The following is a 53,940-nucleotide window of genomic DNA, read 5'->3' as shown; positions in this document are numbered from 1 at the left end:
GGCTTTGTTGCACAAACATTCAAAAGCTAAACTTCTTCCAAGTTATCTAAATTTAAGTGGCAACTTGGGTGTGAGGTCGACCTAAATCTGTAAATTTATTTAATACGGCCACACGTGCATGAATCTCATTGACTTGGCTTTGAAAGTTTCTCGCACGGAGTTTATCGCCTAATAATTTGATGCAATGCATCTTGGTTTCTATCAGACTTCTGCGATGATAGCCTGACCAATTTTTCCATATTGTTCTTCCTAAACGTTTAACTGTTCGAAGTAATTCATTTCGCTCTAGCGAGCTGGTCTTTGTATCTTTCCAAGGTTTCGCATTTTTTCTTGGCGGAATCACCGCATGTGCTTGTCGGTCTGCAATTACTTGACGGCATTGCTTGGTGTCATAAGCCCCATCAGTATAGACAGAGTCAATCTGCTCATCTTGTGGAATCTGATCGAGTAAATCACCAAGCACTTGTGAATCACTCACATTATTTGTAGTGAGTTGAATAGCGCGTATTTGAAGGGTTTCAGCATCTATACCAATATGAAGTTTACGCCATTGGCGACGATATTCAGGTTGGTGTTTCTTACGCTTCCATTCACCTTCGCCTAGAAACTTTAAGCCAGTAGAATCGACGAGTAGCTGGAGGCCATTACTGCTTTTTTGATAGTTAATTGCAATATCAATATGCTTTTGTCTTCTGCAGATGGTGGAATAGTCTGGTGCTGTCCAATCTAATCTACAAAGATGAATGAGACTTTGCACAAAGCCAGTGACCATGCGTAAAGAAAGATGAAATAAGGATTTGATCATTAAACAGCATTGGATGGCTGTATCTGAATAAGTTTGATTTCGACCATGTTTACCTTTGGGTTGAGCGTACCATTGAGTCTTGGGATCAAACCAAATTGAGAGATTTCCTCGATTTATTAATGCACTGTTATAAGAAGACCAATTGGTTGTACGATAGATTTTAGGTGTGGGCTTATTCATTTGAGAATTATATTGTGGAGTAAGCCTTTAGAGATAGGTTTGTGCAACAAAGCCGGGCTGGGATCAAAGTTTAGATGAGCATCAAATAACTGTATCGTTACTTATCACTAGGCTTGGTATCTTTTAAAATGAACTACTAAGTTCGTTAGGTTCATGAATGATGATTCTTTTAAGTAAATAATTTATAGAAATAAAATATTGAAAATTATAGATAAATTTAAAATATTATTTATGAACTAGACTTTAGATAAACATAATTTAAATAGATAAATAGTTGAATTTAATTCATAAATACTGATATAGGATGGATTTTATCATATATCAGTACAAGTTAAAAAATATAAATTGTAAAAAAGAGATTGATAAGAAATTTACCATCCTCCCCAACTACCGCATTCTGGACATTTTATATTAAAAATTTCTATTGCACGCGCAGAATGATACGACCAGTAAAGTCCGTTTTTAATGATTCGACTTTGATGATTTCGACTCGAACAATGGTTGTATACTTGCATCTGTTCGCATTCCGAGCACGTCATCCATACAGATCGTTGAGTTTTAGTTCTCTGAACATTGTCCTTGTCATACCAGACCGTATTCTTTTCAATCTTCACTAAATTATTAGATCCACAACGAATGCACATTGGTACTGCTAAGGTTTTATCACTACCATAACGATGCATATCACTATCTAATTTATATTGAAGAAACATGCCCAGTAAACGCTGAAGCTCATCACTATATAACCTATCATCTATTGGGTTTAAATATATCGCACCCCTGTCGTGTGCGTAGTACTCACCATTACCCTGGTAGTCCACTTCACCCAAATAACTATACTTGCCCCAATCTTGAGCTGTAACACGCTTATCAATTACGTTATTGCAAGGATGTATCAAAAAGACTGGATTTTGGCCGTCTTCACTGTAATTTTTACCTTCATAAAGCTCGTTAATTTTAGCTATTAAACCACCATCTCTCACAAATGTAGCTTTATCATAAAATTTTGAGTCCATTATAAATTTTTTATGATGAGCTCGACTATTGTTCAGATCATCTTCTTCAAACCAGGTAAGATCCAAAGTAAAATCTGGCTTCTTCTTGTTTGGTAGTCTCTTTTCATACCATAAAGTTATGTTCCTCTTACCATTATCATTAACCAGATCAATGGAAATATCACTACTATTACTTTTAATGGCATTAATAACGCTGTATTTCCAATCATCTTGCGGAACGAATCGGAATACATTTTTAAGCACCATAATAATTTGAATTAATGACCATCTCTCATAGAGCAATGGCATGTTAACCAATCCAATCTCATCAATCTTCTCAAGGCTAATCAAAAGGTTTTCATCCTGTAGATTCATAGCTTTTCGAAGGTTTTTATAATTATTATGAATTGCCTGATAATTAGGGTTTTGTACAAACGTCATTGAGTTTGGGAAAAGCGAAGAAGGCTTCACACCCATATCTTTGAGTTGATTAATTATAGTTTTCAGCACTCTTAGCTTTGGCTCTGATTTCTCATACACCTGTATTGAAAGCATCTGTTGATACTCGTAATAAGCTATACGGTTTCTTAAAGCGCTCTTTTCTTTTTCTTGCTCTCTAAGCTCTTTATCGGTTAGTTTTCGAATCCAATTTCTTTCGCTAAGCTCTATACCAATATCTATTTCTTTTTCATAAAGAGTTACCGCATATTCCATTTTTTTAGAATTAATAAAAGTAACTGAATGAATATCATCAAAGTGAAGATTTACAAATTTTTCATGTCTATTGGTATGATATTCACAATCAAATTCAAGCTCCATGCCCGTTTCAATAACTTTTAATAAGCCTTCAAACTCACCACCCAATGCCAAAACATAATATCGATCAACAGGCTTCTTATATCTATCATTGCTCCAGATTTGAAAAAAGAACCCATCACCTCTATGGGTCGCACCCTCAATTTTGATTCTTAATTTTTCAGATAAAGGTTCATCACTAAGCGGGATTTTATAATGAGCAACTAGAGTATCAATGTGACTTTGCCAGTATTCTTTTTTGCCTCGTTGACCGATTCTTCTCAAATCAGCAACCACTAAATCCCGATCAACTTTTGAATGGTCTTTCAAAGCATCGTGCTGGGCTCGTAATTTTTCGGCTTGAAGCTTAAATCGCTCCATCTTATTGCCTGCAAGTATCACAATCTGCTTAATAATTCGATAGCAACGTTCTAATGCAAATAATACATATCTATTTTCAGGAACGTTGTATGACGACTCTGTAGCGCGACTTGTTAAGTACTTCTGGTTAGCTTTCGTTGAAATCTCCATGAAAGTACGATTAACAGGCCTCACCTCTTTTCTAGGCTTCAAAGATTGAATTTCGCGAAGCTCAACTTTTGGATTTATTAATACCTTATGAGCGTGAGCAACCAAGCTCTCAATACACTTAATCGCTTCCTCACCAATACCTTCAATTTGACCGCCTTTGGCTTTACCCTGAACAACACTTGATTCATCTAAAATAAGCTCCCAAAGATCATTTTTGAAAACTTTCAAATACCGCTCAAGTTGCTCAAGCGTAAAATCCGAACCATTAATCAAAACTTTACATATTTTTCCTTGAAGCACTAAACGAACCGTTCCAGCTATATTTGGCGCAATACTTGACCAATGGTTAAGATCTTCAACCCAACGTTCTTTTAAAAACCACCACTCCAAGCCCGTTTCAGGATCCTTAATCGAAGATAAATATTTCTTCTCACCGTTTGGTAATTCCACATAGGGTTTATCTGAGGTTTGATTTAAAAACCTAACCGCCAACACACCTCGTTTTACCCCTTCAACTTTGGGATAAATCGTAGTTTCAACCTGATGAATACCAAGATGCTCATTATATTCAACACTAAGCGGTACCAGAGATTCCGTCACTTTTGTGAGAATGTCCTGGTTATACCACTTGAGCTCTAAATATTTAATTTCGAAATATAGATCCATCATTACGACCAGAAATTCACAATCCCATCATTCGCCTTAGCATCACTAACTACATTTTCGAGAGTATGTACTGATGAAAAAATATCACTATAAGTCTCGTGATTTGGCAGAAGTTGCTTAAGTCGCTCCACAAAAACGCGCTCCACCAGCTCAAACTTTGTTTGAGCACCAATTTGCTTATTCCCATCAAAGGTAAACTTAGGTAGCACCTTGTGTAATAAGAAATTATTGACAGCGATCTCATCATCATCATTCACATCTTTAAGTAAATTCAGATAATTCAACCCCTGACGTATTGTTCTCATACCAAACTCAATACCCAGCTTATGGAAGAACTCCTTGTTGAGACTAATGAAAAGTTCGCAGAACGGGTCCTTAGGATCAAACTTAGGATAATTCGCTCTATAACCTAGAGACTGAATGTCAAATATTAGAGGTTTACTAACATCATCAAAGCCATAATCCACAACCTCTTCAAGAATTTCATTCCAATCTGATAATAGAGGTGACTCAAATCGCATTATATGAGCCCTATCTAAGATTTTAGGTGATAAGTAGTGCGTAGTTTCATCAATATTAATTGCGCCAATGATATGAACGTTTGCAGGCATTTTTATGCTTGATGGCATAGTCATTACCGCCGACAGCATTCGACGAATTTCACTATGATATTTAATGAGTGAATCTTTATCGCTAAATCCAAAGGCCAACCTCAACTGTGAATTGAGCTGCTCATCTTTTAATAACTCAATGAAATTTACAACGCCGTGTTCACTGTATTTATCTTTTGTCGATTGAATAACATCTACAACAGCTTTCAACTCTGATAAAACATGTGCTGATTCACTCTCAGCATAAAGAGAAATTTCGGGTTCATCATCGCGTGTCTCTAGAAGCGATAGAAAATCAGCAAAGTAATATTCAACACGCGCAAGATTCATCTCATCTAGACAGATAAAATATGGGATTTCTGGATTTTGCTGAGCTTCAATTAAAGCCTCCAGAAACGGAGTGGCTAAGTACTTTTTTTCTAGCGGGTTATAGTAACCAAGTAGATCCTCAGAACTTGTCCAGTTTGGTTTTACTGGAATAATAATCGACTTACCACCTACAACCTTGGCAAAAGATTTAACCAGATTGGTTTTACCTGAACCTGAGTCGCCAGCCAAAATAATCAAATCTTTTGTTCTTAGTAGCGTCAAATAATTTTCAACGACATGACGTGGATACATATACTCCATGTCTACTAAATGCGCATGGATGTAAGATACCGCTTTCTGAAAATCACCATTTAGATCTTCATTAAATGACAAACCATCAACACGCTCAATAAGGGGCTTGGATTGATTTAAAAACAGATCAATATCATCCTCATCAACAAACTCAAAAGTTTTCAAAAAGTGTGCTTTGTCAGCTACATAACTTTTTAGTCTTTGGATTTTATTGTTCATTTCAGCCTCTATTTGATCGAATCTTCTGGTCAGACTCTTAATTTCATTTAATCTAAGTTGCTTATCCTGAGATAACTTTTCATTTACTAATTCAAGCTTCACTTTTTGAGCATTTAATTCATCAAGTAGATTCTTTACCTTTTCTCGCTGCTCTTTCGTCAGTTCAAGTTCAGCTAATCCTTTTTCATTTAATTGCTGAAACTCAGTTTCCCTTGCAGATATTTGAGTCTCGATTTCACTTTGCTTTTGTTTGACCTCTTTATCTATGTCCCCCATCGCTTTTTCATGATAAAAGTCATAGATCGCTTTCGAGATAAATTGACTGCGTTCAGCATTCAAGCTCGGATTTATCAAAATTTCATGTGGAATCTCTTTAGGCAGGTAAAGTAGGTTCTCACCTGAGCCTTTTTTGAGAGTTAACTCAAAGGGATTATCATGTTTGATTCTTTCTGATTCAGGAGAAAGTTCAACCTCACAACGGACATAACATCTTTTGCGTTTATCGCCCAATCGCACAGCATCTTTGGGTGAAACAAAGATCTTACAGTTCCCTCGATCAAGTCCTTTTAACGGATAGTACAGTCGCTCACCAGTTAAGACTGAATGAGGCTCTAAAATAAACCCGTATGTTGACTCTCCTAAAGGTGGCAACTCAGCCCAAATTTCAATTTTCTCGTCTTGAACTCCCCAAGATTCGGCTAATAACGCCAGGATTTTATCTTCAGATAATCCTTTCAGCTCTTCTTTGGTATAAATCTTTTCATTCATAAATTATCTTTTAAAAGAATGGTTAAAAAATAGATTTCACAATTTCTGATTCAAAACTATTTTTTATTCAATAAATCAACTAATCCTAGTCATAAGCTTATTTTAATATATAAATTAAATATTTATACCTTATTGCTTCAATATTAGCTCTTATAATAGACACATGGAGTATGAATTTGACTTAGAAAAAGTAAATCTTTAATTTTTTTGTGTTAGGTTCATGAACCTAAAAAAAATTAAATACAAGAATAAAATTTATAATAAATTGATTTTAATTACATTTTAAGTTTTTAAAAAATATGAAGTGGACTTTAGGTGAATATAAGTTAAATAGCATATCCAAGACTGTAGCCTACGCAACCTCAGTTGGTGCTACAGCTCGACATCGTGAATCTCAGTAAAATTATATTCACGATGCCGAGTACGCTAATGAACATAATATACGTTATGCCGAAATCTCAAGCTATCTCATGCGATGGATATGGTGGTCCAATTTGATAAACAGTAATTTCAGTTGATCTATTTCTTTATGAATGTCTGTATAACTCCGTATTCATAGCTTAAAGAATTTTCGGATAACTCTGGAAACCTGAATGTGACAATATAAAACACAAACCAGTCTCATTGCCTATTTTTACTAAATATCTTTTCTAGATTAGCTCTTTCTTCACACTTCCAACCTCATCTAAATAATTGACTAAAAATAAATAGTCTGGCTCATTACAAATTTTTTAGGAAAAAATGTTCGATTAGTTAATTTTCTACCTTAGTTATTGTGTGAGAAACATGCACAATAAAAACTATACAGTTCTGTATACCCCTCTTTGTTATCATTCGGCCCAATTCATGACAATAACAAGGAATAATATGGCGACCCCCCTATATAACTATAGGCTGCCCAACATCTGGTGGTGGCAAAGTCATTTCTGGGAATAACAGGTTTCTAATTGATGGTATCCCTGTTGCTTGCGTTGGTGACAAGGCCACATGTCCGACACATAAAGTTCTTGCAACCATTGTGTCTGGCGACCCATACATGCAAATTTTTGGTAAAGCTGCAGCACGAGTGAACGACTCACTTTCATGTGGCTGCAAATTACTTCCACAACAAAATCTAGTTGTTCAGGATAATGGTGGCGGTGCAGGTAGTAATAGTCTTTTGAAAAATACCCAACAATCTACTCAAGAAAATTTTGTTGAAAAGAAAGATTTTGAGATTGAACTAGTTGATTTAAAAGTTACACCTTTTATTCCCCTTGGTGTCTCTACTCCTGAAGGTAAACCATCAAATAAAGAACATTCATTTTTCATAAAAATAAAAAAAGGAATATGTAATGCTATAAGTCTAGAAGTTGAGCAAGATGGAACTTTTGTAGAGGTAAAGAAAATACAAAAAGCTTTTTCTCCTAGTCAGCAGGTTTCACTTACTTGGGATGGTTTTATTAATGATTTTTATAATAGTAAATTTATGACAAAACCATCAGGAGTTAAATTTAAAGTTAAAGGCTATTCAAGTGGCTCAGTCCAATGTACACATGAAAAAATATTTAAGTTTAAGTATTTTAATAAAGACTGGATGGATGTTGTTATTAATCGAAAAACAAAACATATCTTAATTGATTTACGTGTTAATTTTTCCGATGGAGGAGCTGCTGGACTGTTTAATAGTCAGTCGGTCCCTACTACACAAATTTAATTATATAAAACAAATCCTTATACAAGACAAACAAAATCATTTGACCAACTTTTGCAACTAGCATTTAATGGTATCAATTATTATTGGAGTAGAAATCATACGCATCCGACTGGAAAAAATATAAACATTAATGGAGATAAATATGAGGTTTTTGTAAAAGCAAAGCTATTGAAAGCTCAAGCCATGCCTGAAATGAAACTTACATTTGTAACTAATGTGAACCCAAATGATCCGATGTTCCGTAGTTCTAATTGGGCACTTTCCCGAAAAACTGCTTATATAACAGGATATTTAAAATTTGATCGTAGCTGGGGTTTTTATTCATACGATTATTCAGATAAAAAATTTAAAGAAACAATAGCTCATGAAACAGGGCATGCAATTGTTGAAACATATGCTGGTTTTAATGAGTCAGTTACGAATCATGGCTCATCAAGATACGATCAAAATCCAAAATCAGGTACAACATATCCTCGCACAGGGGAAATAGATTTAATGAAATATGCCGAAGAAAAGCTAAGTTCAATACCAAATTGGAATACCCGAATGGTTGCGAATGAAAAAGATACTATGGGATTGTTATTTATTTCAGGAATTTCTAAACAATGAAAAATTATATTTCTTTTGTCTGTATGGTTTTATCTGTACTAGCCCTGCCAGCTTGTACTAAAAATACCTTATATTTTACTCCTGAAGTAACTGGTTATATTTATGACAGTAAAACTCATAAACCATTGAGTAATCAAACTGGAAATATGGGTTTTAATGGTCGAACTGATAGTGATAATGCCAAAATTAATTTGAAGTCGGATGGTAGCTTTACCATTCCTGCTGTTACAGCAACGTATTACTTTATAAGACCTGATGTAAAGCAATACACTAATTTCCCTTCAGAAATTTTTATAAGTTTTAAGAATTATCAACCTAAAATTATTGATTATTCAGAGAAATATAATCGACAAGTTTCAGAAGATAAGTCTAGTTTTAGTCATTATAAAAAAATTGATTTAGGTGAAATTTATTTAGATCGAGAATAATTTTTTTATTCAGTCACATAGCCCAATCTTAAAAAGCCCTTCTTAGGGGCTTTTTTATTTCACTTACTCTCTGCCTTAATGCCATCTCAACAGCACAATTGCAAAGTTAGAAATATGCGTCTGAGTCTAAACTAACGCAAGCCTTCTTTTAGGAATAAGATTTTTAGATTTACATGTTAAAAGCGAGTAAAGAAATAATCCAAAAGATACCTCGCCAACGAAACATACTGCTTAACCAAGTACCTAAAGGCCCTCCAAGACATAAGGCAATAGGCTGTTCTACTCCAACTATGGCTAGCGCTCGACCCTGTAAGTTGGCAGATATCATGCTTCGAGCATATCCTGCGAGCACTCCCCAAGTAATTCCCGCCGACATCCCCACAATGAAACGAGCAACTAGCACAACAATATAGCTGGAAGATAACGCAGTTGGTATTGAAGATTAATAAGCCACTTATTGCCAGTAAAAATAGAGGTCTTCTTAACCAACTGCGAGTAGTTTAGCTGCAACGACAGGAATAAAAGAATATTCCTGCAGCCCATATTTTCAGTATCATTAGTCTCTTAGACAATTTTAATGAGTAAACGGCGTATTAGTTCTCTAACAGTTCCATCTTCAGATAGTATGGCCATATTGCTAGCAGTAATCTCATAATAATAAAGTTTTAAAGCAAATTCATATAATCCGTATTTACGTCCAAAAGCATTATAAAGGCTGCCACGTCCTAGGCCAGTGCCCTCTACTAAGTCTTGAATACTTGTTCAAGCGTAGCCTCTTTGCCAAAAAACTTTCATAGCAGCTTCTGCTATATCATTTTTTTCAAACTCTTTTAGTCTCATCTGAAATTCTTTCTGGAATGATCATTCACTCGGATGGCTTTATAATTTTAATAACAATATGCTCATGTGTCGGTACGAGGCCGGCTTTTAAGCCAAGTGGTTTAAACACCTTATCTAATACGACCTGAGTCAGTTGACCTTTGTCCTGTTCAATGTCGGTTAAAGTACGCCGACTGATTCCAACCATTGCTGCATATTTTTCTTGAGATAGCCCCAATACATTTTTGCGCAAGTGGCTCAGCAGTTGCCCCAAGGTAATTTTACCGAATAAATATTGCGTATATAAATCAATGAGCAATTGCTGACGGTCAAGTGGCTGATTTCCCTTTTTCATAATAGCTCCCATCGACTTAGTTTGGCTTCAATAAAGTCATATCCTAGACCAGGCATCTCTATAATCGTTTGGGGAACACCTGTATTGATTAATTGCTGCTTGAGACCAATAAGTTTGCTCGCCAATGTTTTCAAGGTACTTAAAGATATCTGTGGTTCACACCAGTGTGCAAGATTTTGTGTAATACCTTCCCAGCGGTATTCCCCTCCTTCTTCATACGGGCTTCCCCATGTTGTTGATCTCGTCACAACTTCTGGATCGGCTTTCATCGGGGCAAAATCATAAATTGGAGCAAGAAATATTCGTCCTGATTTTTTTAGAAATGACGTATTACGACCGTGATTATCTGAGTTACCAAAAATGATATTCAGTAGATCCCTTTGTAACCACTCACAAACGAACTGCGAAGAATCAAAGTTTTTGTCCACCGATTTTAATAAGGAACAAAGCGCGTCTATGACTTCAAAATGATTCAAATGGCTCCCTGATGTTTTATTCAATACGGAATAAACTGACTCAAGACCGAGTCGATGCCATTGTTGATTACGCCACTCTGTGTCAAATCTTGGCAGCCATAACGAAGGGTATTTCTGACCTTCAATCAGCTTCATCTGAGTAGTTTCAATTGTTGTAAATCCAAGTTCATTCAGGACATGATAAAAATGATATTCTGCTCTCAGAATGTCGCAGTCTATTGCACTACGCTTATTTCGAGGGAATTTAACTAGATAATGCTGATCTGGTTCATCAAAAGAATTTTGATAGGTATCAATCCAAACTTGCTGATCCTTTGACACGCGAATTAGTAGTTTTGGAGCCTCACCTCCTGCACCAGTTGCACCACCACTAATTGCACCCATTTGTTGTGCGTATTCGAGAAAATCAACATTTCGTTCTGTAACATCACCAGTAGTGAACTTGCGTAAGTGTAATGTTGATTCTGGATTGTTTGGTGGAACTGATTCCTTAACTCTTAGATTCCCTACAGGAGCAATTGTGCCTTTTTCCAATAATGTAAAATCTTGTTCTGCTGGTGAAAGTTTTTGCAGACCTAGATATTGAACTAAATAACGTCGCGCAGCACCAGACGGAACAATATCATCTAAAAAACTAAACCAGACTTTCGATTCATGTTGAATAAGAATTTGAACAGGTAGTGCTAAGCTACATGCATGTTCATCTCTCTTATCTAGATAAGAAATGGCATATTCTAATTCGTAGGCTAACTCACTCGCACTTGCAGATCCTTTATGTGGCTCTAATATTTTAAGTTCTGCTATATCTAGCCATTTTGTATCGAGAAGAGCTTGAATCGTTAATTTTTCCATAAATATTAATGAGCAAATATTTTCTCAAAAATATCATAAAATAAAAAAAATGAGAATATATTTGCGCATTTTATGATGATTTAAATTAAATGAGCAAATATTTGCTCGATCAATAGCTGAAATTTCTTCCAATACTACAAATATAGAGCTCGTCCAAATCAGACAGTAAACAAAACATGTGCTTAAGATCTCTAATAGTAGACTTGATCTGGTAATGGTTTATACGAGCGCGATCCATGGTGAAAAATGAAGCCACGTTGCTGGCGAGCGATTCTGTGAAGTAACCATTCTTGTCATTCAATTGTGAATGAAATGAATAGTTAACAATTTTATAGACACCTTGAAGTTAGATAAAATGACTAATAAACAAGGTGCTTATGAGCAGTAAAAGATACCCAGAAGAGTTCAAAATTGAAGCAGTTAATGTCGCAGAAAGTTTCTTCCAGTTATTAAAGCGGGAACGAATTAAAAAGAAAATTTACACAACTAGGTCTGAAACGAGGACAGATATCTTTGAATATATTGAGCTGTTCTACAATTCAAAACGCAGACAAGGCTCTAACGGTCAGCGTTCTCCATTAGAGTACGAATTGGAGCAGCCAAATTTAATTGGCTACATTTATCTATTGAGTACACATTCAAGCAACCGAATTATCAAGTAAACTATTTATTGAACTATCAATAACACCTTTAGCTTGTAAAGAAGCAAGCTCTTCTCGGGTTTTAAACTGTAATAAAATCTTTAGCGTATGTTCACCCAACTGTGGCGCAGCATGCTTATATTCAACCGGTGTATTGGATAACTTTATCGGTGAACCAATCATTTTAAATTGATCATTCAACGGATGTGCAACATCCACCACCATATTCCGAGACTGAATTTGTGGTTCATGCAGTGCATCTTCTATCGAGTTAATCACCCCGACTGGCACTTTTACTGCATGAATTGCAGCTACCCAATCTTGTGCATTTTTAGTCAAGAAGTACTCTGACAGCAATGGAATCAATTCATCACGATGCTTAACCCGATCCTGATTATGTTGGAACTTTTTATCTTCTAATAATTTAGGAAGCTCAATGGCAATGCATAAATCTTTAAACTGCTTATCATTGCCACAGGCGATAATAAACTCTTTATCTTTGGCTTTAAATGTTTGATAAGGAACAATATTCGGATGATTATTCCCCATACGCTTTGGAGCAACACCAGAAGTTAAATAGTTCATGCCCTGATTGGCCAGTGTAGCCACCTGTACGTCTAATAAGGATAAATCGATATATTGCCCACAACCAGTGTGTTGGCGAGCCAGTAAAGCTGCCTGAATGGCAACGGTTGCATACAGCCCCGTTTGAATATCGACCACGGCTACACCGACTTTTTGTGCACCGCCACCGGGTGATTCATCCTTTTCACCTGTAATACTCATTAATCCGGACATACCTTGAATAATAAAGTCATACCCCGGCTCTTCTGCACGCGGTCCAGTTTGGCCGAATCCAGTAATTGAGCAATAGACCAAGTTTGGATTAAGCTGATTTAAAGATGCATAATCTAAACCGTATTTTTCCAATGAGCCTGCTTTATAGTTTTCAATCACTACATCGGCAGTTTTAGCAATTTCACGAATCAGTTCCTGCCCTTGTTCAGTTGCAATATCGATAGCAACTGAATATTTGTTGCGGTTGGTACACTGGTAATAGCCCGATTCACGGGTGGCAGCACCCTCATTATCCAGCATCCACGGTGGTCCCCACATACGGGTGTCATCTCCCACTTTTGGACGTTCAATTTTAATCACTTCAGCACCTAGATCTGCCAAAATCTGTCCGCACCATGGACCTGCCAGTACGCGGCTTAAATCCAATACCCGTATTCCTTGTAATGCACCCATGTTCTACTCCAAAAGCCAGCAGAGGAAGCTGCTGGCCATTTTTATTATTTAGCGGTAATTGTTTTGTTGATTACTTCCACACTACTCGGCTTTTTCTCTTCCGTATTTGTGGCCGTCACTAATGAAGATTGCTGTGGATCATACTGACGTTCACGGATAAAGAAGCCTGGAATAACACCCGCAATAAAGTAGGCTGTACCCATTACAATAAATGCCATGGTGAATGAACCGCCTGCCGCAATAATCCCGATGGTAGCAGGTGCAATCGCAGCACCTAAACGTCCCATGTTATACGCACCGCCAATGGCTGTACCACGAACATCGGTCGCGAAGGTTTCCGCCATATAGGTTGCATTTACACCGTATGGAATTCCATAGAGGAAGCCAAAGGTAATTAATAAATAAGCAATATTGCTTGGTGTATTATAGAAAATAATCACTGGTAAAAATGCGGCTGTCGCAACTGTACCAAAGACAAAAGTTACCCGACGACCCAATTTATCTGCCGCATAGCCTGCAATAATTTTCCCTAGAATCATTGCTGTATATGCACCCACCATATAGCCTGTTAAAGCTTTGAAGTTCATATTCAGTTCTGTTTCTAAATAAGTTGGCATCCAGTTATTGACACCGTAGTAGCCAAACTGTAAGAAGGCAGCTGTGGTCATCCACAGCAAAAACATTTTGCGGTGCTGAGTATGGCCAAAAATACGTTTATACACACTTTCAGAGGGAGTTTTTGAAGCTATTGCTTCAACTGTAGGCTCAATTTTTAATTCTTTACGTTTAAATTGTTCTATTTTTGCTTCCTGCCAAGATGCAGGTTCTGGTACAAAACGCATGAAAATAAGTGCAAATGCTGCTGGAACAATCGTGACATAAAACAACATACGCCAGCCATGATCAGGAATAATTGCGCCCGCCAACAACGTCGCCACAATATAACCAATGGTTTGACCTGTCTGTAATGTGCCTAAAACGGTGGTGCGATATTTTGTTGGTACATATTCAGCCATCAGCGTATTACACGCCATGTATAACGAACCTAATCCAAATGCACCAATAAACCGCAAAATCATGAACTGCTCATAGCTTTGAGTGAAGCCTAGAATACAGGTCATAATTGAAAAGAAAACCACAGACCAGGCGATAGTTTTGACACGACCGAATTTGTCACATGCCCATCCACCTGTAATTCCACCAAGCGCCATCCCTGCTAGTGATGAACTTCCCAGCATACCGGCTTGAAATGAAGTTAGACCAAACTCAGCCTTTAAACTAGTTAAACTGAATGACAACAGCATGATATCGACACCATCAATTACCAGAGAAATAAATGCAAAAATAAATGCAATTTTCCAGGTGTTTTTATGAATACGGTGCACTGTACCTATATTAGATGGTAATTTTCTGCTGAGCGATCCTGCTTCGGCTTGTATATCATTATTCATTTCCATATCCCTCATTTTCCCAAATGAGTCATCGGCAGTCCTATTATTTCTCTACATTTGCCTTAGGTTCTTTATTATTTTTCTATCGTTCCATTTGAACTTTAAGCTTGCAAACGCACAGATTTACAAGAATGTTTCACGATGAATCCTTTAATTTAAGTTAATTGTTGATTTTTTTGAGACAAAAAAGTCTCAAGGATGCCTATAAATAAACATCCTGAATTGAAGAACTAAATTAGTTACCGAAAGCGGCAATTCCGGTTTGTGCGCGTCCTAAAATTAACGCATGCACATCATGGGTACCTTCATAGGTATTAACTACTTCCAGATTAACCAGATGACGTGCTACACCAAATTCATCAGAGATCCCGTTACCGCCCATCATGTCACGTGCCAGACGTGCAATATCTAGAGCTTTACCACAGTTATTACGCTTAATTAAAGATGTACCTTCGACTGATGCAATGCCTTCATCTTTCATACGACCAAAGCGTAAAGCCACCTGTAAGCCGAGTGCAATTTCAGTTTGCATATCGGCCAGTTTTTTCTGGATCAACTGATTAGCAGCAAGTGGTCGGCCAAACTGTTTACGATCCATAGTGTATTGATGTGCCGTATGCCAGCAGAACTCTGCTGCGCCCATGGCCCCCCAAGCAATCCCGTAACGCGCACTGTTCAGACAGGTAAATGGACCTTTTAAGCCACGTACTTCTGGAAATGCATTCTCTTCTGGTACAAACACGTTATCCATCACAATTTCACCGGTAATCGATGCGCGTAAGCCGACCTTGCCATGAATCGCAGGTGCTGAAAGTCCTTCCCAGCCTTTTTCCAAGATAAATCCGCGAATATCACCGACTTTCCCCTCAGCGGATACTTCCTTGGCCCAGACCACGAATACATCTGCTATCGGACTATTGGTAATCCACATTTTTGCGCCAGTTAAGCGGTAGCCACCATCGACTTTTTTGGCACGGGTAATCATGCTACCCGGATCCGAACCATGATCAGGTTCAGTCAGGCCGAAACAGCCAATATATTCTCCTGTGGCTAATTTTGGTAAATACTTCTGTTTTTGTTCTTCAGAACCAAATTCATGAATCGGCACCATGACTAGTGAACTTTGTACACTGGCCATTGAACGATAACCTGAATCGACTCGCTCGACTTCACGTGCAATCAGACCATAGCTGACATAATTTAAACCAGCACCACCGTACTGTTCAGGAATGGTTGGACCCAGCAATCCTAATTCACCCATTTCACGAAAAATAGCAGGATCAGTTTTTTCGTGGCGGAACTGCTCTAATACCCGTGGCATCAACTTGTCTTGACAGTAGGCAGCTGCTGCATCGCGAATCATGCGCTCTTCTGAACTGAGTTGCTGTTCTATTAGGAACGGGTCTTGCCAGTTAAAATTTGATTTACTTACTTTCTTAGAATTTACCATTTGATTCATAGTGTCCTCACCAACCTTTAAGTCCATGTGTTGTATTATTCTTGGATTGACTGTATGCGTGAATAGTCTTTCTTTCAAACAATAAATATGCATGCAGTTATGCATTTTCCGCATACTTTATTTAATTTAAAATTCTTAAACTTAAATTATCAGGATGATTGAAGGTTTTTATACTTAAGTTGTATAGTCATAACATAATGATATGTAATTTATTGATATCTTAATATTTTCAAGGATGATATATGCGTCGCAAAATTCCTTCTTTGCAAGCACTTTTATGTTTTGAATCAGCAGCACGTCATGCTAGCTATACGCATGCATCACAAGAACTATTTTTAACTCAAAGTGCTGTTTCGAGACAAATACAACAACTAGAAAACTATTTAGATGTTCCTTTATTTACTCGAACACGCCATGGAGTAGAACTAACATATGTCGGCCAGCAATATTTCAAAAGTATTACGCCCTATCTAAAGGGATTAGAACAGACCACACTAGATGTTATTGCGCATAAAGGGCAAGGAGGTACTTTAAAACTCGGGGTAGTACCTACATTTGCTACACGCTGGTTGTTGCCAAAGTTACAAACCTTTAATCAACTTTATCCTGAAATTACTGTCCATTTAGAAACTAGTACACGACCTTTTTTATTTAATGACCATATTCTAGATGCTGCTATTTATGCAGGTACACCTCAACAGGTTGAACAATGGCCTGGCACATGTAGCCACTTTTTAATGCATGAAGATGTGGTTGCCGTATGCGCACCTAGCTTAATTACACACTATTTTCCTGATGCTACGATGATTAATATCAATAGCTTTGATTTAAGTGCACAACAATTAATAGAACTTCCGTTGTTACAACAAACGACAAGACCTCATATTTGGGAGGAATGGTTTAATCTCCATCCAATAAAGCACCCTAACCCTAACCATGGTCAACGTCATGAATTATTTTCAATGTTAGCCGTTGCTGCTAATCATGGTATGGGAATGGCGTTAATTCCACAAATGCTTATCAAAAAAGAATTACAAAAAAAGGAATTAGTTATGGTTTCGACTAAAAAACTAGAAAAAAAGCGAGCATATTATTTAATACATTCCAGTCAGGAAAACTCACCACTTATTGAAAAATTTGTTGGATGGATACAACAAGAAGTGAAAGAATAAATTGAAGATTATGGACACTGCATGCATTATAAAAAATACTCTGTATCACTCTGAATTTTAGGCGAAATATGCTGCTCAACCCAGGTTAACCATGCTCTTGTTTTAGCATCAATAAAATGACGTGATGGGAGTAAAGTATAAACACCAATATCAGGTGATCTCCAATCTGCTAAAACACGGCGCAATCGCCCAGTACGTATAGCCTCAATCACAGCAAAAGTTGGAAGTAATGCGATACCCATATCTTGTTGCACCATGTCTAATAATAGTTCTGGTGTGTCAGCAATCAACTGCCCTGTAATATCGATTTGATATGAACAACTGTTTTCACTGACTAGATGCCATTGCGGTGTAATAGATGGATTCACCAATTTTAAACATGCGTGTTTTTGTAGATCATCTAATGATTTTGGTTCGCCATATTTTTCTAAATAGGCTGGCGATGCGCAGAGTAATGAAAATATTGTTCCAATTCGGCGAGCAACAAATCTTGAGTCGGCCAAAGATTCAGTGAGATATAAACTGACATCAATTCCTTTGGCTAAAAGGTCTGGTACATTCTGCGAAGTACGGTATTCAACCGTAAGCTCGGGATAGGTTTGACAGAACTCGGCTAGCATCGGAGATACATAATGATGACCAAAACTGGCCATACTCAAAACACGTAACTTGCCCTGCGGTTTGCTTGCCATTCCCATGGCTTGAGCTTCAGCCTCTTCCACCATTGCGAGTACTTGACGACATTGCTCTGCATAAGCTGCACCAATATCGGTCAACGCATGCTGTCTGGTCGATCGTTGTAGTAATTTTGTACCTAAACGCCCTTCTAACTCGCTAATGAGTCGAGACACTTGCGCTGTTGTCAGTTCCATCTGCTCTGCGGCAGCGGTAAAGCTTCCACTATCAATGACTTTTAGGAAAGCATGCATTGCATGGAGTAATCCACCCTCAAGATTTTTGCGCATAACGTAAATATGTTTTTCTTAATTACGCATTGTTGCACCAGTCTGGATCACCCACAATGACATTAATGTACATACATTGAACAGTTTCATTGTCTTAAGTTGAACTGATCAATCTTTTTTCGAGTATGTCATTTACTCCAAATATTCAACGGGATGTTGAGAAAAGAAAGTAGCTCGATCTACAAAATTCAAAGGAGATATAAATGAATATAGCGACAAAATTTACCCCAAATAAAATTCCAACCAAGGATGTGTCACTTGAAGATAAATATCTCAGTGATGACGGTACTGCTTATATGACAGGTATTCAGGCTATGGTGCGTTTACCACTCGCGCAAACACGGCGGGATACTTTAAACGGTTATCATACTGCTGGTTTTATTTCAGGTTATCGTGGTTCCCCTGTCGGAAATTACGATAATTTTCTCTGGCAAGTTGAAGGCATACTCAAAGACCATCATGTTGTTTTTCAACCCGGTGTAAATGAAGATCTCGCTGCTACTGCAATTTGGGGTACCCAACAAGCCAATCTCGCAGGGCAAGGTAAATATGATGGTGTAACGTCTTGGTGGTATGGCAAAGGCCCTGGTGTGGATCGTTCTGGAGATGTTCTGCGTCATGCCAATCTTGCAGGAACATCAGAACGAGGTGGTGTGGTTGCCTTCTTTGGTGATGACCACTCTTGTAAATCGTCAAGTATTCCACACCAGTCAGAACACGTGATGATTGGTTGTGGCATTCCAATTTTTTACCCGACTTCAATACAGCAAATTCTTGATTTAGGTGCTCATGCGGTTGCCATGTCACGCTTTGCGGGTGTATGGACATCAATGAAGTTGGTCAGTGAAATCGTCGAAACCTCTGCTTCTGTTCATGTGGATTTAGATCGAGTTACTCCTGTTTTACCCCAAAATATTCAAATGCCTGAAGATGGTGTCAATATACGTTGGCCTGATCACGGCATTCAACAAGAAGAACGTCTTTATAAATATCGCTTACCCGCTGTATTGGCTTATGCACGTGAAAATCAACTAAATCAGGTGACATGGCATTGTCCTGATGCGCGTATTGGCATTGCAGCAAGTGGTAAAGGTTATTTAGATACGATTGAAGCGTTACGTATTCTCGGAATTGAAGGTGAAACGGCCCAACAGCTCGGATTGAGAGTGTATCAAGTTGCTTTAATTTGGCCTTTAGAACCGCAAGGTCTGCGTGAATTTGCCGAAGGTTTAGAAGAACTGATTGTTGTAGAAGAAAAACGCCCTATTCTTGAAGCACAGATTAAAGATGAACTCTATGCGCTTCCAGATGGCAAACGCCCGCGTATCATCGGTAAAGCGAGTGATGGAAAAGGTGAATGGAGTACATCGATTGATGAAGCGCCTTTGATTGGTCATTATGAGTTCCAACCTGAACCGATTGCAAAAATGTTGGCTGCTCGATTCTTAAAATTAGATCTTCCAGAAAGCTTAAAAACGCAAATTCAAAATAGACTTGAGCTGTTACAAAAAGCAGAGCACGAGTCACGGCGTGTTTTAGATATTGCAGAACGTAAACCTTTCTTTTGTAGCGGCTGCCCTCACAACTCATCAACTAAGTTACCCGAAGGCAGTCGTGCACTGGGCGGGATCGGTTGTCATTATATTGCCGTGTTACAGAATCATGGAACAGAAACATTCACACAAATGGGTGGTGAAGGCGTAAGTTGGGCTGGTGCTTCACATTTCACCAATGAAAAGCATATTTTTGCCAATCTAGGCGATGGAACCTATTTCCATTCAGGCTATCTTGCTATCCGCCAGGCCATCGCAGCAAAACTCAATATGACCTACAAAATTCTCTACAATGATGCTGTTGCAATGACGGGTGGGCAACATGTCGATGGTCATCTGAGCGTGGCGCAATTAACACGACAACTGGATGCTGAAGGGATCACAAAACAAGTCATCGTCACTGATGAACCTGAGCTGATTCATGCCGAAGAAGGTATTGCGTCTCATGTCGAGATTTACCACAGAAATGAACTGGAAGATGTGCAACGCAAACTGCGTGATATTTCTGGTGTTACGGCGCTAATTTATGTTCAAACTTGTGCCAGTGAAAAACGTCGTCGTCGTAAACGCAATGCTTACCCAGATGTAGCAGAGCGTGTTTTTATCAATAGTGAGATTTGTGAAGGTTGTGGTGACTGTTCTAAAAAATCGAACTGTTTATCTGTCGAACCCGTTGAAACAGCATTAGGTACTAAACGTCAAATTAATCAAAGTAGTTGTAACAAAGACTTTTCTTGTGTCGAAGGTTTCTGTCCAAGTTTTGTCACAGTCCATACTCGTGATATGAAACGCCCAGAAATATTCAAAGGTATAGAAGCTGGCTGGCCAGAAAAGCCAATCCTTCCAGAACTTGATCAACAACCCATTCGCATCATGGTTGGTGGTGTTGGCGGTACAGGTGTAGTTACAGCGGGTGCTTTATTGGGAATGGCTGCTCATTTGGAAGGTAAAGCTACACGTATCATGGATATGGCTGGATTGGCTCAAAAAGGGGGTACGGTTTATTCCTACATACAACTCGCGACAGAGGATGAGCAAATCTCCGCAACCAAAATCCCTGCGGGTCAATGTGATATTTTAATCGGTGCAGATGCGATTGTTGCAGGCAGTAATGCGGCACTTTCTCGTCTAAAATCTGACGCTGTTATCATCGTCAATGAAGATAGTTCCCCTACTTCTGATTTTCTTCAATCTCGTGATTGGTATGCGCCAATTACAGATTTGATTCACCGACTTCGTGGTCGAACTACACAAGAAAAACTCACATCTTTACCTGCAACACGTATTGCCACACAGGTTTTAGGTGATGCAATCTTTGCAAATCAGATCTTACTTGGCATGGCTTGGCAAGCAGGTCAGATACCGCTTAAACGCGAAAGTATTGAAAAGGCAATTCACCTCAACGGTACGGCTACTGAAAAAAACCTTGAAGCTTTCCGTATCGGTTGCCATCTGATGAGTGATCCTGACTTAGCCAAACGCATTATTGCAACCATACCTACAACGCGTAAACCAACCACGGTGGCCGAACTCGTTGAAGATCGTTCTGCTCGTCTGGTCGAGTATTGGAATCAAGATTATGCAACTCAGTATCGAGCAGTTGTGGAGCAAGCTGCCAAAGTTTTACCCTATGAATTAGCGGGAATCATTGCGACACAGCTCTATCGAGTCATGGCGTATAAAGATGAATATGAAGTTGCACGCTTACTCACAGGGAAACGCTTTAAACAATCAATTGAAACCCAGTTTGGTCAAGGTTTACGTTTAACCTATCACTTAGCACCACCAGCTTTGGGTGCTCATGGTGTCATACGCAAACGTGCTTTCGGATATTGGATGCGTATTCCGATGATGATTCTTGCTCGCCTACAGTGGCTCAGAGAGTCTTTCCTTGATCCATTTGCTTTACAGCAAGAACGTCAAAAAGAACATGCTTGGCGTGATCGTTATATCGCATTTGTAAAAGCCATCAGCTCTACACCTGAAAGCTATGACTTATCTGTAGCTGAGCAAATTGCTAAATTACCAGCAGATGTACGTGGTTTTGGCCATGTTAAAATGCAAGCAATGGACGCAGCGATACAACGTTGGGATGAGCTTTCATTGAGTCTTCGTAGAGAACATGAATAAAGGAAAGAGCTTTATCTAATTAAGTAGCTGATACAGGATCAAGCTTAGGTTGTATTAAGACTAAGGTTATAGATCAGGTACAGCTACTTAATTATTTAATGGATGAAAGATAAAAACATGAATTAATTGAAGTTGTTGCTAATGGCGCTCATAATCCAACGGGTAGTCATAAAAAATCCTCTATTCAATATGGGAAGTTACAGTTTTTTGTACTGTAAAACTTAAAATCATCGCTTTAACACTTTGTTGAATTTCTCTCCAATCTTTTAAATGATTTTTACTGAAACTCGCATGAACATAGACTTTCAACTCGGGTTCTAAAATAAATCTGAGTTTGCACTTTTGTATTGAGGATGGATGGTTTGAGCAATTGATAATTGATATGTCTTCATTCTTATTTTTTTCCATAGATACGTATAAATCATCAGTATCTTCATACCCATATTGAGATATCCACTTTTGATCTGGAATATATTTTTCCAAGCCATAATTTAAGTGATCTGTTTTTTTATATACTCTAATGTAATTTAAACCTCCTGATGGACTAGTTAATGGTTTATTATTTATAATTCTATCAAGTAGAGCCCTCATATCCCCATCCTTCACATATCTATTACCAGCATATGCAAATACATTTACCCAGGGTGTGTCTGGTGATGCATCCTGTATTCTATATTCCTTATCTAAGGTCTTAGCTTGTGGCGCTTTTACATATGTAACAAGCAAAGTCTCATCGGTATAACGTATCTCGAAAGCAATAAAATTTATAACTGAGTCATAATTTCGTTTTGGTCTTGGTTTACATTCAGATTCAGCTTTACTCCACTCCCATACAGGGCACAACTCATAATCCGCACTCACGCCTTCACTCAAATTTACGGGTTTACCTCCCAAATTTCCTACGCGGTAAGGTAATCCATAAGGTCCCATTGGCGGAGTAAAATCAGAAGCCTTTTCTTCAATTTCTACTTTTTGAGTTTTATCTGTAGATAGATCGCAAGCCTGAAGAAATATCCCATTTAGTACAATTACAATCAAAGATTTATGATTTATTCTCAACTTATTTTCCCCAATTTTTTACATTACCAGTAACTTTCGGTACAGATACCACCAATCTTTTTATAAAAATTTCTTAGGTTTAACTGTCTTTAGCTTATTAAACAATAAAAATCTCTGTTTCACATCATTCACTACACCCGAAATTTGATTTCTTTAAACCACTTAATAGTGTTGGTAGACAATATTCTAATAAAGCTGGGGTATTATTAGGTCTAGTTGATGATGTATTAAATTCTAATATGAAAAATCCGTTTTCTGACATCCCTCAAATTAGAGTGGTTTCTTCTTTCTCTGCACTTGTAAATTCCAAATTTCAAGGAGAGATGAATGCACTTTGCTGGCATAGAGATTTGGTTGGCGATTTTAAAGAAATTGTGGCTAAACTTGAGTTAAAAGAAAATATTACAGAAGTTTCTATTGAAGATCTTTTAGCGCTACAACTCTCAGAACAAGGAAATTTAGCAAGGGATATTCTCTTAAGTGATATTCAGCTCTTAACTGATTTCGGTGCATCCCCTTCACTTAATTTACTAAAATGTTATGAACGTGATGACGAGCTAGACTTTATTTCAACAGATGTATATTCGTTTCATATAGATCGTTCACCCATAGAAACAGATACTTTCTTATGTACCTACCACGGCGCTGCAAGTGATATCGTGCCCAATGATCAGGTCGAGCAAAAGATTTTGATTCCCGAAATCAGAGAAAAACTCAAGGAACTACATGACGGCTCAGAAGCTGAATTTGAAGCTTTCCTAGAAGAGTACTTTTTTGATTTGCATTATCAGTCTAAACCAAATGTAAAACCTGTGAATTTAGGCTTAGGACATCTTTGGCGCTTGGCGGTAGATCATCCTACGCAACAGGTCTTGCCTTGTGTGCATAGAGCGCCTGTCGAAAAAGATGGTGAGTATAGATTACTGTTGATTTGTTAAATATTTATTCGATATAGAGTCGATGAATTTAATTTATTTATAGACGGTAAAAAAGCACCTTAAATTTTTAAGGTGCTTAGCTGAAAAGCGTTACTATGCGAGTTCACCGTTATTGGGTTTAGTAATCCCAAAAAATGCGTTGAATTTCCTTGGCATCTTTTGTTTTTGTTAAAGCAAGTGCAGCAAGTAATTTAGCTTTTTGCGGGTTAAGGTCATGTGCGACGACCCAACCATATTTGTCATCTGGTTGTTCTGCATTTCTAAGAACAAAACCTTGGGGTACGCGAGATGAACGAATAATTTGCACACCTTGTTTCTGCAAGTCAGTTAAAGTTGGGACAATATAATTGGCTACCGAGCCATTTCCTGTACCTGCATGAATAATAGCTTTTGCCCCTGCTTTCGCATAAGCCGTGTATGCATCCGGCAACATATTGCCTGAACCATAAACAATTTGTACCAGCGGTAAGCTATCACCTTTAATATTTTCAATATTAAATTCTGAACTCTTATTATGACGTTTTGCTGTATTTCTAAACCAATATGGTTTTCCTTCGACTAAGGTTCCGAGCGCACCCCATTGGCTCATAAATGCATTGGTATGGATATTAATTGTTTTTGAAACATCTCGTGCTGCAAAAATGTCGTCATTCATGAGCACAAAAGTTCCTTTACCTTTTGCACTATCATCGGCAGCAAGTGCAACCGCACTATAAAGGTTCAACGGGCCATCAGCAGAAAGTGCAGTACTTGGACGCATTGACCCGACCAATACAATCGGCTTATCTGAATGAATCACTAAATTTAAAAAGAAAGCTGTTTCTTCTAGGGTGTCTGTTCCATGTGTAATCACGACACCATTCACATCAGGCTTTTTAAGCAAGTCATTGACTTGACGTGCAAGGGATAATAATTCTTTATCCGTAATACTTTCTGATGCAACTTGCATTGCCTGCACACCAGTCACATTGGCAAGGTTTTGAATCTGGGGAACCGCATTTAATAATGCATCTACAGGAACTTTTGCCGCAGTATAAGTTGCACTATTGGTAGAGCTTGCACCAGCACCTGCAATCGTTCCACCAGTAGCGACAACAACGACATTATTTTTGGCAAATGCTGCACATGGGAGTAATAGGCTTAAACTGAGTGTTAAAGCTGAAATCGTTTTTTTCATAGGTCATCCTTTTTGAGTCATTTTATTCTTAGCATTTTTCATACCATAGTAAAATTACTGGAAAAAGATAGGATTGTATAGATCTAGAAATTGTGTTTTGTGTCGATCACATTTCTTAAATACAATTAATCATGGTGCAGCTCTTGTAGTTTTGAGATGAGTCCTCTTTACCCAATACAGAACAGTTACAAGAAAATATTCAAAATACGGTACGACTATTTTTAAATGGTTATCGCACTTTTTAGCATATTGTTATTTTATTTAGGATGAAAGCAATATGAAGTCCCTCAAAGAGTGGGGAACTGCATTGCATTATTTAGGCTGTGGTTATCACCACGCTATTTCATGACCTTGAAAGTCGACAAACTGTTGTTCATTCTTGCCAATAAAATCCTCAACCACACGTACAATGCCCGTTGTGCTTTCTTTTACGCTGACGGGTGCATGGCTTCCGCCCATTTCAGTTTGCACCCATCCTGGATGTAAGTTCAGCACGCCTATTTGGGCAGGAATTGCCTCATTTATTGCAAAGCCACGTGTGATACTGTTGAGAGCAGCCTTGCTTGCACGATACAGCTCCATACTTCCATCATCGTTTAAAGCAACACTTCCCATGCGAGAACTCATAAATGCAATGACACTCTTTTCTTTCATCAAAGGAAGAAGTGTTCTCGCAATCGTCACGGGTGCAATACTATTTACCCAAAACAGATTAGCAATCTCATTGGGCGTGCACTGCTCAACGCGTTGATGTTCTGGCCCAAGAATGCCCGCAGAAACCAACAGCAGGTCGATGGATTTTTCATGATATTTACTGAGTAAACGGTCTGCCGTTTGTACATAGCTTAAATCTAATTCGGTTAATTCAAGTCGGTTGGGATACTCAGAAAGCAGTTGATACAATCCTGTAGAAACTTGGTTTATGTCTCGGATAGTGGCTATAACATACCAGTGCTGATTAAGCAGCTCACGAACTAAACCTAGACCAATCCCTCTTGAAGTACCAACCACGATTGCCCGTTTATTCTTATTAAACATAAAATGTTCCTCTATCACGATAATTCAAAGTGTTAAAACGCTTGAGCTCAAACCTTCAAAGTTTGCTTTTGAATATTGATTCACAAACTTAAGAATTCGCTTTGATCATAGTGCAGTAAGAATTTTTTATACAAACCTATTTCTGCAGACTTATTCAACCGTCATCATTATGTCAATGAATAAGTCCACATCTAACATCAATCACACTAGTAATAGGTTTTCCGACGACCCAACATTGGAGAATTTAGAAGACCTAAAACCTAGCGATTTCTGTTTAGAAGTTCACAGTCCATGAAAATTGTGCTGTACGCGGTGTACCCAGAAATAAATAGTCATCCCCGAAGAAGCTTCCTGCATCTCGCCAATATTTTTTATTGAACAGGTTGTCCACATTCAGGCGAAGCATATTGTCATAACCATAAGCACGGAAGTTATAAGCTGCACCTGCATCGAATACGGTATAGCCTGAAACTTTAACCGTCCCCGTTTTGTTGGCGTATTTACTGCTGCTGTATTGCATACCTGCGAGTAAACGTAAACCTTCTATTTGAGGCATTTGATAAGACACATGACTGGCAAAACGAACCGTCGGTACATTTTGAGTTTGATGCCCTTTATAAGCATCTACCTGTATATCTTCCAAACGTGAACGGGTCAGTGCCAAAGTCGATGTCATATCTAGATTTTCAGCAACGCGACCTTGCAAGCCCAATTCCAAACCTAGATTATGCTGTTCACCATCGGTGACATAGTAATTGTCTAAGTTGGTATATTGATGATCTTGTGTTAAGTCAAACAATGCAGCAGTAAACAGTAGCTCTTGCCATTGCTGTTTAAGACCTAACTCATATTGAGTTGAGCGTCTTGGTGCTAAAGTTTCAAAGGCATTTCCTACGATGCCTTTATCCGGATTACCATAGGCAGACCATGGCGCTTGACTGCCGTCGCTGATTCCTTTGGCATAAGAAGCATACAGATGAGTGTTCTGCCAAGGCTGATACATCAACGCAAGCTGTGGCAAGAAGCGATTGAAGTCGGTATCACGAATACTGTTGCCACCTGCAGCATAGGCACTTTCATTTAAATGTAAAAGCTTACCGCCTAGCAAAACTGACCAAGTATCATTAAATTCGATTTGATCCAACAGGTTGAGGGCTGTTTGTTGACTATCCAGAGATTTGTAATGATTACCTAAGGCTTTATCCGTAGGCGTATAGCTAATAGGATCATCATAAATATTTCCTGTACCTATCCATTCATTAATTGCATCATACTGGGTATGGCGTTTGTAAGCATGTGACAACTCTAAACTCAGGTTATGTTGCCATGCTCCAGTGCTGAATTTTCCGTTTAAGCCTGTTTTAAATTGATTGGTTAGATAACTGTCATCTGGGCTGCGGAAATCATAAATGTCATAGTTACCATCAGTGTCAAAGGTGTAGGCAAAGGCTGAGTAATCATCTACGACCACACGACTTTGTGAAGCAGACAGATTACCGTTCCAGTTATCATTGATTTGATAGCTGTATTTCAGACTCGTATTTAGACTTTCATTGGTGATTGGTTTGCTCCAGCTTTGATAGCCCAGTAAACGATCCCATTCCACTCCTGTCGGCACAGTTTCACCACCAAGTAGCTGATAACCTGGTACCGAACGCTGTTTTTGATGCTGTGATTCAAGATCAAATTCGAGTTTTGAACGATCTGAAATTTTCCAGTCTAAAGCCAAGGAGCCAAACAAACGTTTTCCATCGGCATGTTCAACATACGGGTGAATGTCTTCATAAGCTGCATTCACGCGATAACCAAATTGTTGATTGTCTCCAAGCCATCCACCAAGGTCGGTTGCCACACGACTACCGCCATGACTGTCTGCTTCAATGGTTAAAGACTGGACATCTTTGGGGCGTTTGCTCACATAGTTCACCACACCGCCCGGCGTTGACATCCCACTTTGAATCGCACTCATGCCTTTTAGTATTTCAACTTGCTCTTTATTTTCAAGCGCTACATTTTGCTCACCGCGTAGCAAATTACCGTTCAGTAAATAACTTGATCCCGCATTTAAGCTAAATCCACGCATCACAAAGTTGGCATAGTAACCAATGGGTGCATAACCATCCCCAACGGACGCATCGTTCTTTACCACATCGCCCAGTGTTTTCGCATGTTGATCTGCGATCAGTTCAGCAGTAACGGTGTGAATAGATGCAGGAATGGCTGCAAGGTTTTGCTGACCAAACCCAGACAAATTAACTTTGGGCTGATAATAAGCCAGTTGTTCAGTCTGAGCAGTGGTTGTAATGGTTGCAAGTTGTTCCACATCACTCTCTTCTGCCGCATGTACCCATACCGAGTTTAGCCCTAGACATGAAAATGAACCAACCGCCAATAATGCTTTTTGTAAACGAGAAAATGGATACGTTTTCACAGTCGTTGCTAACCCCAAAAGATAAATTTACAGCCTGAATTTTGCGGCATGAGTATTCACAATTTTTGTAGAATGAACAAGCACATTATTCAACATATCTCAGCTTTTTTTAAATTATTGGGAGATAGCTTTGAGTGTGTAGGTTTAGAAATTGAGTTTATAGTTTAACCGCTTGCTTTTAAATTATAACTTTGATCTGCGTTCCATATCTTCATTCGTATTTGATACAGCATATGGTATTGGGACTTTAGCTGACTTGAAACAGTGTATGGTGGATTGGAACCTAAAAGCTTAGATTGATTTATTTCATTTTTTTAAGCCATTTTTCAATTTTAGAGTGATTTTTTAAGCACAAATTTATTAAAATGTTATAACATAACAATACAAAATCTAAGCTACTCTCCTTCATGATGAATAAATTCTCTCTTTTTTCCTCAAGCATATATTTAAGCCTGCTGAGTTCTTTCACTTGGGCCGAAACTTCAACAGAAGTACTCCAGACCATCCAATTGCAAGCCGAAACTGAGGGTGAAAACCTTCAACAAAGCACCGCAATGACTAAGTTTTCACATGACATTTTAGACGTGCCATTTAGTCGAAGTGTGTTATCCAAAGCGTTAATTCAGCAACAAGATGTGCAACGTATTGACGATGCACTCACGCAAGTGAGCGGGGTCTATAGTCAAACCAATTATGGTGGCGGCTTTTGGGATAACTTTTCATTTAGAGGTTTTAGTACAGACCCCAATATTGGGGCACAAATCATCAGAAATGGCCTCAGTGTCAACCGTGGACTCAGTGCTCCGCGAGATATGGTGAATATTGAATCTCTCGACTTTTTAAAAGGGCCAATGGCTGCGCTCTATGGCCGCGGGGAAGCTGGCGGTCTACTGAATATCAACACTAAAAAGCCCGAATGGGAAAGTTCTTCAGAAGTGAATTTACGTGCCAATAGTTTAGAAAAATACCGTGCTAGTTTTGAACATACTGCCCCAATCAGTGATGCTGCGGCTTATCGTATTGCGGTCGCACATGAAGATAATCAAAGTTTTCGTGATCATGTGCAGAGTGAGCGTTGGTTTTTCTCCCCTCAACTCACATGGAAAATTTCAGATTCGACTCAGTTAGATTTTGACAGTGAATTTACCCGACAAGATGGAACCTTCGACCGTGGTGTAAGTAGTTATCAAAAACAATTCGTGATGGACCCTAAAACATTTACAGGCGAACCTGATGATGGTGATCATATTCAAAAAGATCATTTCTATCAGCTTCGACTTGCACATCAGTTTAATGATGATTGGAAAATGAATAATGCTCTTAGTGTGAAAGATACTCAGCTCAAAGGCTTTTCCAGTGAACCTCGTCGTATTCAAAGTGATGGACAGACATTAGAGCGCCAGCGTCGCTACCGTGACAATAAAAGTGATGACATTCTTTTTCAAACTGAAGTTCTTGGGACGATCCAACAAGACTGGGCCCGTCATGAAGTACTTTTGAGCACTGAACTTGGGCAGATGAAGTACCGTCAATTACAACTGCGTCGAAACCACAGCAGTAGCGTGCCAAATAGCATTGATATCTATGATCCTATTTATGGACAATACTTACCCGAGCTGCCACTTTTCATTAACACCGAAGAACAGCAACGCTATTTTGCACTGAATCTACAAGATCAAATTTTCCTCAATGATCAATGGAGTATGCTGTTTGGTGCGCGCTTTGATCACGTCACCCAAGACTTTCAAAATAAACTTGCAGGTACATCCAATAAAAAGGATTTACAACAAACCAGTCCTCGCTTGGGTTTAAACTACCGACTGAATGATCGTTGGTCATGGTATGTCAACTATGGAGAATCCTTTGCGCTCAACAGTGGCATGGACCGAAATGGCGATGTGTTTAACCCTGAAAAAGGCAAAAGCTATGAGATTGGTGGGAAATATCGGATTAACCCACAGAGCTTGTTGAGCTTAGTCCTCTTTAAAATGGATAAAGAGAATGTCTTAACCACAGATCCAGCAGATAGTAACTATCAAATTACCGCTGGAGAAGTCTCAAGTAAGGGGCTAGAGTTGGATTTAGAGACACAGCTCAATGATCAATTCTCTATACGTGCCAATTATAGCTATACAGACGCTCAAGTGGAAAAAGACCAGAGTCTTGCTAAAGGTTCACGACTCAGCAATGTACCAAAACATAGTGGTTCTGTTAGCAGCAACTATGAATGGAACCTTGCTAATGCAGACAAAGTTGGACTCGGTGCAACGGCGATCTATGTGGGCAAACGTAGTGGACACAGTACAGATAACGGATTCGACTTACCTGAGTACACGTTGTTGAATCTAAATGCTTATTATGCGCCAACAGATCAGCTACGTTATCAGTTCAATGTGCACAATCTCTTAGACGAAACGTACTATGTTGCAAGCTATAGCGATATGTGGATTCAACCTGGCGACCCTTTAAATGCATCTATCTCGGTACAATGGAAGTTTTAAAGTTTAAACAACCAGACTTGTCTCGTTAGGAGTTGAGTCTGGTAGTCAGAAAGTAAGATTCAGATCACTTTTTGAAGTATTAGCTGCCTTAGTTTTCTTTAGCGTTAGTATCTACTTCAAAAAGTATTCCCAAATGATAAATCCAAGAAAAAATCCAAGAAACGAATATAAAGTAATGATAAAGAATACAAACCAAGCTCTATTTTTCTTCAGTAAAAAGTTCATTTTCAATACCTCAACGCTCTATCTATATTCATTATTCTAAGGTTTCCTATAGGAAAGGACAGATACAGTTCTTTGTGAAAAAAATATAACAGACTATAACAGATTTGCCATTTTAACTCCCAAAAGCGATCAGGCTGATATCAAGTACTATAAAAAAGCATGAGGAGACTATTTTGCCTCCCCATGCTTCAACTGATTAAGGAATTAAACTTTCGTTTCTTTCTTTGCATTCATCCAACGATACAACACTGGTAATAGCACCAAGGTCAATAACGTCGAAGAAATAATTCCACCAATCACCACGGTCGCCAGTGGACGTTGGACCTCTGCCCCTGTGCCCGTGGCAAGCGCCATGGGAACAAAACCTAAGGACGCCACACAAGCGGTCATTAAAACAGGCCTTAATCGCAGAATCGCTCCCTGCCAAACGGCTTCATGTAAGCGGTATTGCTCTCTTAGCTCTTTAATGAAGGTCAGCATGACCAAACCATTTAAAACGGCAACGCCAGACAAGGCAATGAAACCAATGCCCGCCGACATTGACAAAGGAATGTCTCTTAACCACAAGAAAAGCACACCACCAGTTAGGGCAAATGGAACACCCGTGAACACCAGCAAGCTTTCTTTGATGTTATGGAAAACGGCCATCAGCAAAATAAAGATCGTCAATAATGCCAGTGGAATCACAATCTGCATTCGAGCCTGCGCCGAGGCCAAGTTTTCAAATTGACCACCATATTCAATCCAGTAGCCACTTGGTAGTGGGTATTGCTTAAGCTGACTTTGTACTTCTGTGACAAAAGAACCCAAATCGCGCCCTTCCACATTCGCCGTGACAATCACACGACGTTTGCCATTTTCACGACTGACTTGGTTGATGCCATCCATCATTTTTACAGTGGCAATATCAGTGAGCAGAATGCTGCCACCGTTCGGAAGCTGTATTGGCAGTTGCGCAATCCCACTGACACTACGGTCTTGTTCATTGAGTCGAATGACAAAGTCAAAACGGCGGTCTCCCTGTAAAATTTCACCGACATTTTGCCCGCCAATGCTTGCTGATACATAGTCTTGTACGGTTTTGACACTTAGGCCATATTGCGCTGCCAAGCTTTTATCAATTTCCACATTGAGCAAAGGTAAACCCGATGTTTGTTCAACTTTAACTGCTGTACTGCCTGAAACTTGTTGAATCAATTTACTGATTTTTTCAGCTTCCGCACTTAATACTTGCATGTCATCGCCAAAGATTTTGACACCGACATCGCTACGTACACCCGATATTAACTCATTGAAACGCAGTTCAATTGGCTGAGAAAACTCACTGTTGTTACCGGGTAACGTTGCTAAATAGGCCTGCATACGGCTACGCAGTTCATCGAGTGTTTCTTTTGGATTTGGCCATGCATCACGGGGTTTCAGCATGACGTAACCATCTGAAATATTCGGAGGCATTACATCGGTCGCCACTTCAGCTGTGCCTGTTCGCGCAAAAATAGCGTGTATCTCAGGGAATTTTTTCAGAAGTAGCTTTTCCGTATTTTCCTGAATACGAAGTGATTCTTCTAAGCCTGTGCTTGGAGAGCGCAGTTGCTGTACAGCAAAGTCACCTTCACTCAGTTGCGGTGCAAACTCACTGCCGATACGCGTTGCAAGTAATCCTGTCAACATCAACAAGCACAGTGCAAAGGTTAAAACCACCGCTTTATACTGATAGGCACAGTCCAATACCCGCTGATAATGATCCTTTAGCCACAGCATCCAACGGCTTTCAGTTTCTTTGATGTCACCTTTAACAAAAAGTGCGACAGCCGCAGGCACAAAGCTGATCGACAAAATAATGGCCGCGACTAATGCAAGCACAACAGTCAACGCCATTGGGTGGAACATTTTTGCTTCTACGCCAGTCAGTGCAAAAATCGGTAAATACACCACTAAAATAATCAGTTGACCAAAAATAAGTGGACGGCGGGCTTGGCGCGCTGCCAAAAACACTTCTTTAAAGCGTTCCGACTGAGTTAACGGACGTTTGATTAACTGCTGTGCATGTGCTAAACGGCGAATACAGTTTTCAACAATCACCACTGCGCCATCGACAATAATACCGAAATCCAATGCCCCTAAACTCATTAGGTTGGCACTGATGTTCTGCTGTGCCATACCCGTTAAAGTAAACAGCATAGACAGTGGAATCACACAGGCTGTAATTAACGCCGCACGAATATTACCTAAGAATAAAAACAGGATCACAATCACCAAGATTGCGCCTTCAACCAAGTTCTTTTGCACTGTTTTAATGGCTTTTTCCACCAAAGTCGTGCGGTCATAAACGGTTTCTATTTTGACACCTTGCGGTAAACTGCTTTGCACCTCTTGAATTTTGGCATCTACAGCTTTAGACACCGTTCGGCTGTTTTCCCCCATCATCATCATAGCAATGCCGAGTACAGTTTCTTCTCCATTATAGGTTGCGCCTCCTGTTCGGAGGTCATGGTCAATTGAAACCTGCGCAATATCCCCCACACGAATGGGGTTTCCATTTGGGCTGGAAACCGTTGTATTTTCAATGTCTGCAAGACTGTTGAGTGTCCCTGGAACACGCACTGTGAGCTGCTGACCATTTTCTTCAATATAGCCGGCACCACGGTTTTCATTATTTTCCTGTAATGCTGTTTGTAGTTGACTTAAGGAAATATTCAACTGCTGCATACGGTTTAAGTCGGGAGCAACCACATAGGTTTTATTAAACCCGCCAATACTGTTGACCTCGGCAACCCCCGCAACACGTTGCAATTGTGGACGAACGATCCAATCTTGGATCTCCCGCAAGTCCATCGCGCTATAAGTTGTACCATCGGCTTTTTTTGCATTCGGTTCGGCTTTAATGACCCATTGATAAATTTCACCTAAACCCGTCGAAACTGGTGACATGGTTGGGGAAACATCGCTAGGTAAGTCCGCTTTGACTTCTTGTACCCGCTGATTAATCTGCTGACGTGCCCAATAGATGTCTGTGCCATCCTCAAATACGATGGTGACTTGGGACAAACCATAACGTGAAATAGAACGAGTCAGCTGTAAATCTGGAATACCAGCCATTGCAGTTTCAATTGGATAGGTAATCCGCTGCTCAACCTCCAGTGCGGTAAAACCATTGGCTTGGGTATTAATTTGTACTTGCGTATTGGTAATATCGGGCACTGCATCAATCGGCAGTTTTTGATAGCTATAAACTCCGACCGCAATCCATGTACAGACAAAGAGCATGACCCAAATTGCATTTTGAATAGAGAACTGAATAATTCGTTCAAACAAGCCTTCAGGCTTGGGCAAATCATGATTAGTGTGCATGATCAGCCTCGCCTTTTTCGAGTTCAGACTTAAGAACAAAGCTGCCTTGGCTGACATAGCGTTGTCCTGCTATTAGGCCTGAAATCACTTCCACCCATTGAGCGTCATTTGAAGCTTGCCCAAGTTGAACAGGCTGCGCTTTCAAATGGACTTGTCCTTTTTGTTCAGCGTCGACCACAAATACCGAAGTTTGACCTTCAATGTTTTGAATAGCACTTTTATGGACGCGAAGCGCTGTTTTTGAACTGGTATTGTCTAAAAAGATATTCACTAAAACATTTGGACGTAGTTCAGCCGCTTGGCTTTTTAATTTAGCACGTACCACCAAACGTCCTGTTTGCGCATCGGCTTGAGAAGTTAAGCTTTGGATGACGGCTTCATATTTTTGCTCAGAAGCATTCGGCTTAAATGTCAGACTCTGATTGGCTTGTAACTGACCTGAGTACTGAGCAGGCAGATTAAACTCAAGCCATAACTCTTTAAATTGTTCAATCACAAAAAGCTGATCGGCCAATTGTACGTTTTCACCCACTACGATATCTTTTTGGCTAATCACACCTGAAATGGGGGCTTTAATGGCAAAACGACCATTTCCTCCACCTGTTGCCCCTAGGGCGTTTAAGCGGCTTTGCGCGGACTGCACAGTAATCTGCGCTTGTCGGTAAGCATTTTCTGCTCGTTGGTAATCTTGCTTGGCAGAAATGCCCTGTGACCATAACTGCTGTTCACGTTGATAATCTTGACGTGCCAAATCCAAACTGGCTTGAGCCATCCGCAAATTGGCCTGTTGATCGATCAGCTCGGGTACAGACAGTACAGCTAAGTTTTGTCCTTTTTGTACGTTTTGACCAAGTTCAACATTCACCTGTTCCACATGCCCACCAAAGTTTGGCGAAATATGTGCTTGCTGATCGGTATTAACCACAAGCTTTCCGGGTAGCACGGTGACTTGAGACACCACACCTTGTTGAGCTGAAGCGATTTGAATGCCTTGCTCTGTCAGTTGCTGCGCCGTCAGTTGAATTTCACCTTCCTCGGCATGTCCTTTTTCTGCCTCGGGTTCATCCGCATGTTCAGATTCTTCATGTTCGGCATGCGCATGTTCATCGGTAGTTTTATCTTTTGAGCTAAACCAAATTCCTATAGCAATAAGGAGTGTTACTAGAAGCAAAAGCCCAATCATCAATGGCTGTGATATTTTTCCAAATTGGTTTTTTAGTTGCATATTATTGTGCTCCGCCAAGGATGAGGTCTTGTATTTGTGCGATTGAATTTTTACTGATTTGGCTATAAGCATCTGAACTACTGATCTGTTCGTAGCTAGTACCAAGGCTGAGAGCTTCTGCGCTCAATGCGGTCTGCCAAGCTTGACGTAATAGCTGCAACTGCCCAAGGCGTATGCTTTGCAGTTGTGAGTTAGCTTGTTGGATGTCGGTAATGGACAGTTTTCCCGCTTTAAAACCTTGCAACGTACGGACTTGCACTTGTTCTGCCAAAGTGGTTTGTTGGCTCATCGAACTGAACTGTTTGTTTAGCCCTTTGAGCTCATGCATGGCATTGGCGATATCTAAAATCTGCTGTTTTAACTCACGCTGTTGCTGCTGATTCAACAGGCTTTGCTGACGCTGGGCCATCGGAATGCTGTATTGCTGACGGTTAAAAATATTCAGCGGAATATCCACGCCAACACCTAATGTGGTATCACTGCTTTCATTCGGTGCTTGGCTTCGTTTCATGCCGACATTTAAAGTCGGATTGGAACGTGCCTGCACTTTTAAACTTTCAATGTTTAAATTGGACTGTTGAATGTTCAGTGCATACAGCTTTTCCAACCAGCCTGCAGCTATATAGCGCTGTACTGTGGCATCGCTTTGATCTGGCCATGGCATTGAGGTCGCATTGAGCTGAATATCGGCTTTGGTTTCGCCCCAAAGGTTTGAGAGTTGACGCTGTGCTACTTGTTCTGCCAATACCGCTTGTTGGTATAAGCGCTGCATATCCAAACTTTCGATTTGCGCACGTTCATAGTCAACCAAAGCAATACTGCCCGCTTGATAACGTTTTTTGGCACTGTCTAAATTGTTTTGACTCACTTTGAGTTGTGCTGCGTACAGCGATTTTTCAACTTGTGCCAAAGCCAACTGAGACCATGCAAATTTCACCACCAATTGGCTTTGTGCTGTCCACAGTTGTTGCTGTAACTGCCCTTGTTGCTGCGCTGTTTCTGCGAGTTTTTGATTGAGCTTACGCTGTCCAAACACATCTAAGGGCTGACTGATGGCAATACTGAGCTCTTGATCGGTATTTGAACCAAAACCATCTTGATTGATATTTAAGCTAGGATTTTGCCATAGGCCACTGTTTTTGATGTTCAGCTCTGTAATGCTTTGACGTTGTTGCCCAATGTCACTTTGGTTTTGATAACGCTCTACTTTTGCTAAAGCTTCATCCAAAGTCTTGATCGGTTCGGCAAAACTCCATTGCATCGCTGCTGTTGTTATGCCCACAGCAAGGGCTTGGCGTATAAACGCCTTAAATTGATTCGACATGCTTTTTCCCACTAATTTTTAGAAGAAGTGGTGGGAAATGTTTTAGGCTACCCCACCATTAGCGGGGAATGTTCAGGAGGAGGATGTTGCCCCAATAAATCAGGGGCTTGATAAGCATTGTGCCAAAAAAACTGCGGACGCTCACGAAGTTCAAGCGCGAGTGGCAGTTGATAGTTTTTTTCTTTCGGAATAATCAAATGTGCCATTGAGGGCAAATGATCTTGATGATCTTCACCCAATTCAAACTGATCATTTACCGTTTGAGTATGGCTATCGGCACTGCTTTGCTGGTGTGCCTTATCATCAGACACACACAAGGTAGTTTGATGGTGGCCAAAATGAAAACTTTGTTGTGTCACGACTTGAGCTTTTTGTTCTTCATGGACGCAAAAAGCTGCCGCCACGTTCCAAAGACTTTGGAACATGAATAAAGCAACTAAGACGCTAATCCATGTGGTAGAACGCATAATGTCGTACTAAAATAAAGTGACGCTATTGTAAAGCCTAGACTAAGTCTAAGGTCAAGTCTTTTTTAATGACTATGTTCATGTTGGTGTGGATGGCATTCATCTTCTTCAATCTGCAAAGTCACTTGCGTAATCCCATGCTCATGCCCCAATAACTCCACAGCTTGGTGGTATAAAGCTCTCTGATCTACATCAGGTGCAATCAAATGCGCTGTTAAATGCACATTCTTAGAGGTAATGGCCCAAACTTTAAGCTGGTGAATACCTTGTACACCCTCTAAAGCCAGCAAGTCATTGCGTAAAGATTCGATATCAATTTCACTTGGTACACCTTCGAGCAAAATATTGATACTTTGTTTTAGTAACACCCAAGTTCGAGGTAAGACCCAAAAGCCAATCAAGACAGCAATAACGGTATCTACCCACATCCAACCTGTGAAATAAATCACCAGTGCGCCAATGATCACACCCACAGAGCCTAAGGCATCGCTGAGCACCTCAAGATAAGCCCCTTTCACATTTAAGCTGTCTTGGCTGCTCGACACCAAAATTTTCATTGAAATCAGATTGATGATTAAACCCAAAGCCGCAACAATCAGCATGCCCAAGCTTTGAATTTCGGGTGGCTGACTAAAACGCTGGTAGGCTTCATATAAAATGTAAATCGCCACTACAAACAACATCATGGCATTAAACAAAGCTGCCAATATTTCAAACCGTTGATAGCCAAAAGTACGTTTATCATCGGCAGGCTTTTGCCCAATTTTGATGGCTGCTAAAGCAATGGCTAAAGCAGCGGCATCGGTAAACATATGCGCCGCATCGGACAGTAAGGCCAAGCTTTGCGTGATAAATCCTGCAACCACTTCAACAATTAAGAAGGTGAACGTCAAGGCAAGTGCAATGGTTAATTTCTTGGCATTTTTTGCAGTCACTTCAACATGACTGTGATCATGGTTATGAGAACCACTCATGTAGGACTCCTTATCATTTTATTTAACGGAATGCTTCACCATTGAAATCGAAGCTTTTTTTAATTTAAAAATTACTCGATTTAGCATACTCGGTTAAAACAATAAAATCACCTTTCATGTGAATACGTCTTTATTTACGGCGTTTTTTACCTGTCAAAAAGTTCATGGCCTGCGTATAGCCTGTTGGTGTAATACGCTGTACCAGATCGATAATTTTGGCATCTGTTCCAATTAAGACTCGGCGCTGGTCTTTTTTTACAGCCTTTAAAATGGCCTGTGCTGCCACATCTGGCGGAGTTTTAAGCATTTTATTGAAAGAACGGCTGGCACGCTCTGGGTTCATACCCAGCGCACGAATACTGTCACTCATTCGAGCACTATTGGCAATATTAGTACGTATACCACCGGGATGAACACAAGTTGCGCTAACGCCACAGTCTTGCAAATCTAACTCTTGACGCAGTGCCTCGGTAAAACCACGGACAGCAAACTTTGTCGCATTATAGGCACTTTGGGTAGGCTGAGCAGTGAGCCCAAATAAACTTGAAATATTCACAATATGCCCAGAGCCACTTTGTTTTAAGTAGGGTAAAAAAGCTTTGGTTCCATACACCACACCCCAAAAGTTGATGTTGAAAATCCACTCGGCATCTTCATAGCTCAGACCTTCAACAGTACTCGCTAATGCGACCCCTGCATTATTAAAAACTAAATTGACCTGTCCGAAATCCTGCTGACACTGCTTTGCCCAATCATCTACAGCCTTACGGTCTGAAACATCAAGTTTTGTGAGCGTGACTGAAACAGGATAATCTTTGACGTGGTTTAAGGTTTCCGCCAAACCCTGTTCATTGAGATCACTGAGTGCCAAATGTGTACCTTGTTTAGCCAGTTGAATCGCCAACTGCTGCCCAATGCCAGAACCTGCGCCTGTGATCGCAGCCACTTTATTTTCAAAATTTTTCATAATGCTCTCTAAATATCGTTTTAAACTTAAATGTCATGCTGAAGGTTCAAGTACTTTGGTTCTATGCAGACAAGGTCTATTTTAGTTAATGTACAAAAATTATAGGCATGAACGAAATGATCATTTCTAATCATTCAGTATGTATAAAATTCATGAGTGGTATTTAAAATATAAGATCATTTTTTATTTTGTTTGTGTTCTTAAGTGATAGGACTCTAAAAACTAAAATCAAGTTGCTGATACATACTGTCCTCACAGGTTTTAGACTATAACAGCCCTAAGCAATTCTGCTTCATCTGTTATATTTTTTTAATCTTGTTTTTGTATCTGTTTCATCAGTCTTTTGCTTTGCATAATGTACTCATCACCTCAGTTGAGTGCAGTAACCATGAAAGATCTAGACTCAAAAAAACCAGCAAAATATGCAGATAGTTCAATTTCAGATAAAGCTTTTAAAAACATGATTATCTGGTTTGCGATTTACTGTGGGCTTTTTTGTATAGGTGTGATTTTCTTTGTCGGTGCAGATCAAAACTTCCTTCTTCAGTAAGAATCTGAAGCTTGTTACACTGATATAAACATCTAAATTTTGGCCTCAGAATTGAATTTTACGAGAAGTATAGGCTTTGGAGATTAAACCTAGACATGGGTTTAATCTCTATTTTTTTGAGTTGAATACTAGTAAAACGGCAGTTAAATTATATTTTGAATGGTTATTGTCATTACAAATGAATGACAGAGGTTGTGTAAAGATCAGACTTCAAGCCCAAATCACTAAAAATGCAGCAATCAACACCAATACAATACCGAGATGTTCAGCGCGTGCCAGCTTTTCTTTAAAGAAGTAGGCTGAAATCAACATACTAAAAATAATCTCAACCTGCCCCAAGGTTTTTACAATAGGCACGGACTGCATACTCATGGCACTAAACCAACCCAGTGACGCCAAAAAACTACATAAGCTGACACGAAATGTAAGTCCAATACGCTGCCACATGGCCCATAACGTTGCACGGCGAAATATACCCAAATACATTAAAAGTAAAAAGCACTGTGTCCCAATTACCATTAAGAGCACCCAAGCTGCACGGTGAATAAATGGTAAATTATCTAGTTCTAAACTTGCCTCACGTACCAAGAGCGAGGTAATGGCAAAACATAAACCACTACCGATACCTATACACAAGGTTGGTACGGAAAAATCAGAAAAGTCCCGCCCTTTGGACATTAAAAAAACTGCGAAGCCTCCCACGGCAACCCCAAACCAGCCTAAAAGGCTTAAATGATCAGATAAAAAGACTACAGCAATAATCGCAGCAAGTACTGCTTCACTTTTAGCAAGACCCACTCCAATTGCATAATTTTTTTGCTTAAAAAGTTGCACCATCAATGCTGTTGCTGCAATTTGGCTCAACGCCGCAATAAGCACATAGATAGCAAAACGGAGATTGAAATGGACGGAATCTGTTACAGGTTGGAAATGGTAAAGACAACTGATGTAAATCAGTGCTAAAGGTAAAGCAAAGATGAACCGCGCTAGAGTTACTCCATAAACATCTACAGTAGTACTGAGTTGCTTTTGAAAAGCGTTGCGCCAAGCCTGCATGAAAGCGGCCATAAGCGTAAAAAGAATCCATGTTATTGTCATCAAGTACTCTATATACAGTTACTTACCTCACCTAATGTAACCCGTTGATGACAACACATGTGCTTTATTTTCATGACTTATTCTTATGTGACAAATAACTTAAGTTCTGATGAAACTTCGACTATTGCATTACATGTGCAACATCTTTTCAAATTGAGTATCGAGTAAATTAAACGGCAATACATAAAAAGCCGAAGGAGTTATCCTTCGGCTTCTATGTGAAATTTCACTTCAAGTATTAGAAGTTATAAATCGCAACCAAGTTCACACGGTTGTCTTCACCTTTTTTACTACCATTTGCCGCAGGTGCAAACGCTTCACGCTCACCGTAGACATACTCTACGCCAAGGCTAACAGGCTGAACTGGGCTATAGAATAAATTACCCCATGCTTGCCATAAGTTTTTATTGATTTTGGTATCATCAGCTACAGCATCAAGGTAGTCCTGATTTTTATCAAAAGTCATATAACCATAAGCCAAAGTGCCACGTAATTTGTCATTAAACTTCTGTGTTAAACCGACAGTAATTGAGTCAAACTCACTTTGTTCAATACTTGTGCCTGTTGCAACAACGCCAGGGTTTGTAAAGGATACAAAGCTGCTATCACCTTTGACATGGTAGTAGTCCGCTTTCACAGAAGTTACAGGGGTGATGTCAAATTTGGCACCAACACCTACGCCATACGCCCACTCTTCTTGATTTTGAATACGTTTTTCATGCGCCATTGCACGTCCACTAACTGAAAGTGCATCATTAAACTTATGATTCAGTCGTCCTGTAAATGCAGGCATACGTTGACTCATGCTGGCATCTTTCGGGTCTTCCACTGCCGCGACTAAGTTAGTATTTGGCGTGAATTTATGGGTATAACGCACTTGAGGTGTACGTTTAATTGAAGCACCCACATAAGCCAAAGCATCAATCGTTTCAGGGATATAGTCTGGAGTCGCAAAGTTTGACCACGTTTGACCAATTAGCCAGTTGCCATAGTTTAAATACGCATGACGAATACGTAAATTATCAAGGTTTGTACCGCCTAAAAAGTCGACCTCAATTTTGGCATTTAAGTTCTGATCGGCGACTGGCGCTTTAAAGTCCAAACCTAATCGCGTTGCTGAAAGGGTTGATCTTAAACGATCGCTATTTTCAGCATTTCCTTCTAAAGGTACACTATTGATTTGGTTATAGGGCATATCACGAGCACCACCTTCAGCTTGATACGATGCGTCCATTCGAACATTACCATATAAGTTGAACTCTGCCCCACCTTTGGTCAAACCTAAACCCGTTTTTTCAACCGTTTTTGGCGTCGTCAACACTTGACGTTCAACAGCGCTCAATTGAACAGCTTGCTGCTGTTGTTGCTGCGTATTCTGTTGAAGCATTTGTTTTAACGCATTAATTTCATTTCTAAGCTGCTCAATCTCTGCCGTTGTATTGGTTTGTGCATGTAATGCTGCACTACTTAACATGGATAAAGTGACAACTAAAACGTTCTTCTTAAATTGTTTCATTTAACACGGGTCCTGTGTATTTAAGTCTGTCCTGACTTTTACTCTTTAATATTTAGCTCTCTTTTTCATCGCTGTTTTCTAACGCAATGCATTTCTTTTAATACTTTAAAATGAAACTTTTTATCGCATTAAAAATCGCGTTAAAAAACAACTTCTAAAAAGCAAATTGATTTTAACAGTTCATACAGTTTTTGAAATGAGCCTACTACTAATGCACTAGACTCATGGGTTCAGTATTATTTAATTGGCTGTGGATTTAACTGCATCAAACACTTGTTTTGACTTGGTTTTTTCACCATCTACAGATACTTTTAAGTTGACCATAAACACGGCCAAAGCCGCAATCACACCAGGTATCGCAATCACGAGAAAATTCATTTGATGTGGCAACTCAAAAGTTAACAATGCACCTGTCAGCACAGGTCCAACAATTGCGCCAATGCGTCCTATGCCTGAAGCCCAGCCCATACCTGTAGAGCGCACCGCAGTTGGATAGAACTGTGCAACAAAGGTATACAGTAGAATTTGTGAACCAATAGTTGCTGCGCCTGCAATCGCAATTAAACCGTACAGCACCATTTGTGGGCTGTTGAAACCAAGTAGAATCAGTGCAATAGCACCCACGGTGAACATGGTTGTCAAAACTGGTTTTAAGTGGAAACGGTCTGCGAGCGCACCGCCGCCAATTGCTCCCACCATACCGCCAATATTTAAAGCAAATAAGAAAATCATACTCGCACCAAGCGAATAACCTGCTTGAATCATTAGTTTTGGTAACCAGCTTCCAAGCGCATAGACCATGAGTAAGCACATAAAGAATGCCACCCAAAACATCATGGTGCTAAAGGTACGGCCTTGTTGGAACAATGCTTTTAATGGAGCATCATCACCAGCAACAGGTTCGTTGAGCTTAAATGTCGTTTCAGGCTGAATAGCTTGCTCAGGTGCAATTTTTTGCACAATTTCACGGACTTTTTCAGTTTCACCCTTTTTAGTCAGGAACATTAAAGACTCAGGTAAAAACTTCCAAAGAATAGGTAAAGCCAGAAATGGAATGATGGCGATATAGAACATGATTTTCCAACCATAGTCTGTTACCAACCATGCACCCAGTAAGGCTGATGTCATGCCACCAATAGCATAACCACTGAACATAACCGCAACGAGTGTGCTACGAATACGCTTCGGAGCATATTCAGTCATGAGTGCGACCACGTTTGGCATCACCCCGCCAATGCCAAGTCCCGCAAGAAAACGTAAAATACCAAACTCAATAGGATTGCTTGCAAATGCGCCTAGAAAGGTGAAGCCACTAAAAATAGCCACACAAATCATAATGGTCTTTTTACGGCCCAATTTGTCAGACAACGTCCCAAAGCTCATTGCACCGAACATCATGCCAAACAAAGCTGTACTCGCAAGTAAGCCTGCTTGTACTGCACTGAGTCCCCACTCTTGCATTAGAAGTGGCAACGCCACACCATAGATGACTAAATCATAACCGTCAAAAATAATAATCAGTAGACACCAAATGAGTACACTCCAATGAAAGGGCGTAAATTTGGCTTCATCGACCACCGTGTTGATGTTAACTGGATTTGTATTCACTTTAAGCCTCCTGCTTGCGAATGTTTGTTGCTGTGCACATTGCAGCAAAAGTAGCTTTCTTGTCCAAAACCGAATAACTCTATATTTATACCTTTAAGGTCGGTTAAGGTTTTTATTGTTTTAAATAAATAGCTTATATAAGCCATGATTGCAGTGAGAGACAGAAAATAAGCAAAACCAAGCGAAAATGACTATAAAAAAAGCCATCCGCAAGGATGGCTGAAATGGCTCATTTTAAAATGTAGACTTTCAAAGTATCGTGGAATTTAAATCCCCAAGTTTAGATAAATGCACGGTCATATTTGATCGCTTCAAGGTCATAGACCTGATAAATACAATCAAATAATGAACGAATATCTTCGCTTTCATCCATGGAACGAATCGCCAGAAAAATGGGACTGGTCGCTGCATCATCTAAGATTGGAATATAGTTCAAATGCGGCAGTTGAATGGTTCGTGCACTTTCTGGAACCACACAAATTCCTTCCCCTGCGGCAACCAACCCCAGTGCCAACTGTATTTCACGAACTTCTTTTAAATGTTTGGGTTCCAGTCCATATTCTGAAAACAGCCCTTGGACTTGAGTAGAAAAGTTTGGCTTGGGATGACTTGGATAAAGAAATAAGTTTTGATCGACCAAATCCGACAGGTACACGCCTTGTTTTTGCGCCGTCAAAGGATGGCTAGAATGTGCCGCTAACATCAACGGTTCTTCACGCAGTAAAACCCGACGCACAGCAGGATCGGAAATGCGTAAGCGTCCAAAGCCAACATCAATCCGCCCTTCTTTTAAGGCCTGAATTTGATCCTTGGTACTCATTTCGATCAATTCGATTTTTAAATGTGGCTGCTGTTGGCGAAATAAATACACAATTTTAGGCAATAAACCATATAACAACGATCCCACAAAGCCCATGGTCACCGTTTTTTCAACCAAGCCTACACGTTGTGTCATGGCTTTGACTTCTTCGGCATTAGACAAAAGTTTAACAGCGTGTTGATAGAAGAATTGTCCTGCTTCCGTGGTCTTGAGTGGACGGCTGCCACGTTCAAATAATTGCACCCCCAATTCAGCCTCTAGATTTTGTATCTGGCGGCTTAAAGGAGGCTGTGCAATGAATAATTTTTCAGCAGCTTTGGTAAAACTCTGCTCTTCTACAACAGCTACATAGTAGCGGAGGTGTCTCAATTCCATGACTATTTATACCTTTAAGATATATTAAAATGCTAATTTGATCTTCGACAGTTCATATTTATTCTTTTAAGGTATATCAAATCAGGTACACAACGCAAGGCTGCGCAGAGTTAAGATGTATAAATCTATAGAAACCTTACTCGTCGAAATCCCCACTATTCGCCCACACAAAATGGCGGTAGCGACTATGCAAACGCAAACGCTTGTCTTGGTGAAAATCAGCACTGAAGATGGCTTTGTCGGTTGGGGTGAAGCGACAACAATTGGCGGACTGGGCTACGGTGAAGAAAGCCCAGAAAGTATTAAGACCAATATTGAAACTTATTTTGCACCTTTATTGAAGTCCCTTAAAGCTCAAAATATCGCACAAACCATGCGTGTTTTGAAAAAAAATATTAATGGTAACCGTTTTGCCAAATGTGCAATTCAAACCGCTCTACTCGACATCCAAGCGCAACGTTTAGATTTACCCCTTTCTGAAGTATTAGGTGGTCGCTTACGTGACAGCTTACCTGTACTTTGGGTGTTGGCATCTGGTGACACTGAAAAAGATATTGCTGAAGGCCGAAAAATGATTGAGGCAAAACGCCACAATATTTTCAAACTTAAAATCGGTTCACGCCGTGTAGAAGAAGATGTTGAACATGTTCTTGCGATTAAACAAGCACTGGGTTCGGACATTTCTATCCGTGTCGATGTGAACCGTGCATGGTCTGAGCTAGATGCTATTAAAGGTATTCAACTCCTACAAAATGGTGGTGTTGACCTGATTGAGCAGCCGTGTGCGATTGACAACATTGATGCAATGCAGCGTTTAACACGACGTTTTGATCTTGCCATCATGGCGGATGAATCGCTTATGGGGCCGAGCTCAGCTTACCGTTTAGCCAAAACCAATGCGGCCTCTGTTTTTGCAGTCAAAGTGGCTCAGTCTGGTGGACTAATCGAAGGTCATGAAGTGGCGAAGATTGCCAACTTAGCAGGTATAGATTTGTATGGCGGAACGATGCTTGAAGGTGCAGTCGGCACGATTGCTTCGGCACATTTGTTCTCGACTTTTGAAAATTTAGCTTATGGCACAGAGTTATTCGGTCCACTGCTGTTAACCCAAGATATTTTAAAAAACCCACTTCAATACACTGACTTCGCCTTGCATTTACCCCAAGGCAAAGGACTCGGTATTGAACTGGATGAAAACAAGATTGATCAGCTACGCCGCGCTTAAGCGACGTCTTAACCGTTTAGGAGTTACACATGCTTTTTCACGTACGTATGGATGTAAACATTCCACTGGATATGCCTGCTGAAACTGCCAGTGAAATTAAAGCAGTCGAAAAAGCATATTCGCAAGAGCTACAAGCTCAAGGCAAATGGCGACATATTTGGCGTATTACAGGTCAGTACTCAAACATCAGCATTTTTGATGTAGACAGCAATGAAGAGCTACACAACATTTTGCAAGGTTTACCCCTGTACCCGTATATGAACATTGAAGTGATGCCTTTGAACCGACATCCATCGTCTATTCGTGAAGATGATCGTTAATTGAAAAAAGATTTTATGCAATTTAATCACTGGAACGTAGTGAATATTCCAGTGAAAGAAATTAACAAGGAACGTGGCAGCTAAGCTTTTCAACCTATTCATAAAGCTAGCCACCACACAGCAAACATACTTAAGGAGCACTAGTATGAATCGTCAACAGATTGATGCATTAGTCAAAACAATGAATGTGGATACAGCAACAGGTTCTGTAGACGCACGTACTCAACAAATTGTGGTTCGCCTATTGGGTGACTTATTCCAAGCGATTGAAGACTTAGATTTGAGCCAAACTGAAGTTTGGAAAGGTCTGGAATACTTTACCGATGCAGGCCAAGCCAACGAACTTGGTTTACTTGCGGCTGGTCTTGGTCTTGAGCACTATCTTGACTTACGTGCAGATGAAGCCGATGCCAAAGCAGGCATTACAGGTGGAACACCACGTACCATTGAAGGTCCTTTATATGTAGCTGGTGCGCCTGAATCGGTTGGATTTGCACGTATGGATGATGGTTCTGAAGAAGGTAAAATTCCGACTCTGATTATTGAAGGGACCGTGACTGACACTGATGGTCAGATTGTTGAAGGTGCAAAAGTTGAGGTTTGGCATGCCAATAGCTTAGGCAACTACTCTTTCTTCGATAAGTCACAATCAGACTTCAATCTACGTCGTTCAATCATGAGTGACCAAGATGGTAAATACGTTGCTCTCACTACGATGCCTGTCGGTTATGGCTGCCCACCAGAAGGGACAACTCAATTTGTATTGAACAAGTTAGGTCGTCACGGTAACCGTCCTTCGCACGTACATTACTTCGTTTCTGCACCAGGCTACCGCAAGTTAACCACCCAATTCAACATTGAGGGTGACCAATACCTGTGGGATGACTTTGCATTTGCAACACGTGAAGGCTTAGTGGCTACCGCTGTCGATATTACCGATGAAGCTGAAATTGCGCGCCGTGGTTTAAGTGGTCCATTCAAACACATTCAATTCAATGTTGAACTGGTGAAAGACCAAGCGGCTGCACCATCAACTGAAGTTGAACGTCGTCGCGCTAGCGCTTAATTACCCTTGGAACCGAAATAGCCACTGCAAAGTCGCATTTCGGGGACTTCCTCACTTTTGGAAAGTCGGAGAACGGACATGCCACGTATCCCAGTTATTAATACTAGCCATCTCGATCGTATCGATGAATTACTTGTCGACAACTTTGAAACAGGCGAATTCAAACTTCATCGTTCAGTGTTTACTGATCAAGCCCTTTTTGACCTAGAAATGAAGTATATCTTCGAGGGTAACTGGGTTTACTTGGCACATGAAAGCCAAATTCCAAATAACAATGACTATTACACGACGTATATTGGCCGTCAGCCTATTCTGATTGCACGTAACCGTAATGGTGAACTCAATGCCATGATCAATGCCTGTTCACACCGTGGTGCACAGCTTTGTCGTAATAAACGTGGCAATAAAGCAACTTATACATGCCCTTTCCATGGTTGGACATTTAACAACTCAGGCAAACTTTTAAAAGTGAAAGACCCTGCCGACGCAGGTTATTCAGACTGTTTTAACCATGAAGGTTCACACGATCTGAAAAAAGTTGCACGTTTTGGCAACTATAAAGGTTTCTTGTTCGGTAGCTTAAATCCAGATGTTCCCTCTTTAGAAGAGTACTTAGGCGAAACCAGTAAAATCATTGACATGATTGTGGATCAGTCTGAACAAGGTCTTGAAGTTTTACGTGGCGCGTCTACCTACACTTATGAAGGCAACTGGAAACTAACTGCAGAAAATGGCGCAGATGGTTATCACGTTTCTGCGGTGCACTGGAACTATGCAGCGACCACTCAACAACGTAAAGAAAAACAAGCGGGTGACAATATCCGTGCCATGAGCGCAGGCGCTTGGGGTAAACAAGGCGGTGGTTCATACGGTTTTGACAATGGTCACATGCTGCTTTGGACACAATGGGCGAACCCAGAAGACCGTCCAAACTTCCCGAAAGCTGACGAATACTCTGAAAAATTTGGCGAAGCAATGTCGAAGTGGATGATTGAGCGCTCACGCAACTTATGTCTTTATCCGAACGTCTATTTGATGGATCAATTCGGTTCACAAATTCGTGTACTCCGCCCGATTTCAGTCAATAAAACTGAAGTCACGATTTACTGTATCGCACCTGTAGGTGAAAACGCGGAAGCACGTACGCGTCGTATTCGCCAGTACGAAGACTTCTTCAATGCCTCAGGCATGGCAACACCAGATGATTTAGAAGAATTCCGTGCATGCCAAGCAGGCTACGCAGGCATTGAACTGGAATGGAATGATATGTGCCGCGGTTCAAAACATTGGATCCATGGTCCAGATGATGCTGCCAATGAAATTGGTCTAAAACCAAAACTTTCAGGTGTCAAAACTGAAGATGAAGGTCTCTACCTTGCTCAGCACCAACACTGGTTAGACATGATGAAAATTGCAATTGCCAATGAAAAAACACTGGCTGTTGAAACTGCAAATGAACAAGGAGAAGTGGCATGAATGCTCCTACAACACTCAATACCGTTAGCACCGAACAAGTCAGCCAGTTTCTGTATCAAGAAGCACGCTTTTTAGATGATGAGCAATGGGACGATTGGCTTGCATGCTATGCCCCTTCAGCATCGTTTTGGATGCCTGCATGGGATGACGACGATACCCTGACTACGGATCCGCAGTCTGAAATTTCACTGATTTACTACCCAGACCGCCAAGGTTTAGAAGACCGTGTGTTCCGCATTAAAACTGAACGCTCTTCTGCGACCATGCCAGACACGCGTACTTGTCACAATGTGAACAATATCGAAGTGATTGAGCGTGATGGCGACAAAGTTACCGTCCGTTTTAACTGGAATACGCTGAGCTTCCGCTACAAAACCAGTTATAGCTACTTTGGTATGTCGCGTTATGAAATCGACTTTTCAGGTGAAAAACCACAAATTTTAAGCAAATACGTGGTACTGAAAAACGATTACATCAACCAAGTGATTGATGTTTATCACCTCTAAGTTTTAGCCACACATCCTTAGTATGCTTTCAGCCAAATGGAGTTTTGGCTGAGAGTTCCAAGTTTCAACGTTTTTAAAGGATATTCAGCCATGTCAAACCACAATGTTGCACTTCAATTTGAAGATGGCGTAACGCGTTTTATTACCGTGACTCAAGGTGAGTCTTTATCAGATGCCGCTTACCGCCAAAAAATTAACATTCCGCTAGACTGCCGTGATGGTGCATGTGGGACTTGCCGCGCTTTTTGCGAATCTGGTAGTTATGACATGCCTGAAGAGACGTATATTGAAGATGCATTAACTCCAGAAGAAGCGGAACAAGGCTATATTTTAGCTTGCCAATGCCGTCCAAGCTCGGATGCCGTATTCCAAATTCAAGCTTCATCTGAAGTCTGCAAAACCGAAATTCATCAGTATCAAGGCACTTTAGTCGCTGTTGAAAACTTATCAGAATCGACCATTACTTTTGATATTCAGTTGGATGAAGGTCAACCTGATATTCATTTCCTAGCGGGTCAATATGTCAACGTCGGCATCCCAGAGACAACAGAAACGCGTTCCTATTCATTCAGCTCGAAACCGGGCAACCGTTTAACTGGCTTTGTGGTCCGTAATGTGCCGAATGGTAAAATGAGTAGCTTTTTAAGTGGTGCTGCCAAAGCCGGTGACAAAATGACTTTTACTGGTCCATTTGGTAGCTTCTATTTGCGTAATGTGGTTCGTCCTGTGGTTATGCTTGCAGGCGGTACTGGTATTGCCCCTTTTATGTCTATGCTGCAGATTTTAGAAGAAAAAGGCGCTGAACACCCTGTTCGTTTGGTGTTTGGTGTGACCAATGACTTCGATTTAGTTGCTTTAGAACAGCTCAATGCCCTCCAAGCTAAACTTCCATGGTTTGAATACCGTACCGTGGTTGCAAGTCCAGACTCTGCACATGAGCGTAAAGGTTATGTGACTGGGCACATTGACAATGAATGGCTCAATGGCGGTGATGTTGATGTCTACCTTTGTGGTCCTGTCCCTATGGTTGATGCTGTTCGTAGTTGGTTAGATAGCGAAGGCGTAAAGCCTGCAAACTTCCTGTTTGAAAAATTCTCTGCAAACTGATTGGGGCCACTTATCATGTCTGATCGTCAAAGATTTTTAAACAAAGTAGTGATTGTGACTGGTGCCGCTCAAGGCATTGGTCGCGGTGTTGCACTCCAAGTGGCTAATGAAGGTGCGCAAGTTGTTTTAGCCGACTTATCTGACTATGTCGATGAAACATTAGCAGAAATTGAAGCAAAACAAGGTAATGCAATAACTGTCAAAGCCAACCTTGAAACCTTCGCAGGTGCTCAAAGTGTTGTAGACAAAGCACTTGAAGTCTATGGCCGTGTCGATGTGCTCATCAACAACGTCGGCGGTGCAATTTGGATGAAACCTTTTGAAGAGTTTTCTGAAGAAGAAATCATCAAAGAAGTGAATCGCTCATTATTTCCAACGCTGTGGTGTTGTCGTGCTATTTTACCTGAAATGATTAAAAATCAGAAAGGTACGATTGTAAATGTGTCTTCTATTGCGACTCGTGGCATTAACCGTGTGCCCTATTCGGCATCCAAAGGTGGGGTTAATGCCCTTACTGCATCACTTGCTTTTGAGCATGCCAAAGATGGGATCCGAGTGAATGCGGTTGCGACAGGTGGAACCGAAGCACCGCCGCGTAAAGTGCCACGTAATGCAAATCCACTGTCTGAAAATGAAAAGTCATGGATGCAACAAGTGGTCGATCAAACCATTGATCGTAGTTTTATGAACCGTTATGGCACGATTCAGGAACAAGTGAATGCGATTGTATTCCTTGCTTCAGATGATTCGTCATATATGACAGGTACAGTTATTCCTGTCGGCGGTGGCGATCAAGGCTAATTGATCGTTACATTATTTTATATACAGGATCATGTCTGCATGGAGGCAAATGAATGGCTACCCTGTTTAAAACTTTGAAAGAAGATTGGTCTATTTCAGCCACTGTCGCAGGATTTTTGGCAGTGCTGATTTCCTATTCAGGACCACTCATTATCTTCTTTCAGGCTGCGCAACAAGCTCAGGTTTCCCCGACCATGATGATTTCATGGATTTGGGGTATTTCTATTGGAGCAGCCGTGGCAGGAATATTTCTTTCCATTAAGTTCAAAGTCCCTGTGATTACAGCATGGTCTGCGCCGGGTACGGCTTTGTTGGTCACGCTGTTCCCGAATATTAGTCTGAATGAAGCTGTAGCCGCTTATATTACCTCAGCCGTGGTGATTTTCCTGATCGGGATCAGTGGTTACTTCGATAAATTATTGAAATGGATTCCGCAGTCAGTAGCCGCGGGGATGATGGCAGGTATTCTATTTCAGTTTGGTTTGGGATTGTTTAGTGCAACTGACAGTATGCCGATTATTGTGTTTAGCATGCTGTTTGTATTTTTAGTCGCAAAACGAATTTCACCGCGCTATAGCATGCTTTGGGTACTGCTTTCAGGTGTGGCCTTGAGCTTTGGGCTTGGTGAAATGAATGCGGTGAGTTTAGATTTCCAACTTGCTATTCCTCAGTTCATTAGCCCTGAATGGACTTGGCACTCCACCTTAAACCTTGCCCTACCTTTGATTTTAGTCAGTCTAACGGGACAGTTTTTACCAGGCATGGCCATCATGAAACTGAGCGGTTATGACATGCCTGCCAAGCCAATTATTACCACCACCAGTATTGTGTCTTTAGCTGTTGCATGTGTCGGCGGTATCACCATTGTTTTAGCGTCAATTACGGCTGCACTGTGTATGGGCAAAGATGCGCATGAGTTAAAAGAAAAGCGTTATATCGCAGGCGTTGCTAATGGCATTTTCTATATTTTCGGTGGTTTGTTTGCAGGCAGTATCGTTCTGCTATTCAGCTTGTTGCCGAAAGAGCTTGTTGCCGCTTTGGCTGGCTTGGCCTTATTGGGTGCAATTTCAACCAATATCGCTGTAGCCATGAAAGATGAATCTCAACGAGATTCTGCCCTCATTACTTTTTTAGCTACGGCTTCAGGTATGCATTTTTTAGGCTTAAGTTCCGTTTTTTGGGGCATCGTCATTGGTTTAACTGCGCATCTGATTTTAACCAAACATAGTCCTGAAGTTTCAGCTTTAGCTTCACGCTCCAATCCAAGTTCTAAAAGTTAATAGGTACGCTGTGCCTAGGACAATATTATGATTGATAAAAGTTCAGCTTCTTTAACAGAAGCACTTTCACAAATAAAGGATGGCTCAACCATCATGATTGGTGGTTTTGGTACAGCAGGACAACCTGCTGAACTGATCGATGGCTTAATTCAACTCGGTATCAAAGACCTCACCATCGTTAGCAACAATGCTGGTAATGGTGACTATGGTTTAGCCAAGCTGCTGAAAGCCAGTGCCGTGAAAAAAGTCATCTGTTCGTTCCCACGTCAGTCCGACTCTTGGGTCTTCGATGAACTCTATCGTGCAGGCAAAATCGAATTGGAACTGGTGCCTCAAGGCAACTTGGCCTGTCGTATTCAAGCCGCAGGTATGGGGTTGGGCGCAGTGTTCACCCCCACTGGCTACGGTACCTTATTGGCTGAAGGCAAAGAAACCCGTCACATCGACGGTAAAGATTATGTGTTGGA

General features: G+C 40.3%; 39 protein-coding genes and 4 pseudogenes. 18 read left to right on the top strand and 25 right to left on the bottom strand.

Annotated features, from left to right (window positions below; all coding sequences use genetic code 11):
• Positions 1-52: 52 nt before the first annotated feature.
• The 3 genes from PTT44_RS12395 to PTT44_RS12385 form a co-directional block, all read right to left on the bottom strand.
• The gene (locus PTT44_RS12395) at positions 53-985 is read right to left on the bottom strand and encodes an IS5-like element ISAha1 family transposase (protein WP_195728735.1); all 933 of its coding nucleotides are present in this window, start codon (positions 983-985) and stop codon (positions 53-55) included.
• Positions 986-1,356: 371 nt separating this feature from the next.
• On the bottom strand, positions 1,357-3,975 hold the full coding sequence (locus PTT44_RS12390) for a DUF2357 domain-containing protein (protein WP_168159813.1): 2,619 nt from the start codon (positions 3,973-3,975) through the stop codon (positions 1,357-1,359).
• Entirely contained in the window at positions 3,975-6,191 is a 2,217-nt protein-coding gene (locus tag PTT44_RS12385) for an McrB family protein (protein ID WP_168159814.1), read from the bottom strand. The genes PTT44_RS12390 and PTT44_RS12385 overlap by 1 nt, the downstream gene beginning before the upstream one ends.
• A gap of 865 nt (positions 6,192-7,056) precedes the next feature.
• Here PTT44_RS12385 and PTT44_RS16595 point away from each other — a divergent pair.
• The 3 genes and pseudogenes from PTT44_RS16595 to PTT44_RS12370 form a co-directional block, all read left to right on the top strand.
• A pseudogene (locus tag PTT44_RS16595) lies at positions 7,057-7,407 on the top strand (PAAR domain-containing protein); the annotation flags it as partial.
• A gap of 531 nt (positions 7,408-7,938) precedes the next feature.
• Positions 7,939-8,496, top strand: coding sequence for a hypothetical protein (locus PTT44_RS12375; RefSeq protein ID WP_252726160.1), 558 nt, complete (start codon positions 7,939-7,941; stop codon positions 8,494-8,496).
• Positions 8,493-8,924, top strand: a complete 432-nt coding sequence (locus PTT44_RS12370; protein ID WP_168159815.1) for a hypothetical protein — start codon at positions 8,493-8,495, stop codon at positions 8,922-8,924. The genes PTT44_RS12375 and PTT44_RS12370 overlap by 4 nt, the downstream gene beginning before the upstream one ends.
• Before the next feature lie 181 nt (positions 8,925-9,105).
• Here the strand turns inward: PTT44_RS12370 and PTT44_RS12365 are convergent.
• The 3 genes and pseudogenes from PTT44_RS12365 to PTT44_RS12355 all read right to left on the bottom strand — a co-directional run.
• Positions 9,106-9,421 (bottom strand): annotated as a pseudogene (locus tag PTT44_RS12365) (MFS transporter); the annotation flags it as partial.
• Positions 9,422-9,789: 368 nt separating this feature from the next.
• A complete protein-coding gene (locus PTT44_RS12360) occupies positions 9,790-10,110 on the bottom strand; it encodes a helix-turn-helix domain-containing protein (RefSeq protein WP_168159816.1) in 321 nt (106 codons plus the stop codon).
• A complete protein-coding gene (locus PTT44_RS12355; protein ID WP_168159817.1) occupies positions 10,095-11,426 on the bottom strand; it encodes a type II toxin-antitoxin system HipA family toxin in 1,332 nt (443 codons plus the stop codon). The genes PTT44_RS12360 and PTT44_RS12355 overlap by 16 nt, the downstream gene beginning before the upstream one ends.
• Positions 11,427-11,851: 425 nt before the next feature.
• Between PTT44_RS12355 and PTT44_RS12350 the strand changes: the two are divergent.
• Positions 11,852-12,088 (top strand): annotated as a pseudogene (locus tag PTT44_RS12350) (IS3 family transposase); the annotation flags it as partial.
• On the opposite strand, the gene PTT44_RS12345 reads toward PTT44_RS12350, so the two are convergent.
• The 3 genes from PTT44_RS12345 to PTT44_RS12335 all read right to left on the bottom strand — a co-directional run bounded on the left by PTT44_RS12345 (position 12,065) and on the right by PTT44_RS12335 (position 16,228).
• Complete coding sequence (locus PTT44_RS12345; protein WP_168159818.1) at positions 12,065-13,318, bottom strand: CaiB/BaiF CoA transferase family protein; 1,254 nt, start codon at positions 13,316-13,318, stop codon at positions 12,065-12,067. The pseudogene PTT44_RS12350 and the gene PTT44_RS12345 sit on opposite strands and share 24 nt — an antisense overlap.
• A 44-nt stretch (positions 13,319-13,362) precedes the next feature.
• The gene (locus PTT44_RS12340; protein WP_168159819.1) at positions 13,363-14,769 is read right to left on the bottom strand and encodes an MFS transporter; all 1,407 of its coding nucleotides are present in this window, start codon (positions 14,767-14,769) and stop codon (positions 13,363-13,365) included.
• Positions 14,770-15,004: 235 nt separating this feature from the next.
• Positions 15,005-16,228 (bottom strand): acyl-CoA dehydrogenase, encoded by a 1,224-nt coding sequence (locus PTT44_RS12335; RefSeq protein ID WP_168159820.1) that lies wholly within the window; start codon positions 16,226-16,228, stop codon positions 15,005-15,007.
• 242 nt (positions 16,229-16,470) lie between these two features.
• On the opposite strand from PTT44_RS12335, the gene PTT44_RS12330 reads away from it, so the two are divergent.
• A complete protein-coding gene (locus PTT44_RS12330) occupies positions 16,471-17,400 on the top strand; it encodes a LysR substrate-binding domain-containing protein (RefSeq protein ID WP_168159821.1) in 930 nt (309 codons plus the stop codon).
• A gap of 26 nt (positions 17,401-17,426) precedes the next feature.
• Here PTT44_RS12330 and PTT44_RS12325 read toward each other — a convergent pair whose 3' ends face one another.
• Positions 17,427-18,365 carry a LysR family transcriptional regulator gene (locus PTT44_RS12325; RefSeq protein ID WP_004979669.1) on the bottom strand — a complete coding sequence of 313 codons (939 nt, stop codon included), beginning with the start codon at positions 18,363-18,365 and terminating at the stop codon, positions 17,427-17,429.
• Positions 18,366-18,568: 203 nt separating this feature from the next.
• Here PTT44_RS12325 and PTT44_RS12320 point away from each other — a divergent pair, with 203 nt between their 5' ends.
• Positions 18,569-22,048, top strand: coding sequence for an indolepyruvate ferredoxin oxidoreductase family protein (locus tag PTT44_RS12320; RefSeq protein WP_168159822.1), 3,480 nt, complete (start codon positions 18,569-18,571; stop codon positions 22,046-22,048).
• A gap of 180 nt (positions 22,049-22,228) precedes the next feature.
• Here the strand turns inward: PTT44_RS12320 and PTT44_RS12315 are convergent, their stop codons facing one another.
• Positions 22,229-23,107 (bottom strand): hypothetical protein, encoded by an 879-nt coding sequence (locus tag PTT44_RS12315; RefSeq protein WP_168159823.1) that lies wholly within the window; start codon positions 23,105-23,107, stop codon positions 22,229-22,231.
• A gap of 239 nt (positions 23,108-23,346) precedes the next feature.
• Between PTT44_RS12315 and PTT44_RS12310 the strand changes: the two genes are divergently transcribed.
• Positions 23,347-24,045, top strand: coding sequence for a DUF1826 domain-containing protein (locus PTT44_RS12310; RefSeq protein ID WP_168159824.1), 699 nt, complete (start codon positions 23,347-23,349; stop codon positions 24,043-24,045).
• Between the two features lie 118 nt (positions 24,046-24,163).
• Here the strand turns inward: PTT44_RS12310 and PTT44_RS12305 are convergent, their stop codons facing one another.
• From PTT44_RS12305 to PTT44_RS12295, 3 genes are all read right to left on the bottom strand, one after another.
• Positions 24,164-25,222: an asparaginase gene (locus PTT44_RS12305; protein WP_087012958.1), complete on the bottom strand. Its 1,059-nt coding sequence runs from the start codon at positions 25,220-25,222 to the stop codon at positions 24,164-24,166.
• 330 nt (positions 25,223-25,552) lie between these two features.
• Positions 25,553-26,260, bottom strand: coding sequence for an SDR family NAD(P)-dependent oxidoreductase (locus tag PTT44_RS12300; protein WP_168159825.1), 708 nt, complete (start codon positions 26,258-26,260; stop codon positions 25,553-25,555).
• A gap of 274 nt (positions 26,261-26,534) precedes the next feature.
• Positions 26,535-28,691 carry a TonB-dependent siderophore receptor gene (locus tag PTT44_RS12295; protein ID WP_168159826.1) on the bottom strand — a complete coding sequence of 719 codons (2,157 nt, stop codon included), beginning with the start codon at positions 28,689-28,691 and terminating at the stop codon, positions 26,535-26,537.
• A gap of 407 nt (positions 28,692-29,098) precedes the next feature.
• On the opposite strand from PTT44_RS12295, the gene PTT44_RS12290 reads away from it, so the two are divergent.
• Complete coding sequence (locus PTT44_RS12290; RefSeq protein WP_168159827.1) at positions 29,099-31,192, top strand: TonB-dependent receptor; 2,094 nt, start codon at positions 29,099-29,101, stop codon at positions 31,190-31,192.
• 111 nt (positions 31,193-31,303) lie between these two features.
• Here PTT44_RS12290 and PTT44_RS12285 read toward each other — a convergent pair whose 3' ends face one another.
• From PTT44_RS12285 to PTT44_RS12255, 7 genes are all read right to left on the bottom strand, one after another.
• On the bottom strand, positions 31,304-31,417 hold the full coding sequence (locus PTT44_RS12285; RefSeq protein WP_010326689.1) for a hypothetical protein: 114 nt from the start codon (positions 31,415-31,417) through the stop codon (positions 31,304-31,306).
• Positions 31,418-31,621: 204 nt separating this feature from the next.
• A complete protein-coding gene (locus PTT44_RS12280) occupies positions 31,622-34,768 on the bottom strand; it encodes an efflux RND transporter permease subunit (protein ID WP_168159828.1) in 3,147 nt (1,048 codons plus the stop codon).
• Entirely contained in the window at positions 34,758-35,993 is a 1,236-nt protein-coding gene (locus PTT44_RS12275; protein ID WP_168159829.1) for an efflux RND transporter periplasmic adaptor subunit, read from the bottom strand. The genes PTT44_RS12280 and PTT44_RS12275 overlap by 11 nt, the downstream gene beginning before the upstream one ends.
• Position 35,994: 1 nt before the next feature.
• The gene (locus tag PTT44_RS12270; protein ID WP_168159830.1) at positions 35,995-37,317 is read right to left on the bottom strand and encodes a TolC family protein; all 1,323 of its coding nucleotides are present in this window, start codon (positions 37,315-37,317) and stop codon (positions 35,995-35,997) included.
• Between the two features lie 47 nt (positions 37,318-37,364).
• Complete coding sequence (locus tag PTT44_RS12265) at positions 37,365-37,784, bottom strand: cation efflux protein, CzcI-like (RefSeq protein ID WP_168159831.1); 420 nt, start codon at positions 37,782-37,784, stop codon at positions 37,365-37,367.
• Positions 37,785-37,849: 65 nt separating this feature from the next.
• Positions 37,850-38,758, bottom strand: a complete 909-nt coding sequence (locus tag PTT44_RS12260; protein WP_136143601.1) for a cation diffusion facilitator family transporter — start codon at positions 38,756-38,758, stop codon at positions 37,850-37,852.
• Positions 38,759-38,888: 130 nt separating this feature from the next.
• Positions 38,889-39,725: an SDR family NAD(P)-dependent oxidoreductase gene (locus PTT44_RS12255; RefSeq protein ID WP_168159832.1), complete on the bottom strand. Its 837-nt coding sequence runs from the start codon at positions 39,723-39,725 to the stop codon at positions 38,889-38,891.
• Between the two features lie 388 nt (positions 39,726-40,113).
• Between PTT44_RS12255 and PTT44_RS12250 the strand changes: the two genes are divergently transcribed.
• Positions 40,114-40,275, top strand: a complete 162-nt coding sequence (locus PTT44_RS12250; RefSeq protein WP_238952955.1) for a hypothetical protein — start codon at positions 40,114-40,116, stop codon at positions 40,273-40,275.
• 210 nt (positions 40,276-40,485) lie between these two features.
• Here PTT44_RS12250 and PTT44_RS12245 read toward each other — a convergent pair whose 3' ends face one another.
• The 4 genes from PTT44_RS12245 to PTT44_RS12230 all read right to left on the bottom strand — a co-directional run bounded on the left by PTT44_RS12245 (position 40,486) and on the right by PTT44_RS12230 (position 45,692).
• The gene (locus tag PTT44_RS12245) at positions 40,486-41,373 is read right to left on the bottom strand and encodes a DMT family transporter (RefSeq protein ID WP_273795659.1); all 888 of its coding nucleotides are present in this window, start codon (positions 41,371-41,373) and stop codon (positions 40,486-40,488) included.
• A gap of 238 nt (positions 41,374-41,611) precedes the next feature.
• Positions 41,612-42,889, bottom strand: coding sequence for a DcaP family trimeric outer membrane transporter (locus tag PTT44_RS12240; RefSeq protein WP_004979717.1), 1,278 nt, complete (start codon positions 42,887-42,889; stop codon positions 41,612-41,614).
• Between the two features lie 240 nt (positions 42,890-43,129).
• Entirely contained in the window at positions 43,130-44,497 is a 1,368-nt protein-coding gene (locus tag PTT44_RS12235; protein ID WP_058869586.1) for an MFS transporter, read from the bottom strand.
• 280 nt (positions 44,498-44,777) lie between these two features.
• Positions 44,778-45,692: a LysR family transcriptional regulator gene (locus PTT44_RS12230; RefSeq protein ID WP_005399482.1), complete on the bottom strand. Its 915-nt coding sequence runs from the start codon at positions 45,690-45,692 to the stop codon at positions 44,778-44,780.
• Positions 45,693-45,807: 115 nt separating this feature from the next.
• Here PTT44_RS12230 and PTT44_RS12225 point away from each other — a divergent pair, with 115 nt between their 5' ends.
• From PTT44_RS12225 to PTT44_RS12185, 9 genes and pseudogenes are all read left to right on the top strand, one after another.
• A complete protein-coding gene (locus PTT44_RS12225; RefSeq protein WP_168159834.1) occupies positions 45,808-46,917 on the top strand; it encodes a muconate/chloromuconate family cycloisomerase in 1,110 nt (369 codons plus the stop codon).
• 29 nt (positions 46,918-46,946) lie between these two features.
• The gene (catC, locus tag PTT44_RS12220; RefSeq protein ID WP_005399484.1) at positions 46,947-47,237 is read left to right on the top strand and encodes a muconolactone Delta-isomerase; all 291 of its coding nucleotides are present in this window, start codon (positions 46,947-46,949) and stop codon (positions 47,235-47,237) included.
• A gap of 145 nt (positions 47,238-47,382) precedes the next feature.
• Positions 47,383-48,303 carry a catechol 1,2-dioxygenase gene (catA, locus tag PTT44_RS12215; protein WP_168159835.1) on the top strand — a complete coding sequence of 307 codons (921 nt, stop codon included), beginning with the start codon at positions 47,383-47,385 and terminating at the stop codon, positions 48,301-48,303.
• A 78-nt stretch (positions 48,304-48,381) separates the two neighbouring features.
• The gene (gene benA, locus PTT44_RS12210) at positions 48,382-49,779 is read left to right on the top strand and encodes a benzoate 1,2-dioxygenase large subunit (RefSeq protein WP_062034800.1); all 1,398 of its coding nucleotides are present in this window, start codon (positions 48,382-48,384) and stop codon (positions 49,777-49,779) included.
• Positions 49,776-50,285 carry a benzoate 1,2-dioxygenase small subunit gene (benB, locus tag PTT44_RS12205; RefSeq protein WP_168159836.1) on the top strand — a complete coding sequence of 170 codons (510 nt, stop codon included), beginning with the start codon at positions 49,776-49,778 and terminating at the stop codon, positions 50,283-50,285. Before benA ends, benB begins: the two co-directional genes overlap by 4 nt.
• Positions 50,286-50,375: 90 nt before the next feature.
• Positions 50,376-51,392 carry a benzoate 1,2-dioxygenase electron transfer component BenC gene (benC, locus tag PTT44_RS12200; protein ID WP_168159837.1) on the top strand — a complete coding sequence of 339 codons (1,017 nt, stop codon included), beginning with the start codon at positions 50,376-50,378 and terminating at the stop codon, positions 51,390-51,392.
• 15 nt (positions 51,393-51,407) lie between these two features.
• Entirely contained in the window at positions 51,408-52,193 is a 786-nt protein-coding gene (gene benD / locus PTT44_RS12195) for a benzoate diol dehydrogenase BenD (protein ID WP_168159838.1), read from the top strand.
• Positions 52,194-52,246: 53 nt separating this feature from the next.
• Positions 52,247-53,473: a benzoate/H(+) symporter BenE gene (gene benE / locus PTT44_RS12190; RefSeq protein WP_168159839.1), complete on the top strand. Its 1,227-nt coding sequence runs from the start codon at positions 52,247-52,249 to the stop codon at positions 53,471-53,473.
• Positions 53,474-53,500: 27 nt separating this feature from the next.
• A pseudogene (locus tag PTT44_RS12185) lies at positions 53,501-53,940 on the top strand (3-oxoacid CoA-transferase subunit A); the annotation flags it as partial.

The organism is Acinetobacter sp. Gutcm_16 (assembly GCF_028649355.1).
In the GTDB taxonomy this organism is placed as follows: domain Bacteria; phylum Pseudomonadota; class Gammaproteobacteria; order Pseudomonadales; family Moraxellaceae; genus Acinetobacter; species Acinetobacter johnsonii.
The sequence above is the reverse complement of the archived record's forward strand: the minus strand, read 5'-3'. Positions and strand labels throughout refer to the sequence as shown.

What these genes read in the sequence shown, in the direction of transcription:
- PTT44_RS12370 (WP_168159815.1), top strand. Translation starts at nt 8,493, where the DNA reads ATGAAAAATTATATTTCTTTTGTCTGTATGGTTTTATCTGTACTAGCC.
- PTT44_RS12250 (WP_238952955.1), top strand. Translation starts at nt 40,114, where the DNA reads ATGAAAGATCTAGACTCAAAAAAACCAGCAAAATATGCAGATAGTTCA.
- PTT44_RS12340 (WP_168159819.1), bottom strand. Translation starts at nt 14,769, where the DNA reads ATGAATAATGATATACAAGCCGAAGCAGGATCGCTCAGCAGAAAATTA.
- PTT44_RS12275 (WP_168159829.1), bottom strand. Translation starts at nt 35,993, where the DNA reads ATGCAACTAAAAAACCAATTTGGAAAAATATCACAGCCATTGATGATT.
- catC (WP_005399484.1), top strand. Translation starts at nt 46,947, where the DNA reads ATGCTTTTTCACGTACGTATGGATGTAAACATTCCACTGGATATGCCT.
- benE (WP_168159839.1), top strand. Translation starts at nt 52,247, where the DNA reads ATGGCTACCCTGTTTAAAACTTTGAAAGAAGATTGGTCTATTTCAGCC.
- PTT44_RS12385 (WP_168159814.1), bottom strand. Translation starts at nt 6,191, where the DNA reads ATGAATGAAAAGATTTATACCAAAGAAGAGCTGAAAGGATTATCTGAA.
- PTT44_RS12280 (WP_168159828.1), bottom strand. Translation starts at nt 34,768, where the DNA reads ATGCACACTAATCATGATTTGCCCAAGCCTGAAGGCTTGTTTGAACGA.
- benB (WP_168159836.1), top strand. Translation starts at nt 49,776, where the DNA reads ATGAATGCTCCTACAACACTCAATACCGTTAGCACCGAACAAGTCAGC.
- PTT44_RS12300 (WP_168159825.1), bottom strand. Translation starts at nt 26,260, where the DNA reads ATGTTTAATAAGAATAAACGGGCAATCGTGGTTGGTACTTCAAGAGGG.
- PTT44_RS12320 (WP_168159822.1), top strand. Translation starts at nt 18,569, where the DNA reads ATGAATATAGCGACAAAATTTACCCCAAATAAAATTCCAACCAAGGAT.
- PTT44_RS12240 (WP_004979717.1), bottom strand. Translation starts at nt 42,889, where the DNA reads ATGAAACAATTTAAGAAGAACGTTTTAGTTGTCACTTTATCCATGTTA.
- PTT44_RS12225 (WP_168159834.1), top strand. Translation starts at nt 45,808, where the DNA reads ATGTATAAATCTATAGAAACCTTACTCGTCGAAATCCCCACTATTCGC.
- PTT44_RS12255 (WP_168159832.1), bottom strand. Translation starts at nt 39,725, where the DNA reads ATGAAAAATTTTGAAAATAAAGTGGCTGCGATCACAGGCGCAGGTTCT.
- PTT44_RS12360 (WP_168159816.1), bottom strand. Translation starts at nt 10,110, where the DNA reads ATGGGAGCTATTATGAAAAAGGGAAATCAGCCACTTGACCGTCAGCAA.
- benC (WP_168159837.1), top strand. Translation starts at nt 50,376, where the DNA reads ATGTCAAACCACAATGTTGCACTTCAATTTGAAGATGGCGTAACGCGT.
- PTT44_RS12335 (WP_168159820.1), bottom strand. Translation starts at nt 16,228, where the DNA reads ATGAATCAAATGGTAAATTCTAAGAAAGTAAGTAAATCAAATTTTAAC.
- PTT44_RS12285 (WP_010326689.1), bottom strand. Translation starts at nt 31,417, where the DNA reads ATGAACTTTTTACTGAAGAAAAATAGAGCTTGGTTTGTATTCTTTATC.
- PTT44_RS12230 (WP_005399482.1), bottom strand. Translation starts at nt 45,692, where the DNA reads ATGGAATTGAGACACCTCCGCTACTATGTAGCTGTTGTAGAAGAGCAG.
- benD (WP_168159838.1), top strand. Translation starts at nt 51,408, where the DNA reads ATGTCTGATCGTCAAAGATTTTTAAACAAAGTAGTGATTGTGACTGGT.
- catA (WP_168159835.1), top strand. Translation starts at nt 47,383, where the DNA reads ATGAATCGTCAACAGATTGATGCATTAGTCAAAACAATGAATGTGGAT.
- PTT44_RS12330 (WP_168159821.1), top strand. Translation starts at nt 16,471, where the DNA reads ATGCGTCGCAAAATTCCTTCTTTGCAAGCACTTTTATGTTTTGAATCA.
- PTT44_RS12325 (WP_004979669.1), bottom strand. Translation starts at nt 18,365, where the DNA reads ATGCGCAAAAATCTTGAGGGTGGATTACTCCATGCAATGCATGCTTTC.
- PTT44_RS12245 (WP_273795659.1), bottom strand. Translation starts at nt 41,373, where the DNA reads ATGACAATAACATGGATTCTTTTTACGCTTATGGCCGCTTTCATGCAG.
- PTT44_RS12260 (WP_136143601.1), bottom strand. Translation starts at nt 38,758, where the DNA reads ATGAGTGGTTCTCATAACCATGATCACAGTCATGTTGAAGTGACTGCA.
- benA (WP_062034800.1), top strand. Translation starts at nt 48,382, where the DNA reads ATGCCACGTATCCCAGTTATTAATACTAGCCATCTCGATCGTATCGAT.
- PTT44_RS12390 (WP_168159813.1), bottom strand. Translation starts at nt 3,975, where the DNA reads ATGATGGATCTATATTTCGAAATTAAATATTTAGAGCTCAAGTGGTAT.
- PTT44_RS12355 (WP_168159817.1), bottom strand. Translation starts at nt 11,426, where the DNA reads ATGGAAAAATTAACGATTCAAGCTCTTCTCGATACAAAATGGCTAGAT.
- PTT44_RS12310 (WP_168159824.1), top strand. Translation starts at nt 23,347, where the DNA reads ATGAAAAATCCGTTTTCTGACATCCCTCAAATTAGAGTGGTTTCTTCT.
- PTT44_RS12345 (WP_168159818.1), bottom strand. Translation starts at nt 13,318, where the DNA reads ATGGGTGCATTACAAGGAATACGGGTATTGGATTTAAGCCGCGTACTG.
- PTT44_RS12265 (WP_168159831.1), bottom strand. Translation starts at nt 37,784, where the DNA reads ATGCGTTCTACCACATGGATTAGCGTCTTAGTTGCTTTATTCATGTTC.
- PTT44_RS12290 (WP_168159827.1), top strand. Translation starts at nt 29,099, where the DNA reads ATGATGAATAAATTCTCTCTTTTTTCCTCAAGCATATATTTAAGCCTG.
- PTT44_RS12395 (WP_195728735.1), bottom strand. Translation starts at nt 985, where the DNA reads ATGAATAAGCCCACACCTAAAATCTATCGTACAACCAATTGGTCTTCT.
- PTT44_RS12305 (WP_087012958.1), bottom strand. Translation starts at nt 25,222, where the DNA reads ATGAAAAAAACGATTTCAGCTTTAACACTCAGTTTAAGCCTATTACTC.
- PTT44_RS12270 (WP_168159830.1), bottom strand. Translation starts at nt 37,317, where the DNA reads ATGTCGAATCAATTTAAGGCGTTTATACGCCAAGCCCTTGCTGTGGGC.